The sequence below is a fragment of the Rania fehmarnensis genome (assembly GCF_056494185.1).
In genome coordinates this window covers 5,726,092-5,783,762 of sequence record NZ_CM151398.1, presented here as the reverse complement: position 1 = coordinate 5,783,762, position 57,671 = coordinate 5,726,092, and the positions used below count along the sequence as shown (strand labels likewise).

Here is a 57,671-nt window from a genome sequence, read left to right as displayed (position 1 = left end):
CTTTGCCAAGAACCAGATGAAGGCTGAAGCGTTAGCCCTGCTGCGCGACACGGCGACGATCGATCCCAACAGTTACGCGTTGTATTCATTGGCTTTGCCTTTGGCACGCGAGATGAATGATGTCGATGCCCTGCGCTGGACCTGCGCTGGTGTGCTCAGCAAGGCCTGGCCTACACGTTATGACAAACTGGTCGAAGATGCCAAACTGGCCGCACGTGCTACCAGTATGCGATTGAAGCAAGCTGGCAAAGTCGTCGAAGGCACGATCTTCGATAACGAAATGAAAGAAGCTCTGCGTCGCGACATCATCGTTCGTGTGACTTGGACCGGCGCTGCCGAAATTGCTATGCGCGTCAAGGAACCGGCTGGAACGGTGTGTTCTTACACCAATCCAATCACGCTCAGCGGCGGGGTGCTGATCAATGCATCGTCGCAAGCCAAGAAGGATTCGCTGGGCGGAACTTCAGAATACTACGTGTGCCCCAAGGGCTTCAGTGGTGAATACGACATTTTGCTGCGTCGAATTTGGGGCAAGGTCTCCGGCGGTAAAGCGACAGTTGAAGTCATGACCGACTACGGTACTCCAGATCAAAATACCATCGTTCAAGAAATCGACATCAACGAGAAAGATGCCCTGATCAAGGTGGCGGTCAAGAGTGGTCATCGTCAAGAACCTATCGCGGCGGCTGACTTGGCCAACATTCGCGATAAGCAAATGGCAGTTGGACGCGGCATCCTGGCTCAGTTTGCTGGTGGACCGAATGTGCCTGGTGGACCTAACAATGGCAACTACTACGGTGGTCCTCAGTACAATCCGTACGCCGCTATGCAAGCGCTATTAGCGGCCAGTGCCAACAACGGATTTCCATTCCGTGGTGCAGTCGGTTATCGTCCGGTGATTCAGACATTCCCTGAAGGTGCATCGTTGACCGTCTCGGGTGTTGTGAGCGCCGACCGCCGGTATGTGCGAATTACGCCGTTCCCGTTCTTTAGCCAGATTGGTGAAGTGTTCACCTACAATACCGCTACTGGACAAACCGGTGGTGGTACAGGAACCAACGGTGGTACCGGTACTGGTGCTGGTGGTGGTGCCCAAGGTGGATTTGGCAACGGACTGTAATTTTCGGTTTGGAGAAAAGCGGAAAACCGTATGTAAGTGTTAACCGCGAAGTACGGCTGGTGTGCAGATGTTTGAGTTTCGGCGGCCCCTGTCAGTCGATCTCTGCACGCCAGCGCGGTTGTCTGCCCGTGTGCCTACTGGAAAATTTCCGGTTGTTTTGCCAAGATAGCGGCTTTGACATTTGCGGCGTCAAAGGCAGACAAAGTTATGGCACAACCGATGGCGGTAGTACTAGCGGCTGGACGCGGTACCCGCATGAAGAGCGACCTTCCCAAGGTCTTATTCCCGGTGCTGGGTCGTCCCATGATTCACTGGGTCTTGGATGCTCTGGAAAAGGCCGGGATTTCTCGCTGCGTGGTCGTAGTGGGTTATCGTGAAGAACTGGTGCGCGAGGAATTGGCTGGCCGGTCGGGCATCGAATATGCCGTTCAGGCGCAGCAGTTAGGAACGGGTCACGCCGTGCAAATGTGCCGTGACCAGATCGCCACCCAACAAGGACCTGTCTTGGTCGTCGCCGGCGACTCGCCCCTGATCCAGCCTGACTCGCTGGGTCGCTTGCTCAGCGAGTTTCGCAAAGGTCCTTACGCTTGTCTGCTGGGTACTCTGGTCAAAGATGAACCTCAGGGGTTGGGACGAATTGTCCGTGACACCGCGGGCAAGTTTCAAAGAATTGTCGAAGAGAAAGACGCCACGGCTGAGCAAAAGCAGATTCGCGAAGTTAATATGAGCACTTATCTGTTTGCTCACGACGCACTGCTTTGGGCTCTGTCGCAACTGGGCAATCGCAATGCTCAAAGCGAATACTATCTGACCGACTGTCCTGCCCTGCTGCTAGGCAAAGGTGAGTTGGTTGATGCCCGCCCGGTTCTGGAAGGGTGCGAAGCGCTCAGCATTAATACGATCGACGAATTGGGCAAAGTAGAAGCCCGCATGATGGAAATGGGATATTCATGGGCGAGTTGAAAATTTTCAGTGGCCGCGCAAACGTCCAGTTGGCGCGAGACATCTGTGATTCGTTGCATTTGCCACTGGGATCCATCACGCTGGGTACCTTTCCTGACGGTGAGTATTCGTGCAAGATCAATGACGACGTGCGCGGTCGCGACGTGTTCTTGATTCAACCTACCTGTCCGCCTGTGAACGACAATCTGATGGAACTGCTCATCATGATTGACAGTTGCAAACGGGCCAGCGCGCAGCGTATCACCGCCGTTATTCCTTACTACGGCTACGCGCGACAAGACCGCAAGGACGAAGGTCGCGTACCGATCACGGCTAAACTAGTGGCCAATTGCGTCACGCGGGCTGGGGCTGATCGCGTGCTGACCATGGATCTGCATGCTGCACAAATTCAAGGCTTTTTCGATGTGCCGGTTGATCACTTGTACGCGGCCCCGGTTTTAAACAACTACTTTCTGCAGCGGGGTTATGACACTGAAGAAATCGTGGTGGTCAGCCCCGACGAAGGCAGTATCAAACGCGCGATCGGTCACTCCAAGCGCTTGGGTGGTAGACTGGCCATCGTCGATAAACGCCGCGAAGGTCCCTCGGAAACTCGGCAGAAGAACATCATCGGCGGTCCTATCGACGGCAAAATTTGCTTGATGTTCGATGATATGATCAGCACGGCCGGCTCCATCTGCGGAGCAGCTCAATTGGTGCATGACGCGGGAGCCAAGGAGATCTACCTGGCTGCCACGCACGGCGTGTTATGTGGCAACGCCATCGAGAACTTGCGCAAAGCGCCGGTTAATGGCATCTGCATTACCAACACGATTCCGCTGGCACCCGAGAAACAGTTTGATCGTATCACCGTCTTGTCGGTCGCGCCTCTATTGGCCGAGGCCATTCGGCGCATCCATCGCGACATGTCGATCTCCGGCATGTTTCGACCGCCTGATGAAGACGGTTCCAGTCCACCATCGATTTGAGCGTCGCCCGTTGAGACCTGTGGTATGACAGCTCCCTCGATCAATTCGTCCTCGTTGCCGATGGCACCTGCGGTACCGTCTCAGTCGGCGGAGTCATTGCGGCCACTGCTATTGGACAGACCGGCGGTCGATGCGTTTCGCAAGCAGCACAAGATCGAACCTGCCCGCATTCGCCGCATGCGTTATGCACTATATCAGCAGCATGTTTCACCACGGGAATCGCTCGAGCATCTGCAAGTACCCTTCATTGACGCGGCCCTCCAACATTTTCGGCTGACCGCGTTGAATATAGACCAGCGGCACGATTCCGCGTTGGATCGATCGAGCAAGTTCGTGCTCGAAACTGATAGTGGTGACAAGATCGAGACCGTATTGATGCGCAGCGCCAAACGCATCACGGCTTGCGTATCGACGCAAGTCGGTTGCCGCGCGGGTTGCAGTTTCTGCGCTACTGCCCGCATGGGCTTGCGACGGAATTTGACGGCCGGCGAAATCGTGGAACAAGTCTTGATCGCCGCCCGCACGGCGCGTTCGGAAGGTGCTCGACTGCGCAATATCGTTTTCATGGGCATGGGCGAACCGCTACATAACGAAATCGAATTGCATCAAGCGATAGAATTGCTCAGCAGTCTAGAGGGTTGCGCCTTTCCGATGCGCCGCATCAGCGTTTCGACCGTGGGGCAACCCGAAGCAATGATCCGCCTGGTCGATCGCTTTCCTGGTATTCAAGTAGCCCTCAGTCTGCATAGCGCCCGACCCGAGCTAAGAAGTCGCCTGGTGCCTTGGACCAGGCAAATCGATTGGGATCAGTTGCACTCGGCGGTGCGCGAGATCGCTACTCGGCCCCTGGTGTATCATCATCAAGGCCCCATCATGATTCAGCACATTATGATTGCTGGGGTTAACGACGGCCCTGAAGATGCCGATGCGCTAATTGAATATGTTCGTGGGTTCACCTGCATCGTGAACTTGATCCCCTTCAATGCGATTGCCCCGGTGCAAAACTGGCAACCTTCGTCGCGCGAGCATCGCGATTGGTTTGCCAAACGCTTGCGCGCCGCCGGCGTTTATACCACGGTGCGTTATTCGATGGGCTCCGATGTTGCAGCTGCGTGTGGTCAACTGGTCCAACCTTAAGCGAAGGTAGCCACCGTCGCCAGACGGTGGACAACCGTAGCCACCGTCGCCAGACGGTGGGCAAACCGTAGCCACCGTCTCCAGACGGTGGAAGCGTTTGGCAGCGAATCCACCGCTAGGCAGCGGTGGCTACGTTTTTTGATTTGCAGGGCCTTGGTGCCTTAATCCACAGCCGACAAGCGGCGCCAGGCCACGGTGCAGGCTACTCCAATTCCAGAGAGCGTATACACAATTCCAAATGTCGGCACCAGGAAGCGGCCGCCGACGCTATATAGAACCATGACAGTCAGCGTGTTGACGACGATGATGCCACCCAGGAGCAGCATGGCGGATCGATGCAAGATCAGCAGCCAGCACAATCCAATTAGTGACGCCAACTTCACGGCCAGGACGCGACCAGTATATGGATTCCATTCTTTTTTGACGCGTACCCAGGCCAGGATGGGCAGCTGCCCCCAGTGGGCGCGGATCCACTGATTGGTTTGACTACTGGCCGCCTGGGCCACACGTTTCTCACGCTGCAAAATGCTCTCACCCGGCAGTTGCCCAAGTTCTGCGCGCAGCTTTTGTTCGGGTCCCACATACCACTCGCCTTTGCGTTCCAAGGCTTCGTCGTCATAGCCACCGACCAGGGTGATTGGGCCCTGAGTTCCCAGCGGCATAAATGCGCCCAGTACGATGCAGTTGCGTATCCACCATGGTGCACATACAGCCATCGCGATGGCAACTACGGCAGTGGCACGTCTGATGTCAATCAATATGTTCGGCAAGATCATGCGTCCAAAATCGTCGGTCGCCAATCGCCGCCGACTCTTGATGCGACTGGCCAGCAAGAAAATGCACCACACCCCCGGCAGCCACAGGACGATGATTGATCGCGTCAGAATCAGTAGTCCCAACAAGATACCGATCATCACGATCAGACGATTGCTGGAACTCCACCAATAACGCTGGGCAACCAGGTGATCGCTGCGGCGCGCCTCCGCGGCCGTTTCAGGAATCAAGAATTCGCACAAGCACCACACCAGTATTTGTACCAGCAACAGTGCCAACGGCTCGGTGAGAAAGTCGGTGGCATAGGTCCGCGTTGTTCGATCCATGGCTGCCAGGGCCATCGTGACCATGGCTGCCAAAGCGACCGGCCACGCGAGCGTCGTTAATTGAGTTGTGATGCGCACTGCCACCGCCACTGCCAAACTACCGGCTATCGCGATGCACAAGGCCAGCCCCAAACGCACGACTGCAAAACTGGTCGGCCCGCGCGGCAGTATCCAGTAGACTAAGGCATTGAGCAGCGGAAACAGTGGTGGCCGCGCGGTGGTCGCCGATAGGCTATCCGTACGATTGAGCTGCGCAGAATAGTCGGCAATCGGTAATCGCCGGAGTTGTTCGTCGGTAACCAGTGGCAGTTGGCTGAGGTCGGTGGATACCGACGCAGTTTGATACGGGGCCCTCCACTCCAGGTTAGTCCAATCCATCGACCAACCATGTCCCTGAGAAATATGCCAGGCGATATTCTCGTAATCGGGGCCGTCACCCACAGGCTTGGGCGGTTGCGAAAACCACGGATCATTAACTACAAACCAAAACTGCACCGGCACCAAAGCGCAGATCGCTACCCAGAACCAGAATATCGGCCTCAGCACGATCAGATTCATTTGTTTGTCGACTTGATGATCGACCTTGTCCGCCGGATTGAGATTCACAATTAAGACGATGGACTAAAAGTGGTCACATCGATATAGCGAAACTGTCCCTGAGTCGCTTTGGCCAATTCAGCTATCCAGGAACCTGAGCCCTCATTGCGACCTGTACCGAATTGAATGGTGTGAATGACAGTACCGTGGCGACTGGCGCGATCGACCAGGTCTTCTAAGTCGCGACCGTTCACCCCTGGTTCATCGGCATCGGTCAAAAAGAAAACAACATCTGGCGACATGCTCAGCGCCAAACGCAGCGCAGGCAAGTGCTCAGTTCCGCCATCAGGAACCATGCGCCGGACGTAACTGACAATCGCTTTCTTGTTTTCGTCCGTGCCGGTGAGCATGGCAGTGGAACCAGTCAGCTGGCCGTAGGCCATTGGGTCTTCGTTGTAAAAGATCAACTGAAACTGATGTGTGCGACCCAGGCTATCGACGCTCTTGATGAGTTCATTCTTGGCGTTGGCCATGGGTAAACCGGAGTAGCCATTCATGCTGCTGGAGCGATCGAAGACATAGACGATGCGCGAACCTGTGCCTTCAATGCCGAAGACGCTGGTCTTGCCCAGCGGCAAACCGCCAGCGCCCCCAAGCTTGCTCCCGCCAGAGCCCAGTCCAAGTCCCCCCGCCGCCTGGCCTACATCACCCAAGCCGCCACCACCATCGCCCACCAGAGCTGCCATTCCCGATTCAACGTCCACAGGCGCTTGATCGCTGCCGGGCAAGCCGACTGCACCACTACTCACGTCGCCACCTAGTGACGAGTCGCCACCGCTGTTCTCATCGCTGCCCAGCGAACTAGCGCCGACGTTTTCGACAAAGAAGCCTTGGCTTGATTCCCCAGGCTCTTGCACTTGCATGACGACAGAGGTCACCGTACCACTAACATGGGCGCCGCGCTGAGTTATGCCCAGAATGGCCACGATCAGAAACAACGAACAGTGCACAACCAGTGAGATACCGCCAGCTTGAAAACGGCGCCAGCCCTGTACATGAGACTGAGCCAGTTGACCATCGATTTGGTGTCGACGGCGACTAGCGACTGGCGAAGGCACCGGCGGCGGTGCTTGAGGGATCTTCCAAGTTGTCGACATTTCCAGTCGGGCTCCAACCGCATATTTTCAGCCGGCAACCTTTTCCATCCGCTGTGCCGACTCCCTACCCTTATTATAGCTATTTCTAAAGAACTTCCGTTTGAAAAACCGTTACTGGTCGATCAATTACTGGGCAAAACCCGCAGTCGCACGCTCCGTGAGGTCGGATTATTCTTGGCTTCGCTACGCAAATGGAAAACTCGCTCTTGCGGTGACAACCAAGGTGCAGCCGTAATGAAGAACTCGCGCTGGCTGTTTCCTTCGGTGATCAGCAGGCCGTTGAGCCCGATATTGTCGACAAAAGCACCGTGCGGAAGATTGCGGCCGGCCAGTTCATTTCCCAAGCTCACCGGTCCTTTTTCATCCTGCCGATCGATAATCACTCGAGCACTAATGGTCTGGCCGGGCTTGATAGCAAGTTCTGTCAGCTCGCGGCCAACATCTGCAATGTCGGTCAGTTTCACGCGCACCTCACGGTCGGCCTTGAGCGTAACGCTGAGTGGCTTTTCAAGCGTATGCTCAACCTGGCCGCTCGGCATATGACTGATGGCGCGCAGTTTGACCGTTAACTTCTCGACGCCTTCGGGCATCTTGAAATCGCTACTGGCATACAGGTTGCCATAGGCGATATCTTGACCCGCTTCGATCACTAGCGGATTGGTTACTTCGATTCCCGCCGGGATATCGTCGACATGAATTTCGATCGGCGCATTCAGATCGTCCAACCTCTTAGCCACAACTTGCCATTCTCTACCGCTGCCGGGCGGCAGCGTCATATCGGTGCCACGTACTTCTAACTCGAAGTCGGGTTTGGGGGCACGCACGATCAGTTGATACTTGAAATCATCGCCACTGAATCCACGCGCGTCCCGCACACGAATGATGTATTGGCCGTCTTCAGGCGCGGTGAATGTCAAGCGCGAGTCCTTGCCCAAGCGCCGCGTGCCATCGTCATCATTCTGATAGTAGACTGGGAAAACTGGCAGACCGTTGGGTAGCGGTGGGGAACCTTCGTCCAGTTCGCGCACGATGTATGCGATTTCGCCTAACGCATGCGCGATCGGCGTAGTATCGAATAACGTCACGCGCGTGCCATAGCCTGGATAGACTTTGAATCCGGAATCGGGACCGCGCGGATACATCCACAGTTTGACAACTTCGCCACCAGCATACAGCAACTCGTTTAGTTCCATCTCTTGCCACTTGTGCATTCGATAGTCGTCGATGGTCGAACTATCTTTGCCGCGGAAGGTGAAGTAACTTTCACGTACGGCTTGCAGACGGGTGCGCAATACTTTTTGGCCGGATGCATCCCACACTTCGACCAAACTATCCAGCGGCGAGTTATCGCGAGCAGCTTGAATTTCGATAATCCACGGCACACCGGCTTGGGCTTGGATTGCATAGGCATCGATATCCGATTGACCATCAGCTTGCGAGGCGATCACACCGCTCACGCGTGCAGGCAACTGGATTGGTTGTGCTTGCTCGCTGAGATTGTTCGGTTCGACTTCGGCTGCCGCCTCGCTCGGCACAGTTGCTATGTCGCTGGGCATTGGTTTAGCGGGTTGAGTTTGGCTGGCAGGTTCGGTCGAGCGAGTAGCATCGTTGGCTGAACTATCCGGCAGCGTAAATTCGGCTACAGCGCCCGAAAAGTCAGCAACCCAGATGTGTTTAGCGGCTTGGCTGACCCCTGCCACTCCGGTCGGAACGTCGCTGCATGAAGCTACGACACCCCGCGGCGAAAGGTCTGCCAGCGACCACAGCTTGACGGACTTGTCTTCGGAGAGCGACAGGACTTGATCGCTGCCGCGAAAGACGATTTGCGTCACGGGTTCTTCGTGGGCGAATCGTGAAATGCGAAGTGGATTAATCGCAGGTCGGTCTTTAGCAATGATTTGCCACAATCGAAGTTGTCGATCTGCGCCACTGGCTAAGACTGACTGGCCGTCAGGCGTGAAACGTACACAAAGCATCTCGCCTTCGGGTTGACCGAGCGTATCGAGTCGTGCGCCATCGGCCAGTCCCCAGAGCTTGACAGTTTGATCCGCACTAGCGGTGGCCAGCATCTGTGACTGGGGATCGATATCCAAATCGTAGATCGCCCCATTGTGGCCAGCGAATCGACGCAGTTCCATTTGGGCTTGCCAATCCCAGAGGATGGCCACGCGATCGTAGCTGCCCGTGCATAACCATTTGTTATCTGCACTCAGCGCAGCGCAGTAGATGGCATCGCTATGTCCCTGTAGTCGGCCAACCGCTTTCCCCTGCTGGATATCAAAGATAATCACTTGGCCGCCGATGCCGGCAATTCCTCCGGCGATAACCAAGTATTGACCATCCAGGCTCATCCGCAACTGATTGATCTTGCTTGGCAGATCGATGGTTTGCATGATTCGATCGGTAGGCACATCGATTAGTTCGCAGCGGCCCTCGCGGGCGATAGCCCGTTTTAAGGGGCCCACGTCGATAAAAGCCGAGATGTATTGGCTCGCCTTGGGATCTGCGGCCAGCTTCGGCGCACTGAGTTGTTCGGCTAGTGGTACGGAGCGCGCATCGTTTTTTGCGCCAGCCGCGATCCACTGGCGAATCTTGTCAATGTCCGCAAGTGAAGGCTGGGCTTGATCGTCGGGCGGCATTTTTGGTTCCGCCTGACCGGTGACTAATTGCAACAGCCGGCTCGCCTCGGGCTCGCCAGCGCTGATCACCCGGCCATCCGGTGTGCCCTGGTTGAGTGCTTCATAGGTAGCTACGGAAAAGTCAGCCTCGCGCTCGGCTTCGTTGTGGCAGCCACCGCAGTATTTGCGGAGTACGGGTTGCACATCGCGTACGAAACTTGGCTCAGCCGCCCACAGGTTGGCTGACACTAGCATCAAACAGCAGCAAACGCTTCTCATTATTGGCGTCATATCGCGGATCTCCTGCCTACCAGTTTACACAGGATCTGCGGTAGCCGAAGTCGCCAGACTTTGGAAGGATCTGATGTAGCCGAAGTCGCCAGACTTTGGAGGCGTCGCATTTGCTTCGTCCAATCTCTGGCGAGATCGGCTACGGGAACTGCGGTAGCCGAAGTCGCCAGACTTTGGAGGCGTCGCATTTGCTTCGTCCAATCTCTGGCGAGATCGGCTACGGGAACTGCGGTAGCCGAAGTCGCCAGACTTTGGAGGCGTCGCATTTGCTTCGTCCAATCTCTGGCGAGATCGGCTACGGGAACTGCGGTAGCCGAAGTCGCCAGACTTTGGAGGCGTCGCATTTGCTTCGTCCAATCTCTGGCGAGATCGGCTACGGGAACGGCCGCTTAACTATCCAGCGCGGCGGCGGTCCTCTGATAGGCCCAGGGCAAAACGACCAGCAAAGGTAGCCACACGGCAACCAGAGGTGATACCAGGTAGCCAGAACTGCCGGCGGCATTGAATGCCATGACGATGGCGGTAAAGCCGCCGACCATCAGCAAGCAAACACCAGCCACCCAGAACATATGCCGGTCGGAACGCGATAACACGATCGGTATCCCGAGCAACAACACGGTCCAATCAATAGCTGGTCGCACAAAACGCGAATGAATTTGAACGCGAACTTCATTGACCACGGGCACATCACCCCGTCGCAGAATTCGAATGAGCTGGCCGGTCGAAGCAAACTGCTTGTTGCCGCCCCGCATCATGTCCAGTTCGATATTGGTAGCCAGGAAACACTCGCCCGGCTCTAACCAACTGCAGTCTTTGCGAGTTAAAAACAGAGGTCTTCCCTGGGAATCGTAGATGGAATTGGTCGTGTCGATGCTGCGCGGCATGGTCACGTTTTTAATGCGGAAACCGGCAGGGCGTTCGGCCGTGGCCGGGTTGCGGATGCCTGACGAAGCCAGTAATTGCCTGCCCAGGACCGCCAATGGCCCTGCATGGATGCGAATCATAGGCTCAATAATCTCATGCTTGCTGGGGGCCAGGCTACGCGCATGGATCGTGATGCCCAGCGGTCGGTCAGCTGCAGGGCGTGTGGCCTTAACGATGTCAGACTTCAGATCTTGAGGCTGGCGCTCCAATGTATCCTGGAACATTGGAATCCATGCTTCGCGCGAGACAGTGGCCGTCAAGATTACCACCGCCGAGGCGATCATTAGCGGACGCATCACCCGGCGCTTGGTCACGCCCGCTGCCAGCAGAGCGGTCATTTCGTTGGTGCGATTGATCCAACTGATAACAAACAACAGGGCCATCAACGCCAGCAGACCGCTGAGCTTGTCAAAGAGGGTCAACATATACGGACCAAAGTAGGCAATCAGCACGGCAACCAAGCCATTCTGATGCCGTCCCAGTTCGATAAACTCCGTCAGATTGGTCGAAGTTTGAACGATGATCACCAATCCCGAGATCGATAGAAAGCAAATCGCTAGCACTCGAAAGTAGATGACGAGCAAATAGCGATCGATCTTGGTCATGGGGCAGGTCCGCTGGCAATCCTCAATTCTAGAATCTCGCGGGACAGTACAATTTGTAGCGGAGTCCGTCAAGGCTTTCGGCTTTCCGGCGGCTATCGGGAATCTGGTTCCCGAAATGCTTGACGCATTCCGCTACGGGTGTTGATCGACTTGTCTTGCTCTATTTTGCCGGTCTTGATATTTCTTGTCCTCAAGACCCACGGCAGGGAGGCCGGTGGTCGCACCCAGAATAAGCGCCGCTCATTCGAAAGGAATCGAAAGTGGAGCAATTGATGCAAGTTTGCGTCCAGTGGACCACCTTGTTAGTACCCGCTTTGGCCGTGTGGGCCATCATTGGCATAAGTGTCTACAGAACGGCCGCGATTGGCACGTTGGTCGACACCCTTTATTTTTTCATCATGTTTGTCATCGCCGCCTTAACCTGGCGAACGATGAATAACAACGACTGTTGCTGGCTGATTCACACGGCCAGCCTGGGAATCATGATTGTGTACGGCGTCCTGCCACGCCGCGGAAGCAGCCTGGACGAAGCCGTAACTTGGGTTAATTAGCCCATTTTTGGGCTGGGAGCACCGGTGGCCGCCAGGCCTGGAGCACCGGAGCATGTTCCCCAGACGCCAGAGTTTTCGCCACATGAGCGACCCACCGGGGCTAAAAGCTGCTTGCCGCTTTCATCCCCGGCCAAAGCTTCTCTCGCCGGGACGACTTGCTATACTTGGGTTTAGTCGATAACTAACCACGAGGGCAGTCGCAATGAATCCTGGCAAACACCTCGACTATTTGCTGCAACAATGGCCTTTTGACCCTGAATGCGTATGTGTCAGACTGGTCAAAGGGTGTGACGGTCGAGATGTCATTCAGCTAAGGCTAGATTTAGGCATTCTGCAGATGGAAACCTCGGGCAGGCCCGACGGGTCCTCGCCGAAAGGCTTTGCAACTATGCTCGATCAGCTGCTGGATGCCGAACAGCAGGATCCCGATTTCGAACTGGACGAAGATACCTGCATCGAAATCGATCGCGAATTTGTACAGTACTACCAACGGCGAGTTGCCTGGCTGCGGCTGCAACATTTCCAACGGGCAGTGCAAGATGCCGACCACACGCTGGCCTTGATGGATTTCTGCCGCGATCATTCACCCGATGAACAGTGGACGCTGCGCCACGAACAGCATCGAGCTTTCGTAGTATTTCACCGAACACAAGCGGCCGCCTTGGCTGCGATCGAAGAAGAAGCGGCCGACGAAGCGGTGCAGCACGTCAATGAAGGCCTGGAATTGATCCGCGAGAGCTTCGCCGACATGGGTTGGGAAGATCAATTCGAAAGCGATGAACTAGTTCAGCGATTGCACCATCTGCGAGACTCCCTGTGCGACGAATACGCAGTCGGCAAGACGTTGCGCGAACGCCTGGCAGATGCCGTCGCCACCGAACAATACGAACTGGCTGCTCGCCTGCGCGATGAATTGACCCGTCGCAGCGAAAACTAAGATCACATTGACTAACTGGTTGATCGTTTAGTCCAGCGTGCGACAGTTCACGCTAATCGGTTGGCGAACGCCGGCCGCATTCTGTTCGAAAGCCTTAATGCGCTGAATCAGGGAGTGAGTCAGCTCATGACCTCTGGCGATCAAGATGTCACCCGCGAGTGTGAGCACATGCTCTTGTAGCACCATGCCTTCGCGAAGGTCCTTGACCAGAGTTACCAACTCGCGTTTGCCTCCGAGAACGACATCGCCCAGCCCATCGATCAATTCTCGATCGTAGACAGAGTCGCTGAGCAACCTAGTGATGGCTTCGCTCATCGACATGTGCTGACAATACATATCGAATTCGTTCAGTATGGCAATGATCTGGGCACCTTGCACAATCTTCATCCGCTGGTGCGTTTCGAGTTCTTCGTTATCCCAATCGGGGCCATGACGCGAGTGATTGATGCCGGCCGTATGAGCGATCATCCTGGCTACGTTTTCCAGTCGCGGGATCTTGGCGACCAGTTTACTGCCGAGAGTTGACTGTGAATGCAGGGTTTGGATTTCCGCTGGGCTGAGCGGAGTGCCGGCCAGTTGCTTCGATAGCAGGCTTTCGGGTACCGCCACACAGCCCACCTGGGAGAGCATTGCCGCGACTTCGATTTGCCAGGCATCTTCGATCGCCAGCTTGGCACAAAGTTGATGAGCCAACTGTCGCAGACGATTTGACCGGCCATAGGCAGTCGGATTGACAACCGAAAGCACTTCCGTGACCAAGCCGATGGTGCCCGTCAGTGTGCGAGTTAGGAGCGAACGTTCAGCGCTCTGAACTTGATGTTGGCGAATTGCGGCTTCGATCGTGTCGCCAAGTACATCAGCGGGACAAGGTTTATTCAAGAACCGAAAGATGCCTCCTTCGTTGACGGCGTCGATAGCTGTCTTTTGATCTGCATTTCCGGTCAACATGACCCGCATGGTGTCGGGATGATTTTTGCGTACTTCGGTCAGCACGTGGAGACCATCGACTTCCGGCATGCGCATATCGCTAACTACCACGGCGTAGGGGCCGCGATGATGGATCATATCGAGGGCCGCCGGGCCGCCTTCGGCTGTCTCCAGGTCGAAGCGACCACGCAATCCACGGCGAAGAGCAGAGAGTACATTTTGTTCGTCATCGACCAGTAAAACTTGCGCGCTCACGATGTTTCCTTTCTGATTACAAGTTGTATCTCAGTTGCTCAAAAGGCCGAAGCAAAGCCCGACACTTCGGCCACTTGGATCGCTGCACACCAACTGGCAATGCGTCGCGCCAGGCCGGTAGTGGCCAGATGTTCCGAACCGTATAACACGTTTTGTTGCGGATAACGCGTGGAGTGATCATTGCGTTTGAGCAAGTTGGCCACATGGACGGCGGTGGCCGTACCAAAATGATCAGCATCACATTCTGTCGGCCGGCGATAACAAGCAACCGAACGTACGACTACATCGGGAAAGCCCCACAGGGCTAACAAGTAGCTGCCGACTTCAGCATGACTGGCACCAAACACCTCGCATTCGGCTTGCCAGAGCGTACATTCGTCTGCGCGGGCCATACGTAGGGCAGCGGCATAGCGGTCTGGAAACTGGTTGACTAGTAGAAGCTTGCCGATGTCGTGCATCATGCCGGCGAAGTAAGCTTGCTTGGCTTGCACCGGATCATTCGATTCGCATTGCATGATAGCCTGAGCGCACCGGGCTACCTGCACGGAGTGTTCGCACAACTCGGTTATCGAAAAATTGCAGGCGGGATTCTCCACAAAGGGTGAAAACAATCCATGTTCGATAACCAGCTCGCGGAGCATTTCTATGCCCAGCAAGTTGACTGCTTCCAGTGGGCACAGCGATTTGCGTGGCAGACCAAAGAATGAAGACCACACCAGTTGCACGACTTTGGCGCTCATCCCCACATCGCGCGCGATCAGTTTGCCGATTTTCTCTAGCTGGGGATCCGGCCGGGTCAGCTCCGCATGGAGCAGTGCCAGAATGTGCGGCTGACATGGAATTGCTGCCAGTCGCGTGGCTGCCAAACGCAGATCGGGCGCTAGCGGTGAGCGATTCAGTCTCTCGACTCGCTCGACCATCTGTTCCAACTCCGACTGCTGGGTGGGCTTGGAGAGAAACTGATGAGCGGTGCCTGAGACCTTACATGTTTGCGCACGCTCCGCCTGGCCTGAGAGCACGCAGCGCATCGTTGACGGGCATCGCAGATAGCTTTCAAAGAGCACGCGACTGCCGTCGACGTTTGGCATGCGCATATCGGTGACGATGATGTCATAGTGCTTCTCGGAAAGCAGTCTGAGCGCGTCTTCACCACTGGGACAAAAGTCCATTGTCCATTCTTGACGATGGCTGTGCAGCAGTCGTCGAATGCCTTGCAACAGATGCGCTTCATCATCGACGAACAGAATGCTAAGAGTAGACATAGGTGCCCTCGGACGATTTCTTAGGCGCTCGAACTTGAATTTCCTCGCCACTGCGTAAGACTAGCGGAATGCGCACGCGGAAAGTTGTACCTTTGCCGACTTCGGACTCGAAGGTCAACTCGCCATCATGTTTTTCAACGATGATGTTGTAGGTAATCGCGAGTCCTTGTCCCGTTCCTTGTCCCATGGGTTTGGTGGTAAAGAACGGATCGAAAATGCGATTGCGAATAGACTCCGGGATGCCGGTACCAGTATCCGAAACTTCGATAACCGCCCAATCTCCTGCTCGAGCGGTTGAAACGGTCAACGTGCCACGTTTTCGTGGCGACCCGGGCAGCGAGCTTTCAATTGCGTGGGCGGCATTGGTTACCAAATTTAATAATGCTTGATTCAAATCACCTGGCAGGCAGGGCACCAAGGGCAGGGAGGGATCAAAATTGGTTACCAATTCGCAGTGATACTTCCACGCATTTTTGGATACCAGTAGCGTACTCTCAACCGCCTGGTTCAGATTGATTTGCTGCTTCTCTTCTGAGCCAGGGTGAGAGAAATCTTTCATGGCGCGGACGATCTTGGCTACACTTTCGGCGCCCTCGAGCGTCTGTGCAATGGCCGCTGGAATTTCTTCCTGCAGAAAGGGCAAGTCGATGGCCGCTTGTAGCGCGCGGATCTCTTCATGCAAAGTCGGGTTGGTTAATATACATTCGGTAGATTCCAACAATTGCTGAAAGCGCGATACTAGCGCCAGCATGTCATCGAAAGAGGTTTTGAGAAAACGCGTGTTGTCGCCAACATATTGGATGGGCGTATTGATCTCGTGCGCAATACCGGCCGCCAGTTGACCGACAGATTCCATCTTTTGAGCGTGGGAGAGTTGTGTCTCCAGTTGCAGGCGGCGCGTCAGGTCACGCATCAGAGCAGTGAAAAATCTCTGTGATCCATGTTCAAACGAACCGATCACCAACTCTAGTGGAATGTTCTGGCCATCGGCCCGACGACCAGTGACTTCGCCGACGCTATCGGTGCATAGAATTCGACCTTCGTCATGACCGTCGGAACTGCAGAAGGGCACGTCCGGCAAGAAATTGGTGATGTTCCAACCGCGGGCTTCACTGGCTGAGCAACCGAACACGGCTTCGGCGGCTGGATTGAACGACTCGATGGCACCATACGAGTCAAAGATGACGATGGCTTCGGCCGCCGAGTCGACAATGGCTTGCGTACGACGAATTTGGTCTTCGTAGGCGTAAGCGGCCTCGAGCAACTTTAGATTAGCTAGCTCGAGTTCGCTACTGCGTTGTTTGAGCAGTCGTTCGGCCACGAAACGGGCCTCGCGTTCTTGCTCGAGCAGCCGATTAAGTTCGGCATCACTGGACATAATTTTCGCCTCTGCACCGAAGGAAGTGGACTCTCTTGGGGATCGTCACTTCGACTTGGCGTAGGAGCAACTACGTCAGGCCTTTGGAAGGGCACGTACAATTCAATCGCCAACACGTCACCGGTTTCGCCTGGGATACGAACCGTTAGTCCAATCAGATACAGGTGAGCTCTGCCTGGACTGCTTTTCAAGAGGTTCGTACCCAGGTGAAACGCGGGGCCTGCTGCTCTATCCATCCGCCGACAGAGCACACAGGGGATCACGTACCCAATGCATTCCACTGACCCGATCGCTTACACAAGGGTACCGAACGGCCGTCCCTCGAGGAGCAATTCAAGAACCCGAACAGCGATCGGGCCAGTGGTCATGCATTTCATGCGGCGCGATCAACTAGTGGAACGTAGCCCGCCACCGTGGTCAGTAGCTCCTGCGCGTTTAGAGGTTTGTGAAAGACACCAACGACACCGCAATTCCGCATGCTGGCGGTCAAATGCGTGCCATGGTTACCAGTCAGCACGATGATCGGCGTACCATGCGTCGCTGGATGCGCAGCCAGGCAATCGATCAACTCTTCACCCGACGCAAGCGGCATGCACATGTCGGTGATAATCAAGTTCGGTTTCTCGGTGGCGGCCAACCAAATGCCTTGCATGCCGTGATAAGCACACACCAACGAGACGCGATACTTGTGGAAGTGTCGCTCCATGGAAGCGACGATGTTTGGATCGTCGTCCACGTATAAGACTCGCGGCCAAGTGCCATCACCATTACCGGTGACTGACCCAGCCGCTAAGCCAACAGAATCTATAAGCGACATGCTGACTACCTCAGAAAGCGAGAAGCTACAGACCACGTCCTTGCCCCCAAATCGACATCTGAACACTACCTTACTTTCACCCAGGAGACCGCGAAAAAATGCGCGAAAATGCTGGGAGTTTGTGTAATGCACTCTAATGGCTGTGAGGTGGGAGTCCCGGGAGGGCGGCCGTCCGCAGCCGCTCACGGTGCTCTGAACGCTCGCAAAAAAGTGGCGTTGACTTACCCGATTGCTCCAACGTCAATTGCAGACGGTTAGAGGTTTCCAGATCTAAAACGCAGAGACGCAGAGGGTCGCAGAGAAGACCATCGCACGCGCTAAATCCGTTTGTTCATCTCTGCGATCCTCTGCGTCTCTGCGTTCTAAAGAATTCGAGTTTTTGTTCGGAACGGACGCTGGTTAGTGGGTCCAACCAAACGAAAAAAGCCCAGCGAATTTCTCGCTGGGCTTTCTTGATCGACTTCAGGTTTTGAGCGCGACAGTTAGTTGACGGCCTTTTCGATGTCCTTCAGGACGGAATCAACATCGACGTCTTTGGCCTTGGCGTATGCATGGTTGGCAGTAACTTTGCCTTCCTTTGCAACCAAGATGGTGACTTCAGCCTTGGCATTTAGACCGTAATCTTCTGGACCATTTTCGAATTCGTTAGGAACTACGAATGGAACATTGGTGGCCTTGGAGGTCGCGCACAGCTTCTTAGCAGCATCAGCAGCGGTGTCTTTGCTTTCACCCATGTAATTGACGAAAGCCTTCAGTTGCTTGTCGCTGTTCTTGGTCAGGGACTCGTCCAACTTCTTAACCAGTGCTACGACCTTCTCGTCGGAGGAACGGGTGAAGATCATCACTTGTGGACGCGAACCGTTCTTGCAGCGATAGCACAGTTGCTTGCCAGCCGAGATGCCGTCGTTCTCGGCGCCAGCCAATTTGGTAACATCGAAAGCACCGATGTCATCGCCGACCTTCAGGCCGCTTTTGATGTCTTCGGCTACCGACAGACCAGCAAAGCCAAACAGGGCAATTGCCAAAGCCAGGGTCTTCAGCTTCATATCTAACTCCTTCAAACGTGGAAACGAAACAAACGTTGATTGGGTAAAGGTCGATTCCTCGGAAATCGACTCGAAGGACATCACCGCAGTACAAGCCGCATGAGTAACTCCAGGGCTCGACAACATCCAACGCTATCTCTCTGAACCGTTGTCAGTTCAGTTTCGAACTCTATAGCGACAGTCAGTCGCACTTGCGTATAATATTCTCTGTCCACACCCCCGGGGAAGAACCCCCCATGGAAAACTCCCCTTTTCCGGCTGCTTGGAGATTATCTAAATTCCCAGCTTTCCCACCATGAAATAATCGCTCGCGCTGCGCAAACATGGCTCAATCCCTTGAGTTTGTTGAATTCTTCGAAGGTTTGTACGAATGCGACCTACTGGCCAGTTCAGACTAACAGCACAAAGTCGACTGACATTTCTTTTGTTAATTTTTGGCTACATTCTTAATGCCAGCGCTACGGAACCGGACTCCAGCAGTGCGCGAGAAAAATCGTTGGCTGGGTTTCGCGGTCCGATCGATGTGGCCCTAACCTCCGATGGCCGACGACTGCTGACGGTCAATCAGCTCAGTAATTCGGTCAGCTTGATTGACCTGCAGAGCCGTCAGATCGTTGATGAACATCCAGTCGCCGTTCGCCCTACCTCGTTAACACTAATCGATGACCAACATGCATTGGTCAGCTGCACCACCGCCGGCACGCTCGAAGTGCTGAAGTTCACCGCGGAGGGCATTGAGTCGCAGCACAAAATCGATGTCGGCTTTGAACCCGTCGGCTTGGCCGTCGATGCGCAGCGCAAGTTAGCTTACGTTGGCTTGGTGGCATCCTCCAGCGTGGCCGTAGTTGACCTCTCTACCGGTGAAGTAACCCAGCGGATCGAAGTGGGCACCTGGCCACGTTACTTGACGCTTTCACCCGACGGACAACGATTGGCTGTAGGTTGCAGTGGCGATGGCAAGGTCTACGTTGTCGATACCGACAAGCGCGAAGTGTTGTACGACGAACCGCTCAGCGGCGCGATCAACCTGGGGCACATGCAAGCCTCGCGCGATGGCAAGTATGCGTATGTTCCTTGGATGATCTATCGCACCAATCCGATCAACGTGCGCAACATTCGCTTGGGTTGGGTCTTGGCCAGTCGGATCGCGCGCATTCGCCTGGACGGTTCAGCCTATCGAGAAGCGATTTCGCTGGACGTACCAGGCTTGGCGATTGCGGATCCACATGGACTGGCGATTACGAGCAATGAAAATCGCCTGGCCGTCACAGCATCGGGTACACATGAGTTGCTCGTTTATCGTCTGCCGGACTTGCCCTTCGAAGGCGCGGGCGGTCCGGGTGACTTGATCGATCGGCGGCTAATGCAAGACAGAGATATGTTCTATCGTATCGAACTGGGCGGACGTCCGATGGGACTGGTGCTGGCCGCCGATAACCGTACGGCTTATGTCGCCAACTATTTGCAAGATGCAATTCAAGTGGTTGATATCGAATCCAAGCAAGTTGGCGACCCGATTCTGCTGGGCAAAATGCCAGAGAGAACCTTGGCCCATCGCGGTATGGAGATCTTCTACGATGGACGTCGCAGCCTGGATCAATGGTACAGTTGCCACACGTGTCACTATAACGGCGGCATCAATTCCAAGGCCATGGATACGGAAAACGATGGCAGCATCAACACCTTCAAGACCGTACTGCCGCTTGAGAATTTGCTGAAGACCAAGCCCTGGACCTGGCACGGTTGGCAGGAGGATATCGACGATGCCATGACTCGCTCGTTCACCAAAACGATGCAAGGCACCAACATCAACCAGGAAGACGCCCGAGCTCTGCTGACGTATTTCGATTCGCTCGAGTCCCCGCCTAGCCCCTTTCGTCACCCCGACGGCAGTCTGACCGAATCAGCCGCCCGCGGCGAGCAGGTATTTAAAAGCGAAAAAGCTGCTTGTACCCAGTGCCACTCGGGTCCCATGTTTACCGACGGCCAAATACACGATGTTGGCCTGGGGAGCGAAAAGGACGTTTACAATGGTTACAATACACCGACACTCCTGGGACTGTATCGCAAGGTGCGTTACCTTCACGATGGTCGCACCAAGTCCCTCGAGCAACTGCTGAGCGAATACCATGCGCCCGAGAAGGTCTCGGGTACCGCTGCCCTCAGCGAAAAAGAGCAAGCCGACTTGATCGAATACTTGAAGTCACTTTAGGCACCTAAGCTTATGCCCAAGACACCAGCCGCAACTAGCCAACTTCTGCCACCAGATTTGTTGGCGCGTTTGGAACGACTGGAACTAGTTAGCCGCAAGGTTTTTCGCGGGCGTTTGAAAGGTGAACGCAAAAGTCGACGCAAAGGTCAGTCGGTCGAGTTTGCTGATTTCCGCAGCTATGTGCCAGGCGATGATTTGCGGTTTGTTGATTGGAACCTGTACGCACGTTTGGATCGACTGTTCCTGAAGCTGTTTCTGGAGGAAGAGGATCTACACGTTTTCTTCCTGGTCGACGCCAGTCCTTCGATGAACTTTGGGGATCCGACCAAGTTCTTCTTTGCCAAGCAGATTGCCTCGGCCCTGGCCTTCGTGGGTATGTGTCGTGGCGACCGCGTGAAGATTGAGTTTCTGGGAGCGGAGAACAAATCGAGTCCAGTGCTGCGCGGACGCAGTCAACTCTGGCGCATGCTCGACTTTGTGGAAGCGGCTGAGCCGAATGAAGTTTTCTCCTTGACCGAAAGTGTCAAACGGTTCTGCTTGAGAAACACGGGCCGGGGCATCGTCGTGTTGCTAACCGATCTGATGGACAAACGCGGCTATGAACCGTCGCTCCGCATGTTGCTGGGGCAACAGATGGATATCTTTGTGCTGCAGATTCTCAGCCCCGAAGAAATGGAGCCGGATCTGAAGGGCGATTTGAAACTGGTCGACTGCGAAGATGACGACGAAGCGGAGATCTCGGTCAGCAATCAACTACTTAAAAAATACAAAGCGACTTTAGCAGCGTTTGTCGATCAAGCTCGCAAGTATTGTGCACAGCGGGGCATGACCTACATGCTTACGCGTAGCGATCAAGGTGCCGAAGTGCTGGTTAGCCAATACTTGCGTGAGCGAGGGCTGGTGCGATGAACTATATTTCAATGCTCAGTTGGTGGCAGTGGCTGATCATGGCGGCCATTCCGCCGCTGATTGTAATGCTGTACTTCCTGAAACTGCGTCGCGTGCCCGTGCAGGTACCTAGCACTTATCTATGGAAGCGCACGGTCGAAGATCTGCACGTCAACAGTATTTGGCAACGCTTGCGCAAGAACATATTGCTGCTGCTGCAATTAATCGCCGTGGCTTTGTTCATCTTCGCATGTCTGCGACCGGGATTCAGTGGCACCACGATTCTGGGTGAACGCGTCGTGTTTCTGATTGATAACTCGGCCAGCATGCAAGCCACCGACGTTAAGGGTTCACGCCTGCGCGGTGCAAAAGACAAAGTCATCGAAATGATCAATTCGATGCGCAGTAAAGATGTGGCCATGGTTATCGCTTTCTCCAACGTGGCCGACGTACGTCAGGGATTCACCGGCGATCGAAAACGCTTGCGTGATTCGGTCGAGAGCATCCAACCCTCCAATCGCACGACCGATTTGAACGAAGCCCTGCGAGCCGCCGCGGGTCTGGCCAATCCTGGACGCACTAGCCAAATGGAAGACCTGGGCGACATTCAAGTTGCAGATGCACAGCCCGCAACATTGTATGTGGTCAGCGATGGCGGGTTTGTTCAACCTCAAATCCAGCTGGGCAATCTGAATCCCAAGTATGTACCTATCGGCAACGGCGACGTGAACAACGTGGCCATCTTGGCCTTTACAGCCGAACGCAATTTGGAAAAGCCCGACCAGGTCGAAGCCTTTGCGCGTGTCCGGAACTTCGCCAACAAGCCAGTAACGGTAACGGCCAGTTTGACGTTAAACGATCAGCTAGTTGATGCCAGTGAAGTCAAATTGGGCGCCGACGCCGAAAGTGGCGCAACCTTTCAGTTGAAGGAAGTGACCGACGGTCGATTGAAGATCGAACTGGAGTACTCAGACGACTATGCGTTGGACAATGTGGCCTATGCCGGACTGGATCCACCGCGTCAACTGCAGGTCGTGTTAGTCACCGCCGGCAATACACCCTTGGAAACGGCGCTCGGCACCTCGCAGGCGCAGAGTGTTGCCAGCGTCAGTCTGCTGGGGCCAGAGAATCTGGAAACGCCAGACGCCCTGCAACTGGCCAGTTCCGGTAAAGTGGATTTGTACATTTACGATCGCTGTGCACCTAAGACCATGCCGGCCGCCAATACGTTGTTCTTGGGATCGGTGCCGCCGGTCGGGGGCTGGCAAGCCACACCGCCGGCCGGACCTGTCTTCATCATCGATGTCAATCGCAAGCATCCCATCATGCAGTATGTCGAAATGGGCGCTGTTCGCATTGTCGAAGGTTCGACCCTTACCACACCGGCCGAGGCCACGCCATTACTGCGCAGCGATGGTGGCGTCTTCATGGCCGTCGCTCCGCGCGACGCCTTTCAGGATGCTGTGCTAGGCATGAGTTTATTAAAAAGTGGTGAAGGCACAGATTCGGCGCCCAATACCGACTGGCCCATTAAACGCAGCTTTCCAGTTTTTCTGCTGAATTGTTTGGAGTACTTGGGCGGATCGGTGTCGACCTCTGGTTCCAAGACCGTGCAACCCGGCGAACCGGCTGTGCTGTCGCTGGCCAGCCGCTTCGAGAAGGTGAAAGTGGTTCCACCCAGCAAGGTTGCCGAGACTTTAGATCGAGCGGGTTCGCCCCAACTGATTTACAATCGCACAGAGGAATTCGGTTTCTATCGTGTCGAGCCCAGCGACAGCGATAAGACTCTGCAACTGTTTACCGTCAACCTGTTCAGCGAAAGAGAAAGCACACTCTCCACTCCCGAGGATATCATCCTGGGCGAAGAGAAAGTCAACGCGGTAAAGTCCGAAGAAACCGTTCGCCGAGAGTACTGGCGCTGGCTCTTGGCGCTCGCCATTGTCGTTTTGACCCTCGAGTGGATCATGTACACCCGCCGCATTGCGGTTTAGGGCTATAAGGCTTATCTGAGTACTTGTCTTCTCTGCGATCCTCTGCGTCTCTGCGTTTTTGACAAGCGAACCCAGGCATGAGTTCCCAATTCACCCCAGGCTCGTTTAACCCGTAGCCGCCCGGCGAGGAGCACCCTCTAACCCAACTCTGCGTTACCTGAACATCTGTTGGCTTAAGGCGATCACTCGGTATTGGACGCGAACCACTTCGATGCCTAGCCTGGCGGCTACGGGTTAAACGACTGCCGGCCGAGCTGGAATCTTATGCCACATACACACAGGCTGGAAGCCTATGCCACGTACACACAGGCTGGAAGCCTATGCCACATTTGTGGCTTGGACGTATGCGACCTGCGGTAAAATCTGGTGGTCTTGGCTGGACGATGGTTAATGGTGTGGTACATGGATGTAGGCGGAATGGTATCACAATGGAAAGCATCGTTATTAGGATGAGCCCGGGGCTATGCTCAATCTGAATGAATCATTCTCTGCGCCGACGGATGTGCCGGTCATGTTGACCGAGCAGCCGGACGAAACACAATCTACCATCGAAGCGCACTCGGTCACTGAAATCGTTCGCAATTTAGGCTCGGCACTGGATCGAGCTGTGCGCGATATCTTGAAGGTCAATTCAGCGACCAAAGTGTTGGCGCTGAACGCCAGGATCGAAGCGTCGCGGGCTGCCGAGCACGGCGCTGCCTTCGGAATTGTTGCGCAGGAGATGCAGCGACTCTCTGAACGCACCAGCGAAATTGCGGCTTCGATGGCCGATCAAACTCAAAAAAATACTCAGCAACTGATGTCGCTGATCGGCTGGCACATTCGTGGCCAACGCTTGAGCGATCAAGCGCTGATGAATATCGACTTGATCGATCGATGTTTATACGAACGCACCTGTGACGTACGTTGGTGGGCGACCGACAGCGCGGTCGTAGCTGCCCTGGCCGAGCCCAGTCCACAGAACCTGCAATATGCCTCGCAGCGTCTGGGCGTCATTCTCAAAGCCTATACCGTGTACTTTGATCTGGTATTGAGCGGCGCTAAAGGTCAAATTGTGGCCAACGGTCGGCCCAACGAATTCCCGGTCACCGGTACCGACGAAAGCCGACAAGCCTGGTTTATGTCAGCCATGGCCACGGCGTCAGGCGATGATTTTGGTTTTCAGATTGCACCACATTGCCCCTTAGTGCACGGTCGCAATGCCCTGCTCTATTCGGCCGCAGTGCGCGAAGATGGCGAGTCACTGGGTAAGCGGTTAGGAGCCTTGGGGATTGTCTTCAACTGGGATGGACTGGCCGAACCTATCTTGCGCAAGACCGCCGAGAGTGAACCCGGCGCCCGCTGCTTTATCATCAATTATCAAGGCGATGTATTGGCCGCCGACTCTGCGTGCGGCAGTCGGATACAACTGCCCGGCTTTGAGCGAATTCTCGGGCAGTCCAAAGGTTACTTCATCGACAACTACGAAGATCAATTGTGCTGCATTGCCCATGCAGCTTCGCCTGGGTTTGAAACGTATCGCACCGGTTGGTTCTCGCTAATCATCCAACCTGTCAGCGACCCGTCCTAACACTTCCACCGTAGCGGAAGCCGTCAAGGCTTTCGGAGCATGAACCCGTAGCGGAAGCCGTCAAGGCTTTCGAGATCAGCGGTTTTCGAAACCCACGAAATGCTTGACGCATTCCGCTACGACATTGCTTGACGCACTCCGCTAGGCGTTGAAAAGTTTCTGTAAGACTCGGCCTTCGTTTTGAGTGGCGCGCTCGGGGCGGCCTTGGTGATGGAAGACCAATTGCCAATGGTCGATGCCTAATGCATACAATATGCTGGCGTGTAAGTCATGCACATGCAATCGATCTTCGACTGCGTGCAGTCCCAGTTCGTCGGTCGAGCCGATCGCCTGGCCGGCACGCACGCCGCCACCGGCCATCAGCATGGTGAAGCCGTAGGGATTGTGATCGCGGCCGTTACCTTTTTCGCTCATCGGCGTGCGACCAAATTCGCCGCCCCAGATCACGAGCGTACTATCCAACAAGCCACGTCGTTTCAAGTCTCGAATCAGCCCTGCCACGGGTTGGTCACAGGCGCGGCACAAACCAGCATGATTGCTTTCGATGTTGGAATGCGCGTCCCATTTGCTACCGGCTCCGTGGTACAGTTGCACAAAGCGCACGCCTCTCTCGACCAGTCGGCGGGCCAGTAAACAGTTGCGACCAAAGCTCTCGGTCGCTTTCTGGTCGATGCCGTACAGTCGCTGAGTCTCCTCGGTCTCGCTACTTAAGTCGACCGCCTCGGGCGCTTCGGACTGCATGCGATACGCTAGTTCATAGGCGCGGATACGAGCTTCCAGTTCGGAGTTCTCTGGTCGCGCTTCGGCATAGCTGTGGTTCAGCTCATTTAACATCCGCAGCTTGCCAGCTTGACGCTGATCGCCCACGTCTGTGGGTGGTGAGAGATAGCGGATAGGCTCTTTAGAACTGGACAAGGGCGTACCTTGGAAACTGGCAGGCATGAATCCTGCCCCCCAATTGCGAGCGCCGTTGATTACTTTGCCAGGATCATCTTCGATGACTACAAAACCGGGTAGATCCGCATTCTCACTTCCCAAACCATAGGTGACCCATGAGCCCAGCGAAGGGCGGCCGGCCAAGATCGAACCGGTGTTCATTTGGCAAACACCGTTGGAATGATTCAGACCATTGCCCCAGCAAGAACGCACCTGCATCCAGTCGTCGGCGCACTGGGCCATGTGTGGCACCCAATCGGAAAACCATAATCCACTTTGGCCGTGTTGTTTCCATGTTCGTTTGGAAGCCATCAGCGGCGCATCGTATTCGCCCATCGGCGTGATGATCGGCCCAAAGCTCTCGGGCAACTTTTGCCCGGCCATTTCGTTCAGCCTGGGCTTGGGGTCAAACAGATCGATGTGACTGGGACCACCTTCGAGAAATACGAAGATGACACTCTTGGCGCGCGGGGGGACATGCGGCGCGGTTTGGGCCATGCCGGCGGCGCCTGACTTCTCTGCCAGCAGGGCTTGCAAGGCCACCGCGCCAAAGCCCGCACCGGCCCGCGCTAACATGTCGCGTCGTGAGAAGTATCCGGAACCACGTGGATTATGCATGGGACTTGTCATCAATCGATGTACAGGAATTCGCTGCTGTTGAATAGCACGTGGCACAGGTCAGCCAGGGCTTCCGAGTAAACATCGGCCTGGGCGTCTTTGTCTTCCGCAGCGGAGGTAGCCAATCCAACTTGTTGGTCGATAAAACGCCGCGCCTGCTCCACTTCACCGGTCGACGGTTGGCGCGAGTAAACACGCACAAAGGCAAGTTTGATTTGTTCGTCCGTTGAACTGGCTGCGCTTCGCAAACTCTTGGCCATTTCTCGAGCCGTTTTGATAGGCCAAGGCGAATTGGCCAGCAGCAGCGATTGAATGGGAGTGGTGGTCACACTGCGCTTGCCCACCGTGCCTGTGCCATCGGGCGCATCGAGTACATTGAGCAATGGATCGGGTTTGTTGCGCATGACCTTCGTGTAGATCGCGCGGCGGGCAGCGGTGTGATCGCTGGCTGGGCCTCCCAAGGTCCAGTCGATGGAACCGGCAGCTACCAACATCGCATCGCGAATTTGTTCCGCATCCAAACGCCGGGCGGGGTAGTGCCACAAGTATTTGTTTTCCAAGTCAACCTGAGAAAACTGTTCACGCTGGGGATGTTGTGACCCCTGGCGATAGGTGGCCGAAGTCACCATCAACTTGTGCAGCGCTTTCAGCGAACGACCGTGCTGGAGAAACCAACCGGTTAACCAATCCAGCAATTTAGGGTTGGTTGGTGGTTGTCCCAGGCGTCCAAAGTCACTCGCGTTTGCGACCAGGCCATGACCGAAGTGATACTGCCACACGCGATTGACGATCACACGATGGGACAGCGGATTAGCCGGATCGTTGATCCAGTGTGCCAGCGCCGTGCGTCGCCCGGTGGTTTGAATATGCGCTGGCGGCAGGGCAGCAATACTCTGACCACCCAGAACCTCAAGTGCTGCAGGTTCAATGGGTTGGACATCGGTGCGTTTGCCGGAGATGAAAGTGGGAGGTGCGACTGCTCCCGTCTCACCCGCGGCCATGACGTACATCGGACTGGCGGGCTTCAGGTGATCGAACGTCGCCAGCTCTTCTTTCAGCTGAACCCAACGGGCTTTTTCGTCACCTTCGAGCAGTTTGGCAAAATCCAAACCGTTCCATTCAGCCGTTACTTGGCGAAAAGCCAAGTCGGCCAACTGCACTGCTAGGGGATCCCGCTGCTCCGTTTGCGTACGCAGGAGCGGACGCACGTCAGGCGGAAATTTATCGATGGCTTTGTCGGCTGTCTTCTCGCGAGCCGCTCGTTCAAGCTCGGTCATCTCAGCCCGAATACTTGAAGTGGCTTTTTCCCATTCGGCCAGTTGTGCTTGATAACGCTCGATCTGAGTCGCTTCGCCGGCCAGTGTTGTATCGCTAGGCAAAAATGCAGCAAAGCTGGCTTGCAATCGATAATAGTCTTTCTGCAGGACGGGATCGAACTTATGGTCATGGCACCGCGCACACCCGATGCCCAATCCCAGGAAGGCTTCACCTGTTACATCGGTCAGATCGTTCAGAATGTTGTCCCACTGCGTCCGTACATCGCGCTGGTTGTATTCGTAGATCCAATGACGCAGGTATCCAGTGGCCGCCAGCGTACGATTATCGACGCCCGGCATTTCATCGGCCGCTAACTGTTCGGTCACAAATTGGTCATAAGGTTTGTCGCGATTAAAAGCATCGATGACATAGTCGCGGTAGAGATAAGCCGCGGGTCGATAGGCATCTTGTTTAAAACCATCGCTTTCCGCGTACCGAACAACGTCTAACCAGTGACGGCCCCACCGCTGGCCATAACGATTGTCACCGAGCAAACGATCGACCAACCACTCATACGCTTCTGTCGGAGGCTGTTGTTGGTATTCAGCCATTTCTTCTGCAGTTGGTGGCACGCCGACCAAGTCAAAATACAGACGACGTACCAATACATCGCTGGTGGCCGCTGGTGCCAGCGACAAACCGTGATCGCGCTGCTGGGCAACCACAAAGGCATCAATGTCATTGACCACTCGCTGCTCATCCGCCCAGCCCGAGACATCAGGCACGCTTACTTGAGCCAACGGTCGAAAGGCCCAGTAGTTGCGATCCTCTTCAGTCAATGAACCTCGGCGCAGTTCGATACCCGTCATGGATGCCGCCGGCCAGTGAGCTCCGCTATCAATCCATTGAACTAGCGCATCGATATGCTGATCATCGAGTCGTTTGTTGGGCGGCATTTCCAAGCCATCATGCTTCACTGCGGCGATCAGCAGGCTGTCCGCCGCTTTACCGACTTCGATGGCTGGTCCTGAATCGCCACCCCGTCGCATGGACTCTAATGAATCGAGCCTGAGATTGCCCTCCTGTTTCTCGCTGCCATGACACTTCAAGCAGCTTTCGATCAACAGTGGCCGGACGTTATTCTCGAAGAATTTGTGTTGCTGATCCAGAATGGCCAGTTCATCAGGCGTTTGCCCACGGACGCTCGTCGCCAATCCGCTGAGGCTTAAGCCACCCAGGGCCAATCCATAGATCGCCACCAGCATTTTTAAAGACGCTGAATTCCAATTCATGCGAGCGAATCCTGGAAGAGCGAGGCAGGTTCTGACCGGAGGGGTAACCCTCCATGCTAACGAAACCGACCGGCAGCATCAATAGTTACCGCCCCCCTAAGCCGAGGGCGTTAGCCCCGGTTCCTACTAAGCCCAGAACGTTAGCCCCGGTTGTTTACACCACTACCCGTGAACGTTCAGAAACCGAGGCTAACGCCTGCGGCTTAGAATTACGCGAGCCAACGATCCAGGTTTTCGCGGACAAAGGCGTCGTCAGATAAATGTGGATAGGCGCTCAATACTCGATCGATTTCTGCTGCCTGGCCTGGGCCGAGCGTCTCTGAGTGCTCCAAACACCAAATGCCTTCTAACAACCCCTGTCGCCGCAAGACCTCGTGAATGCCTGCTATACAGCCTGCAAATGCGTTGGCGGCATCGAAGATGGCTGCGTTGGCATCGGTCAATTCGATGTTCAACCTGAGTAGCTCGATGGGTATAGCTCCTCTTCCAGAGGCAACCTGACATAAGTTATGCAGTTCGACTGCACGCGAGGTCCATACGGCCCATTGGCCCAGCAGTCCACCCACGATTCGTCGCTGATGCAACTCCTCGCCCATGGCGGCAGGCATTCGATAGGGCGTCAGCAGGTCGCTCACGATATTGTCGTCATTGCCCGTATACAGCGCGACATCACTGCGTCCCGATTCGATCACCGCTCGCACTACATCCAGCGTTTGATAGCGGTTAAATGGGGCGATCTTGATGGCGACCAGCGGTTCAACCTCCAGCAAGCGCCGCCAGAATTTGTAGGGCAGGATGCGGCCTCCAACTGCCGGTTGTAGATAAAAGCCAATAATTGGTAGGACAGCGGCGACTTGCTGGCAGTGTTCGATTAATTGATCTTCGCTGGCTCTGGCCAGCGCGCCCAAGCTGAGCAGTCCAAAGTGATAACCAGTATCGCGCAGAAAGTTGGCTTCCTGGATGGCTTGTGATGTCTGGCCGCAAATGCCGCCGATGCGAATCGCCTCAGGCTGTCGAGCTTTCATCTCTTCAGCGGCCAATTCAAGCACGGGTTTGAACAAACCATAACGCGGGTCGCGAATGGCAAATTGAGTCGTATGAACTCCAACGGCCAGGCCGCCTGCCCCGGCGTCCAAATAATAGCGCACCAGAGCCCGCTGGTGCTGAACGTCGAACTTGCGATTGGCGTTGAGCGCCAGTGGGCACGCGGGAATGACCTGCCCGGCCGCAAGCGCGGCTAGCTGAATAAGCACGTGGACACGTCCAATTCGGGATTAGGGCACAAACAGGAATCGAGGATAGTGGTAGTCACAAACCACATCCAAGGTGAATAACACTTAGTAAGTTTAACAATTACAAATTAAGCTTGGAGGCATTATTGGGATTGAGCTCGCGACCGCTACCTCCTTGCCATGCTAATCCGTGGTGTCGTCGCAGATCAGAGCTTTGACCGGCAAAACTGAATCGGATTGCAGGGCCGGTTGGAAGGGAGCGTTGTTCGCGCGCAGACCGCAAGTTCGATAATTTATTTCTAAGATTCTGTAATTCGTTCGGGGCTTAACTCGCGCTGACACGACGAGTGTCCTAATCCCGAATTGGACGTGTCCACGTGCTTAGAATAGTGCGGCATGGCGATCCACTTCAGAATTTGCCGTCGCGAGCTTCGAAATGCGTGGGTTTGTTCAGCAGACGTCCGCCGCTGCAAGTCCAATCGGCGACCGCATCGATCAACTCGTCGGAGCTCACTTGAGGGCGGCCCCAGGACTGATAGCCATAGTGCGCATTGCTAAGCAGCGCTGTCGGTGCCTCTTGGCCGGTAAATACAGGGCTGCGTCGCATCCTGGAGGCCATGCGCTGGGCCACTGCTCGAATCGATAGGACTTCCGGTCCAGTCATATTCAAGACATGTGGCGGTGAACTCAAAAAGGCAAAGGCACACAGGGTCATTGCGTTCGCATCGCCTTGCCAGATAGTGTTGAAGTAGCCCATCGACAAATCGACACTTTGATTCGCCAATATTTTGGTGGCGATATCGACCAACACGCCATAACGCAAATCACAAGCGTAGTTCAGCCGCAGCAGGGCCATAGGTATCGACCACGTGCGGCTGAAGTGATCCAACAGACGTTCACGCCCCAAGGCGCTCATCGCATATTCGCCGATCGGGCCCGGCAGATCGCTTTCCACGGAACCACCACTGGCCGGTGTCGTTAGTCCGTACACATTGCCGGTTGAAAACGCGACCACTCGACTGTGTCGGTAGCGGCTGGCCATCAGCATCGGAGCATAATCATTCATGGCCCAAGTCAGACTGGCGTTATCGGCTGAGCCGAATTTCATGCCGGTCATCATGATGACGTTGCGGGCATCGGGCAGGTCTGCCACTTGCCGTTCGTCCATTAAGTCGCAGCGAATGGTTTCGATCCCGTGCTGCTCTAGTTCAGCTTGGCCAAAGCTAGTGAAACGAGCTACCCCTAGGATTCGCCTGCTCATGCCAGCCAGGTCAGAAGCTCGCTTGGCCATCCGCGCCAACGACGGCCCCATCTTGCCCGCCACACCCAAGAAGATGATATCGCCATCCAACTGACGCAGAGTCTCCACCACTTCATCGGTCGGCCGACTGAGGGCCTCGTCAAGATCTTGTTCGGAAGAGAAAGTAAGTGTCACTATGTCTCCTTTCGCTCCGCGAAAGGCTATCACATTCCGCTGAGCAAAAAAACTAGCTGTTAATATTCAGCCAAAAAGCCATGTCCATTCAGCCTTGTAACAGCCTAGAGCAGCAAAGAGAGACAGGGATGTTCCTTTTGCGGAGCAAAAGCAGACAGTATCGGCCTTTTGTCGAGCAAACGAGCCTGCTAAATTAGGGGCTTAGTGGGGGGAGCGAGTTGCCAAGGAGTTCATGAATGCGATTGCCAGGGCCTGCACAAGAAGTGCTTTCGAGCATATTTTTTGCTGCATTGTTTATCTGCGTCAGCTCAGTGGGATTTCAGATCCAGGCTGCGGAAGAGTGGGCTCGCAAAATGTTCACGACCACTCAACATGACTTTGGCACCGTGCCGCGTGGGGCCAAGAGCGAATTTGAGTTCAAGCTGAAGAATACCTTCAAAGAGAACATTCACATCGCTTCGGCACGCAGCAGTTGCGCTTGTACCCAGCCCAAAATCCTCAAGACCGATCTCAAAACATACGAAGAAGGCGCGATTATCGCCGAGCTGAACACGCAAGCCTTCGTGGGCCAACGCTCGGCGGTGGTGACCGTAGTATTTGATCGACCGTACTATGCTGAAGTTCAACTACTGGTCAAAGGCAATATTCGCTCGGATATTGTCATCGAGCCAGGCGAAGTCAAATTTGGCGATGTCGACGTGGGCTCAACGAAGTCGGCAGACGTGAAAGTTTCCTATCAAGGGACCACCAATCGCGATTGGCAAATCACCGATGTTCGCAGCACCAATCAGCATCTAGCCGTCAAACTGAATCAGAAAAAAGAGAATGGCCGCACGGTATACACCATGAATGTGCGGCTGAAAGATTCCGCCCCGGCTGGCGAACTGAACGACGAAATCCAGATCATTACCAATGACAATCAATACAAGGAAGTCACGTTGCCCGTGCGGGCATCGGTGATCCCGCCGTTGTCAGTAGCACCGCTGTCGATTGAACTGGGCAGCTTGCGGGCCGGTGCCGCTGCCAATACGCGTCTGATCTTGAAAGCCAAGACTCCGTTTGGCATCAAGAGTGTCGATTGTGAAGACGATCGATTCAGCTTCAAGATACCCGATGGCGAAAACCTGGTCCGCATCGTGCCGGTCGAGTTTCGAGCGGGTGATACAGTAGGTGCATTTAAAAGAACGATCGAAGTCACCTCGACCCTGCCCGACGAATCCAAAGTAGAAGTGGTCGTCACCGGCAATATTATTACTGAGTGAGTTGCAGTTTTGGTGCGTTGGGATGCGCAAGGCTCAAACTTGTCGAACCAGCGCTGCCAACACCTGTGCCAAGCGCTCATCTTCGAATTGATCTACGCCGGCACCGAGCGGATGGCAACAGATCCACAGTCTGCCATCGCTGGCTTGTCGCTGTGCCACTGCGGCTTGCAGGCCGTGGAACACCTCGCCTTCGAACAGTAAATGCGGCTGCACGACCAATACGTCGGACGATTGGTTAGTGAGCCAGTCGAGGGTCTGCTCGACATCGGGCTGGCGAACCGCGACAAAGCCCACTGTATGCTGGGCAACCGGCGTCAGTTCGCATCGCAACTGAGCGAATCTTTCCATAGCTGCTGCGGCCGATGCACTGCTGCTGCCTCTTGCGATCATGGCCAGGCTGACGCGTTGGTTACTTGTGCATCCGGCTGCGTCCAGGGCTTGGCGGAATCTCTTGGCGGACAAGGCCAACACGGCTGGTTGATGTTCCAGCGGTGAAGTCTGGTGGAGAACTTGGATGCCGCAAACGGCCGCCGCGGCCTGAACGGCTTCGGGAATATCACGCTCGGCATGGCCAGCTCGAAAGAGCAATACCGGCACGGTGATCAACCGTTTGACCCCCTGGCGGGCCAAGGACTGAATGCCTTGTTCGATCGATGGCGTGGCCAGTTCGAGAAACCCCAGTTCGGTGCGCAGCGGGGCCAGACAGCCAGCCGATTGGCAAGCCAAATTTCGCATCTGTGCCTGGCCGATCGAATCTCGCGTTCCATGGCCAATAATGAGTACGCCTAAATCATCCACCAGTATTTCCCTTTTAGCTTTTTGGTTCCTTCCCCTAAACCGCAGGCGTTAGCCTCGGTTCCGTCCATTTGGCCATTCGCATTAGCCTGCGTGAGCAACTGAGTTGTCGGACCCGCAAATGGTCATGCAAGCCGCGGTTTTTGTACCAACGGCGGCAGGACAGCACCAGCTAACGTCCTAGGCTAAGACGCTATCACCCAATTGACGATTTGCGTAGGTACTAGTACACTCGCCAGCCTATTTTATTGCCGGAAGTCAATAGGTTTTAGGGAGTTATGTCTAACTTCCCCTTTTAGCGGCAGGGATCAAACGAACCGACCCTGTGGCTGTTGCAATTTCAGCCGCGGCAACCCTAATTCGGAGGTGCAACTCAACGTTATGGCCAAGTCAAACAAGATGATTTACTACTTCGGCAAGAGCAAGACCGATGGAGCGGGCGACATGAAAGCCCTGCTGGGTGGTAAAGGCGCGAACTTGGCAGCCATGACCAAAATCGGCTTGCCCGTGCCACCCGGTTTTACGATTACCACTGAAGTCTGCGTTCATTACTACAAGAATAACAAGAAACATCCCGATGGTTTGATGGCCGAATTGGCCAAGGCCGTGGCTTGGATGGAGAAAGAAACCGGCAAGAAGCTCGGCGATCCGAAGAACCCGCTGCTCGTTTCCGTCCGCTCCGGTGCCCGCGATTCGATGCCTGGGATGATGGACACGATTTTGAACTTGGGCCTGAACGATGAGACCACGGAAGGCTTGAAGAAAGCCACCGGCAACGGCCGCTTTGCCTGGGACTCCTATCGTCGCTTCTTGCAAATGTATGGCGACGTGGTCATGGGTGTGCAAAAACGTCACGAAAATGAACATGAACCGTTCGATGAAGTGATGGACCATCTGAAAGAAGAAGTTGGCGTCAAAGAAGACGTCGACATGACCGAAGAGCATCTGCAGGAACTCGTCAAGCGATTCAAGAAGCTGATCAAGGATCGCACTGGCAAGCAGTTCCCCAACGAACCGATGAAACAACTCGAAGGCGCCATCAACGCTGTCTTCGGATCGTGGATGAACGAACGCGCGATCCTCTATCGCCAGAAGTATCGCATTCCTGACGAATGGGGCACTGCTGTTAACGTACAGAGCATGGTGTTCGGGAACATGGGTGATGACTGCGCCACCGGCGTGGCCTTTACTCGTGATCCGGCCACCGGCGAAAACGTTTTCTATGGCGAATACCTGGTCAACGCTCAGGGCGAAGACGTAGTGGCTGGTGTACGCACGCCGCTAGTGATCGCTGACATGGCCAAAGACAAGATCATCGGCCCAGCGTTCAAGGAACTCGTTGAAGTTCGCAAGACGCTCGAAAAGAATTTCGGCGACGTGCAAGACTTTGAATTCACCATCGAAAAGAAGAAGCTGTACATGCTTCAAACACGTAACGGCAAGCGCACAGCGCTGGCATACGTGAAGATCGCCCACGACATGGTCAAAGAAAAACTGATGTCGCCTGAACGGGCGATCGAGTCGGGTGATCCAGAAGCTCTGAACCAACTCTTGCAACCTATCTTCGACACGGTCGATTACGAGAAGGCACGCAAGGATGGCAAGCTGATGGCCACTGGCCTGGCGGCTGGTCCTGGGGCTGCCTCAGGCGCCGTTGTGTTCACCGCTGCCAAAGCCGAAGAATTGGCGGCCAAGGGTCAAAGTGTGGTACTGGCACGTATCGAGACCAGTCCCGAAGACTTGCGTGGCATGATCGCCTCGACCGGTATTTTGACCGCTCGCGGTGGTGTCTCCAGTCACGCTGCCCTGGTTGCGCGTCAAATGGGCAAGGTCTGCGTGGCCGGTGCTGGCGATGTCGAAATCGACTACGCCAAGAAAACGCTCAAGGCCAACGGCGTGACGCTCAAGGAAGGCGACGCGATCAGCATCAACGGCTCGACCGGTGAAGTTTTCCACGGGCTGATCAAGACCGCTGATAGCGAACTGAAGCAAGTGCTGGTCAACAAGACCATGAAGCCGGCCGATAGCAAGGTCTTCCAGTACTACAACAGCTTGATGAAGCTGGCTGACAAGTATCGCAAACTGGGTATTCGCACCAACGCTGACCAACCCGACCAGGTTGCCAACGCAGTTGCCTTCGGCGCCGAGGGCATTGGACTGTGCCGCACCGAGCACATGTTCTTCGAAGGCGATCGTATCATCGCTGTCCGCAAGATGATCCTGGCTGAGAAGGAAGAAGACCGAAAGGCCGCCTTGGCTGAACTGCTACCATATCAGCAGAAGGACTTCGAAGGTATCTTCCGCGCTCTGGATGGACTACCAGCCTGCATTCGTTTGCTGGATCCGCCACTGCACGAGTTCTTGCCTCAAGGCGACAACAAGAAGGGCCAAGAAGAAGTTGCCAAACAACTAGGTTGCTCGGTGAAAGATGTGCAGCGCATGGTGGATGAACTGCATGAGTTCAATCCTATGCTCGGTTTCCGCGGTTGCCGACTGGGCATCGTGCGTCCCGAGATTTCCGAGATGCAAGCTCGGGCTATCTTCCAAGCTGCTGCGGCGGTGATCAAAGAGGGCATCAAGGTCAAGCCTGAGATCATGGTACCGCTGGTCGGCTTCAAGAAGGAACTCGACCTGCAAGTTGAGATCATTCATCGCGTGGCCAAAGAAGTCATGAAGGAAACTGGCAAGAAGTTCCCTTACTCGGTGGGCACGATGATCGAAGTACCTCGTGGTGCGTTGACCGCTGACGAGATCGCTGAGACCGCCGAGTTCTTCTCGTTTGGTACCAACGACTTGACCCAAACCTGTTTGGGCATGAGCCGCGATGACTCTGGATCGTTCATTCCGCCTTATCAAAATCTGGAAATTCTGAAGGCCAATCCGTTTGCTTCGATCGACACGACGGGCGTTGGACAACTGATGAAGATCGGTGTTGAAAAGGGTCGCAAGACTCGCAGCGATCTGAAGATCGGCATTTGCGGCGAGCACGGTGGCGATCCATCGTCGGTTGTGTTCTGCCATCAGATCGGCTTGAACTACGTCAGCTGCTCGCCATTCCGCGTTCCAATCGCGCGCCTGGCAGCCGCTCAAGCCGCGCTCAAAGACGCGAAGAAGTAAAGAGCAGTTAAGGTCACCTCCCCCGCGAAGCGGGGTTGGTCGCAGACGCTATTGCGGTACTAACCGCCTCTTCCGCCAAGACCCCTCCCGAATCTCGCAAAGCCTCGATTCGACCTCCCCATGCTGCGCATGGAGAGGTGACGGTCACCTCCCCCGCGAAGCGGGGGAGGTCGCAGACGCGGCGTTTAGCCGTCGTCTGCGGGAGGGGGCAATGCGTTGCGGTTGACCCTACTGCTTGACGTACCCCAGTTCCGTAATCACTTTCAGCATCTCTTCGTAAGTGATATAGCGTCGGCGATTCTGGAGTTTGTAATTGTCGATGGTTTCAGCCAATTCGCGGGCGGCGGGCGATAGACCGTAGTGAGTGTTGCCAAACTGACGACGTTCGACGCCAGCTTTGTTAGGAACGGAGCTCTGGCGTCGGTCAACAAAGTCGGTTGGTGCTTGTGGCTCCAGAGCTGCGGACATCGTCGCTACCCTATCGAAGTAAAAGAACAAGAATTGATTCGACCGCACCCAAACCCTACCTTACAAACTCAATCTGGGCAAATTTAGTCGAGATCACTCTTTGTGCGGCACCGGATGAACAGTCCACATAGCCGGAACTTTCGAACCATTCGAATTCTTTAGCTGCTGATCGAGCTCGTTTTGCAGGCGCAGGGCGAGCGCTTGGTTTGGATTGTGCTGCAAAGCGCGATTGAGACACAGTCGAGCTTCGACCACGTCCCCCAGTTGATACTGCAACTGGGCAAACTCGACCATCAGCTCGCTTTGGTCGGGAGCCAGCTTGGGCGCTGCGTTTCGCAGGCACATCAGGGCCGCTTGAGGTTCTTCCAAATCTGCCAGAGATTGAGCTCGCAACAAAAAGGCGCGGGGCGGAATTTGCGATTCACTGCGTTGGTCGTTCATGCGATCGAGCGTCGCTAGAGCTCGCTGCGGTCGCGCGGTCAGCCGATACAGTTCAGCGACGGTAACTTGAACCTCTGGCCAGTCGGGGCGATACAACAGCGCGCGATGGTAACAACTGATCGCCTCTTCCATCCTGGACGAGCAGCGAAGGACGTCACCTTTCAGCGCCCAGGCCGCCGGATCATTGCGATGAGTACGCAAGGCGTTTTCCGCCATCTCTAGTGCATGCGGAAAGTCTCGTTGCTCAAGATACATTTGGCCCAAGCGAACCTGCAGTTCGGGATTGGAACCGCTCAGCTCTACCGCATGTGCCATGTGACGCGTGGCTTCACTCTCTTCACCGCGGTTCCATAAGACTTCGGCGTATCCCCACTGAGCGCGCTCATCATTAGGGCTATGTCGCAACGCTTCGACAAACAAGCTCTCCGCATCATCGTATTTGCGCTGCTGCAGCGCGTCGGCGCCCAGCAAGGAATACTTGCGAGCTTGCGGCAGTTCCTTGGTCTTGCGCGCTTGGAGTACGCGACAACCCCCTGCCAGCGCGACCAACAGGACACACACTAGCCAACGATGAATTATGCGTGAAGGTTTCGACTGGTTCGACACGTGCCAGGAACAGTCTCAAGTACTTGTGCGGACGAGCCTTGGGGTACAATGCGCGGATACTATCGGAAAGTTCCCAGCTAACGCTAGAGCGCTGCGGAAGGTGAAATCTCAAAAAGCGTGGATTCCAGAATGCCCAAAACATACACAGGCCTTGGCTTAACACTACTTTACCCAGATTCCTGGACTATCTCCGACGAACCAAGTGGGGATAATCGCGAGGGCATTATGCTAGAAAGTCCTGGCGGTTCATTTTTAGCTATCAATCTACTGGGCAATGATGTCGACCCCGACGGCGCAGTCGATGAAGCGGCCGAAGCCATGACCGCCGAATACGAGGACATTGAAAGCGAAGCCTACGACGTTGAAATTGCTGGGCAACTTTGCATGGGCACACTCCAGAGGTTCTACTATCTGGACTTCGTAGTCGCCTCGAAACTCTTTACCCTCGAGTTGGATGACAAAGTCTATCTCATCCAGATCCAAGGCGAAGATCGCGATATGGACGCCCAAGCCACAGTGTTTGATGCGATTCTGACTTCAATGGTCAGATCGTTTGCCCCGAAGTCCTGAATGGTGAACTTCGATTCCCGAAACTCAATTCATGAATTCTGATTCCAAATGCACTACACCCGCTTCTCCTGTTGCCTCTTGTTGCTCGGTGCACTTGTCTGTTGTCGGCTGGGCTCGCAGGCGGTGGGGCAAGACGCAGCCGACTCTGCCTGGCTGGCGGGCTTTGCCAAAGTCGACATCACGCCTACCGAGCCGTTGCGGCTGAGCGGTTACGGGAATCGCGATCAGTTATTCACAGGCGTGGCCGACAGACTGTTTGTGCGCGCCTTGGTTCTCTCGCAAGACAAACGAACGCTAGCCCTCGTCTCGGTCGACTCGATTGCAGTGACGGGCAGTATGACTCGTCGCTTGGAAGAGCAATTACAGATCAAGCACGGGTTGTCGCGGAGCGACTTTGTCATCTGTTCGACTCACTCGCATGCAGCACCCCACGCGGCCGGCTGTCTACCCAATATCTTTCGAACGCCGCTCAGCCCCGAGGATCAAGCGGCTATCGAGCGTTATGCCCAAATTGTTGAGTCGAGTATTCTCAGCGCGATCGACCAGGCGATGGCTGGTCGACAAAAGGCGACCTGCGAGATAGCCGGTGCCGAGGCTGGATTCGCCACTAATCGCCGCGTGCTGAAGGATGGACTTTGGACTGGTTTTGGTCAACAACCCGACGGCCCAGTCGATCGACGCGTGCGCGTGATGCGGGTGGTGGATCAGCAAGGAAAACTGCTGGGAGCTGCCACGATGTATGCGTGCCACTGCACCACGCTGGGCCCGGACTTCAATCAAGTCAGCGGCGATTGGGCGGGCCTGGCTGCTCAAGAGCTGGAAGGTAAATATGCTGGCGCGGTGTTTGTGCCCGTAATTGGCTGCGGAGCGGATGCTAACCCCGAGCCGCGCACAGGTTATGAACTTGCGCAACGCCATGGTCGCGAAATGGCCACCAGCATCGAAGCTGCACTGGCTGGTAAACGCACCAAACTGGCCACCTTTCCGGTTGGACGTTTCGGTTATGCCGGGTTGGCACCGGAGATTCCATCGCGCGGGGATTTAGAGGCGGCCTTGGCTGACAAGGATGTGTATCGCCGACGCTGGGCGGAGAGTATGTTGACGACGCTCAAACAAATGGGGCGTTTGCCTGAAACTTACCCTGCGCCAATTCACACCTGGTCATTTGGCGATGAATTGGTGTGGGTCTTCTTGGGCGGCGAGGTCGTTGTCGATTACCAATTTCGTCTCGAGAAAGATTTAAAGGCTCAAAACGTCTGGGTGGCTGCATATACCGATGATGTCTTTGCCTATGTAGCTAGTGAGCGTATGCGGGCCGAAGGCGGTTACGAAGTCGATGGATCGATGTTGTATTATGGCCAGCCGGGACGCTGGCAATCCGGCACCGAAGATCTGATCGCTCGTCGGACCCAAGAGATTCTCAGTCAAGCTAGCGCTGAAGACAGAGCTCGCTCGGCCGACGAATCGTGGAAGTCGATCCATGTACCGGAGGGCTATGTGGTTGACCTGATGGCGGCCGAACCGCTGGTGAACGATCCGGTCAATATTGCTTTTGGTCATGATGGTCGAGTATGGGTCGCGGAGATGAGCGATTATCCGCTGGGTGCGCCTGGTGGTGGTCGTGTGCGTTGGCTACGCGATACCAACGGCGATGGCCAACTGGATCAATCGCAAGTCTTCATCGACGGCCTCAACTATCCGAGCTCGGTCACTCCCTGGCGCGATGGCGCGATTATTATTACCTCACCGGCTATCTTCTTTGCCGCTGATCGAGATGGAGATGGCAAAGCCGAAGTCCGCGAAGACTTGCTGCAAGGGATCGCTCAGGCCAATCCACAGCATCGCTCAAGTGGTTTCGAACTTGGGCTGGATGGTTGGCTGAACTTTACCTCCGGTGACGATACCCAAGAGATCCACAGTACGCGCAATGATCAACGCACCAATGCCTCGCGTCGTGATGTACGTTGGAATCCCGATACGGGCCAGTTCAAATTGACGGCGGGCCATACACAGTTCGTTCGCGCTCGCGACGAGTTTGGCAACTGGTTTGGCAACGTCAACAATCAGCCTATGTTCCACTATGTGATCGAAGACCAGTATCGCAGTCGTGCAGGTTTCAGTGGTCCAGCTTATCAACACTTGACCGATCCTCCGATCGCGCCACCCGTCTTGCCCGCTAGTCGTACGTTGGATCGCTTTAATGATATTTACACTTCCAATCGCTTTACGAGCGCGTGCAGTAGCATCATCTGCCGCGTTCCAGGTTTAGGTCCCGACATGCGCGGGGCGGCCTTGGTATGCGAACCAGTGCATAACCTGGTAGCTCGATTCCAGGTTCAGCCGGATGGCTCTTCCTTCAGGGCGGTACGCTTTCCGAACGATCAGCAATTTGACTTCTTTGCGTCTAGTGATCCGTTTGCGCGTCCAGTGCGCGTTGTCAACGCTCCCGATGGCACGTTGTGGGTTGTCGACATGGTGCGGCATGTCATCGAACATCCCGAATGGATTCCGACTGCCTGGCAAGAACGACTAAATTTGCGCTCAGGAACAGGACTCGGCCGCATCTATCGCGTTAGGCTCAAGGACTATCAGCCTCAGCCGTTACCGCAGACGGCTCAAATGAGCGACAAGGCATTGCTTGATGCCCTGGCTAGCGACAATGGAGCCCTGCGCGACTTGGCTGAACAGCAACTGCTGTGGCGCCGCTCGGCCAACCAAACCAATGCCACACCAGCCAAACCTGCCTCGAACGAGGAGTTAAAGTTGAGTGAGATGAAGTTGCAAGAAATATTGGCCAGCAGTCCACTGCAGGCTGCCCGCGCACAAGCACTTGGAACATTATCGGGGTTGGGTTTGGCAACTGCGGACTCGATGGCCACCGCGCTCGCCGACGAAGACCCTCGAGTTCGGCGCTACGCTGCGAGCCTGGTCAACGATTCATCGCCGACCCTGGCAACTGTCGTACAGCAGGAACAAGACGTGGGCGTGTTGTTGCAACTGGCCTTGTCGCTCAGCCAATCCGACTCAACGCAGGCCGCGGCCATCTTCGAAACAATCGCCGCGCATGCGGGCCAGGACGTGTGGCTGGCAAAAGGTTTGTCGCTCGTGAGTGACTCATCGGTCGCAGCCACCCTGACTGGCTTGGTGAAAGCTCTAGAGTCCATTCAACCTGGCCAGGCCAATGCGGAGGCGCAAGAAGCGCTCGAATCCACGCTCGCCTCGCTTTGGTCGCGAGCCAATCAGGCACAGCGTTTAACCATTCTCAAGAGCGCTTTCGCGGGCAAAGATAATTCGCTCAATCCTGTACAAGTGAATTTGCTATGCGCTCTGGCGGCGGCCAATAGTTTGGATACCGAAGGTGATGATCAATTGCGGGCTCGCATCGATAGCGCGGTGGAGCGGGCTACGAACATCGTCTTCGATGAACAAGCCGCTTCCGAAATGCGACAACAGCTCTTGCCGCTAATCTTGATCCGGTCGACCTCCAACTCGGACAAGTTAAACGAGCTCGTGAAACTCTTGGCTGCACAGCAACCACCCGAGGTTCAGCAAACGGCACTTGAGACAATACGAAGATTGAAAGCGGATGAAACGGCACTGGCATTAATCGGCGTTTGGGCGGGTCTACTACCCGATCAACGCAGCGGCGTACAGAATCTGTTACTGGAACGACGTCCGTGGACGGAACAGCTTGTGTCCGCCCTGGAGCAAGGAAAGCTGAAGGTCACGGATTTAGACACTTCGATTATGGAGCGCCTGCGCACGCATGCTGATCGTCGTATCAATGCCCGGAGTCAAAAGGTTCTAGGGGCGCCACCGACCTCGGACCGCGCGCAAGTAACCAAAGATATGCTGGCCAAACTGGTTGGGCAGGGGGATGCAGCGCGTGGTGAACAGCACTTCGCGCAACACTGCGCGATCTGCCATCGAGCTGCAGCGGATCGTCCCATCGTGGGAGCTCCGCTGGAAAACATCTCGAACTGGACCCAAGAACAATGGGTGGTCGCCATCCTCGATCCAAACCGAAGTATTGAACCCAAGTACCATCAGTACATCGTCCTTACACACGATGGCAGATCGCTGGCTGGGGTCATTGAAGATCGTTCGTCGCATCATTTGACGCTGGCAGCGCCCGATGGCAAGCGTTATGAAATCGAGTTAACTCAAATTGAATCTTTGAAGGACCTGGGGACATCCATGATGCCGGAAGGTCTCGAGAAGAAATTGGACGCAGCCGCCATGACTGACTTGCTCGCTTATCTGCAAACTTTAAGAACTCAGAAATGATCGCTATGACTCGCCCGCTCTGTTTTTACTGCTGGATGATGGTGGCGCTGATGCCTGAGGCGACGGAAGCGCAGTCGCCGTTGGTACCACCGAAGTCAGCCCAGGCCATTCGCGTGGCCACCTTCAATGTTTCACTCAATCGCAAGACGGCTGGTCAACTGCGCAAAGATCTGGATGGCAATGATCAGCAGGCCCGCGCGATTGCCACCGTGATACGCGCAGTGCAGCCCGACATTATCTTGCTGAATGAACTCGATTGGCAGAGCGAAGTTGACAATGCCTCACGCTTTGCCGAGCGTTACCTGGCCGATGCTGAACCCGACCTGCTCGGGCAAGGACCGTGGGAACTCAAGTACCGCTATACCGCGCCAGTGAATACCGGCGTTGATAGTGGTCTGGACATTAACGGCAACGGCAAGACCCAGGAACCAGAAGATGCTTGGGGTTATGGAGTATTTCCAGGACAATACGGCATGGGCGTGCTCAGTCGCTTTCCGATTCAACAGGATCAGGTTCGGACATTTCAATTGCTGAAGTGGTCCAGCCTGCCTGGTGCTCTTGTTCCGCGTGACCCGAACACTCAAAAAAACTACTACTCTGATGACGTCTGGAATCAGTTGCGTCTATCGTCCAAGAGTCACTGGGACGTACCCATTGTTACGCCGCAGGGAACGATCAGCCTCTTGGCCAGTCATCCCACACCCCCGGCCTTCGATGGCCCAGCCGATCACAACGGTTGCCGCAATCATGATGAAGTACGACTGTTGGCTGATTACATTGATCAAGATCCCGACAAGTATTTGATCGATGATCAAGGTAAGCATGGTGGCTTGGCCAGCGATCGTGCCTTTGTCATCGCGGGCGATTTAAACTCGGATCCGATCGATGGCGACAGTCGTCATCAAGCGATCGATCGTTTACTTCAGAGTCCACGCATCAATGCTGCGCAAACGCCCGAAAGCACCGGCGGCGTCTCTGCTGGTGCGCGCCAAGGCAAAGCCAACACCAAGCATCGTGCGCCCGCCAAATTTGATACCTCTGATTTCTCTGATAACGCGGTCGGCAACCTGCGCGTCGACTATGTATTGCCATCTTCGCAATTGCAAGTTCTTGCAGCTGGTGTTTTCTGGCCGGAGGAAGATTCTCCGATCATCAAGAAATTGCTCGACGCATCCGATCATCATCTTGTTTGGGTTGATGTTGCGTTTACTAGCGCGAAGCCGTGACTGTCACCTCTCCCGCGCAGCGGGGGAGGTCGCAGACGAGGCGTTTAGCCTTCGTCTGCGGGAGGGGGCACTGCGCCAGGCAAGACTCTTGCGGTATTAACCACCTGAACTACCAAGACCCCTCCCAAATCTCGCAAAGCCTCGATTCGACCTCCCCAAGGCGACGCCTTGGAGAGGTGACTGTCACCTCTCCCGCGCAGCGCAACGCTGTGAAGCATTTTAACTTGCAAAAACTGGGCTTCCATAAATTGCCAAAGGATGAAAAAAGGCCAGATTCCCCCAAGCACTAACTGAAACCTATCAGTCAGAAAGGAATCTGGCCGTGAGTCGCAAGCAACGAGCAAAGAATAGATCACGAGTTATCAAACGTAGGGCCAAACTCGAGCTGGTCAAGAATCGTGCATTGTTCAAGGAGCTCGTGGAGCTCATCCTTCCCTCAGGAGCATTATTTGCCAAAGGCCAGTTCCATGGCAATGCCACTTGGCAGGGAGAACAGTTAGCCGCACAAGCTTTGATTTGGACATGGCAAGAGTGTAAGAATGTGACCGATTCATTTGCCCAGTCGATTGAGACTTGTCATGGCTTGGGACTCACGAAAATTGCCCGGTCTTACACTGGGATGATGAACGTATTGACCAACAACCAGGAAGTTCTCCGAATTGGCATTCGCGCTCGCCTTCATTTGCTGGCGAAACTGTGGGGAGATCGTTTTTACCGCACCGATGGCTGGGTACTAATGGGCTTTGACGGTTCTAGAGCGACGGTACCACGTTCGGTTTCAAATGAAGAGGCATTCTGTGCGCCTAACTACGGTAAGGGAAAAAAAGCCCGTTACAACGACAACAAAGCGCAGAGGCAGAACAAGAACTCCACGTCGATGAACAAGCCACGCAAGAGAGCCGAAAAGCCTGCACCGCCAGAACCGCAAATTTGGATGACAATGGTGTGGCACATGACTATGCGATTGCCATGGACCTGGCGGTTCGGGCCTTCTAACTCCAGTGAGCGTCACCACGTTCGCGACATAATTGAGCAAGAGGAATTTCCGACAGGCACCCTATTCACTGGCGATGCAGGTTTCGTTGGTTTTCAATTGTGGAAGTCGATTGTGGAAGCGGGGCATGACTTCCTAGTACGAGTCGGGGGCAATGTAAAATTACTCAGTCAAAACACGGATTTTAGAACGCAGGATGATGGAACGGTTCTGTGCTGGCCTAAAGACCAAATGGATAAAGGTGTTCCGCCACTGCGACTTCGCTTGGTTCGCGTAACGGTTGGAAAAACGAAAATGTGGATGCTGACCAGTGTGTTGAATGAGGACGAACTAACCATCGAACAGATTGCAAACTTCTACAAGCAACGGTGGTTGATCGAGGTCGAGTTTCGTGGGCTAAAGCAAACGGTCGACAAACAAAAACTTCGTTGCCGCAATCCCGAACGATCATTGGTTGAAGTCGAGTGGTCTTTGAACGCGATGGCATTGGCGGAACTGTTTGCAATGCGAGCCCAAATATCAGCAGCGACGAAAGAAAAGAAAAAGAAAAAAGACAAGAAGGAGAAGAATCGAGACTATACCCCCAATGACCGCAGTCTGGCAAACACGCTACGAGTATTGCGCAAATACATGCGTAACTTGAATGAGAGTAGCCAACCAAACCAGCTAACGCTGGATCTGATCAACGCAGTAGTACAACGATATAACAACACCACCGACAAACGCGCGCGCCATAGACCCAAAGACGCTGAAAAGAAATCGCTGGGTGAACCAACCATTCTCAAATTGACTTCTCGGGAACGGAAGAAATTAACGGAACTCGAACTCAAAAACGCCGCATAAAATGCTTCACAGCGTTGCGCGCAGCGGGGGAGGTCGCAGACGAGGCGTTCAGCCTTCGTCTGCGGGAGGGGGCACTGCGCCAGGCAAGACTCCTGCGGTATTAACCACCTGCACTGCCAAGACCCCTCCCGAATCTCGCACGGCTCGATTCGACCTCCCCAAGGCAAAGCCTTGGAGAGGTGACTGTCACCTCTCCCGCGCAGCGGAGGAGGTCGCAGACGAGGCGTTCAGCCTTCGTCTGCGGGAGGGGGCACTGCGCCAGGCAAGACTCCTGCGGTATTAACCACCTGCACTACCAAGACCCCTCCCGAATCTCGCGCGGCTCGATTCGACCTCCCCAAGGCGAAGCCTTGGAGAGGTGACTGTCACCTCTCCCGCGCAGCGGGGGAGGTCGCAGACGAGGCGTTCAGCCTTCGTCTGCGGGAGGGGGCACTGCGCCAGGCAAGACTCCTGCGGTATTAACCACCTGAACTACCAAGACCCCTCCCAAATCTCGCAAAGCCTCGATTCGACCTCCCCAAGGCGAAGCCTTGGAGAGGTGACTGTCACCTCTCCCGCGAAGCGGGGGAGCGACCGTCTAGTTGGTAGTCAAGGAAGAATCTTAAATTTCTTCCCTTCGCTTGGGCATCTTGGGGGCCAGCCCCCAAACCCCCGGGATTTTTCAAGGCATGGCGCCGGTAACTCAATGTTTGATTTCCTACAGGCGCAGCATTACTATGAACTGTGCTAAGTGAAACATAGCAAAGCTCTGCGGGGACGCAACTTTGTAAGGGATAACTTAGTCGCCGGTGAGTCAATGACCCGCCGAGCACGTAGCGCCCGTGGCCAGGCTGGCGACAGCTTGGTCACGTGCCTTCTTCTCGGGGTCCCACATCGTTTGCGTACGTACCATCTCGTGAAGGATCAGGAGCAGCTTTCGCATGCTCGCGATCAACGCCAGCTTCTTCGGTTTTCCTCGGCTTAATAACCTCGAATAGAATTTCTCGACCACTGGATTCTTTTTGGTTGCCACTAAGGCCGCCATGTATAGTGTACGACGCACCGTTGATCGACCTCCGCGAATGCGTCTCTTGCCATCGCTCTGACCGGTCTGGTTGGCCATCGGAGCCACACCAACAAGCTTGGAAATTTCCGTACGAGAGATTTTTCCAAGTTCAGGAAGTTCAGCACACAGAGTGACTGTCGTGATGAGACCCACGCCTGGCGCGCTGGAGATGATCCTTACGTTAGGTGTTTCTTTGCTCATCTCCTTGGCATGCTCCTTGAGCTGCTCGTTCAGAGCTTTTAGCTGGTTTTTCAGCATTTTCAAGCTCTCTTCAACGAATCGCTTGACCGTCTCATCCTCAAAACGCAAGCGATTCTTCTCTTGGTTGATCATCGTCATGACCTGTACTCGACGACGCGTAAGCGACCGAAGCTTCTTCTCTCGCTCGGTAAGCGGCTTGGTCAAATGGACTTTGACCTGCTCACCAAAATGCCGAATTACTTTGGCATCAATGGTATCCGTCTTTTCTAGATACCCGTGTGCCTTGGCGTAGTAGTGAGTCTTGCGCGGGTTGACCACTGACACGTTGACCTTCACCTCGTGTAGCAGGTCAACCATGATATTCTCATAACCACCGCTGCTCTCGCAAACCACAAGTGTCTTTTCAGGCTCTTGGATGCGCTCAATCAACTTGCCAATGGACGAGACCGTGTTGCTAATCGTTGAAGGCAGCTTGCCCTGGGAATCGGAAATGTCTAGCTTCTTGGAAGCTACATCAATGCCGATCACGCGATCATATGTTGTCATTGTAAACTCCTACCTAGTAAATTCAGGCTTCCTCGCACTTGGCGAAGAGCACTCAGCGACCGTTCGGATAGAAAACAATCAGCCGCCCGACTTCGCTCCCCCACGAGCTACAAATGTGTACATTCGTTCGGGGTCGTTAAACTGTCTGGGTAGCTGAGTCCGACACCGTTGCAACGACGTCGAACATAAACATCTTAGTTGGCCGCTATATACTAGGTCGCAGACGAGGCGTTCAGCCTTCGTCTGCGGGAGGGGGCACTGCGCCAGGCAAGACTCTTGCGGTATTAACCACCTGCACTACCAAGACCCCTCCCGAATCTCGCGCGGTTCGATTCGACTTCCCCAAGGCGAAGCCTTGGAGAGGTGACGCGCCCAAAAAAACCAAAGCGACCAGTGCGTAAGAACGCGCAGGTCGCTTGATGGTTTCGGAGAGAAGGGCAAAAGGCGGAACGCATCAACTTAATCAGTGGCGTCTGATTGTTAGCAAGTTGATGGAACCCCTACCCTGAGATGCAAGCCATTAACTAGTCGTTGCCGTTGAGGTCGTTGAGCTTTTGTTGATACTCATCACGTTCACGGCGAGTGGCTTCGAGATCGAAGACCAGGTATTTCATATCCAAACGCAGTTGACCCAGTGCTTCTTGAACCAAGGTCAAAATGCGGCGGCGGCGTACGCTGCTTTCAGTCACGCGTCGCAGCGATGGCAGCAAGCGAACTCGTTGTTCGATTGGCAAGGCTTCAATCGCTTGAGTCAACTCCAGCAAATCTGCGGGGATTTCGTCTTTTTGAGTCTCAATCGAACCGGCGGTAACGGAGTTCATAGCGTTTCGTCCTTATGAGTGAGAGCCATGCGTGCGTCGCATCAATGCTCAGTTGAGAATGCAGCCCAAGTGCCAATCTCACGTGCGACCATGATGATAGGCCCTAAGTGACCACATGGCAAGCACTTAGGAAAATCTGCCCCAGCGGCAAAGTTTTCCCATGTGGCATAAAAACACCACGTTTCGGACTGGCGTTTTGCCGTAAGTGCTGATAAATATGAGACTTAAGCTATTTGCCGCCAAAAAGCCCTCGATGAGGTCTTTTCGCAACAAGTTGCAAAAAATCATTCAAGAAACTCATGGACGAGTTAAGCCACTTAAAAATCGCTTCTACCGTTGCATCTCCGCTCGCAAGAGTAGATGGTGCAGAGGCTCAGATTCCCACACGGCGACCAGCGCTCAAGTTCTGTCCTTTCGGTGCCAGGCTTGTGTACAGCTGGATCGCCATGTGGCTTGCGCTAGTCGCTAGCGCCCCATCTACTGCCCGCGCACAACTAAATGATTCATTCGAAGGTGGTCGTCCGCGCTGGCAATTAGTAGAAAGCGATTGCTCGGCGGAGGTCTCGGGTCAAGAGATCACGCCAGCCTTGCCACAGAGCGGATCGACTTGTGAAACATTTGAGTTGTACTGTACCGCTGGTACCTATGCATACCTGGCGATGCCAATCGAACCGTGCGCGCTGATTGATGAACTGGGAACAACGTTGTGGGTTCAATGTTCCAGTTCGCGTATCCGCCTCGGTGTCAGTGTGATCTTTCCTCAAGCGATCAATCCGGCAACTGGAGGTCGAGTACAAACCGTACTGTGGGGAAGTACTTACGATGATCCAGGACAATGGCAGCGATTGGTAATCAACAACAGTGCACAACTGTTGGTTCAAGAATTACCGATGCTGCGCCAACGCTACGGATCGAAAGTCAATCTCAATGGAGCTTACATCGATGCGATAGTCATTAATGGCTACACAGGCCCGGGTCGTTATCGAGTCAAGATTGATGAACTGTCGATGCCAGGGATGATTCCGATTTCATCGCTAGGTACTCCAGTGCCGACAGACTGGCGAGAGCGGTGGCGCTGGCGCGACGGTGCGGGTACCGAGGAACTTCGCTGGGCGCAAACCACGGCCGCTCGCGTGCCTGTGTGGTGGCAATATCAAGGGGAGTCCTTGCCGTGGCTGAAGTCGCTCGGTTTTCACGGGCTGCTGCTCAATCGCGTGCCGAGTGATGCGATGTTGACTGAGGCTCAGTCTGCGCGCCTGACCGTGATTGCTCCTCCACCCACGCAAACGTTGGCGGTCAATGAAAGATTATGGGAAGGCGTAAAGGGCTGGTTGGTCGGGGCGGCCGTAGATGGCCGTGGTCTCGACCGATTGAAGGCTGAAGTCTTAAGAGTTTCACAGTTCCCGGCTGAATTGCAGCGGCCCACCATTGCGGAGGCCATGGAAGATTACTGGGCCTTCAGTCGAGTTGTCGATGAACTGGTCGTGCCGGCGCCTCCTCTGGTATCAGCTGGCTCGGAGCGCGAAAAACAAGATTGGATGTTGGCCAATCTCCAAAACTCACAGCGTCTCTCTGCCGGCTGGGTATCCATTTCGACGGATGCCCTGCCTAGCTGGCGCGAACAGGTTCGACATGCACAACAGATTGTCGAACCTGAGGCCGAAGAGCTGGATACCACCGACGCCATGCGCATTCGCTTGCAGGTTGCCAAGGCAGTAGCCGCTGGTGCCAAAGGCTTTGTGTTTCGTTCCAATTCCCCCTTGGATGTAACCAGCGCGGAACATCGCGTGCGCGTGGCAGCTATGCGTACAGTCAATCGCGATCTCGCTTTGCTGAGCCCCTGGGTAGTGGGTGGACAGACGGGACCTGCACCGCAGCTAAATCGAAGCGAAGATTATTTTGCCGCTACTTGGATTACCTCGCGCAGTCACTTGATCATGTTCGTAGCGCATACCGACCCCACCGATCAGAGTCTGCCCCCTACGCGTGGTGAAGCCCTGCGTGCCAGTATGCCGCTGCCCACTGGTATCCATAATGTGCTGCGCATCACGGGCGGCTCGTTGCAATCCTTGCTCGTGACGCCGGGGCCCGACGGCATGAGTTGGGAAATCCCGGATCCTGAGCCGGTTGAGTTTTGTATCTTGACCGACAATCCGCTTGTGCAACGTTTTGTTTCGCGATTAGTTGGCACCGAAGCAGCCGAGGATATGTTGGATATCGCTGGCCACCAACTGCAACTGGCTGCGCGTATCACCCGTGCGCGTTGGTCCAGTCCCGGCGATGAACTCTCTACGCGCTACTACAGCACTATTGAGGCCGGGCAACGTCGCATCGAACAAGGTTACGAAGAGCTTCGTCGCAGACGACCAGCCATGGCCAACTCCGCTGCCATGCAAGCCTATGATGCGGCCCAGATGATTGTTCACGAATCGTACCAGACGGCGACCAGCAACCTGGCCACTCCCCAGTCCAGCCCAATGGTCTTATCCACCGCCAGTTTGCCCTATCACTGGATGTTGGCTGACGCTTGCGCCAAGAGTACGTGGCGCTCCGTGCCGCTACCGGCCAATGACTTCGCCAGTCTCGAAGGAATCACGCAAGCTGGCTGGACACATCAGCGGCGACTGAACGAACGAGCCGATATGCAAGTTGAGCTCGTGCCTCATACGCTGCTCTCCGCAGACGATGCGCAACCGATTGGCAAGCTGGGCTTGCGTTTGGCGGCGATGCCCAAAGCCACTCACACGTTGCCCGGCGGATACGAAGGCGCGACCATTCGCGTTCGCAGCGCTCCCGTGCAATTGAATCGTGGTGAACTGGTGCGAATCACCGGGCAAGCGTTTATCCGCCGCGGACCGGCGGAACCCGGTGCAGGTTTGTTGGTCTATGACAATAAAGGTGGGCCAGCCTTGGGACAGCTTGTTCGCGGCCCAAGTGGCCAGCGCGTGCCCATTGAACTCTACCGGTTCATCACCGACGACCAACCTCTGCACATCCTGACAGAACTGCGCGGCGCGTGCGACATCATTCTCGAAGGCCTGGCGCTCTCTGCCATCCAACCGGCGGTCAATTTCTCGAACTACCCAACCGTGCCGGCACGTTGACGGTAATCCAGGGGAGGGCGAATGCTCCTGCTGAGCCGAACACCGCCGCGAACAACGGACATAGTCCCGGGGGCAAGTGGTGTTGGAAGCATCAGCGTTGGTTCGTTTGATGCCGGCGGTTCGCATCCCCGGGACGTTGTCCGTTCTTCAGAGTGGTGTTGGGCTCAGGAGGACCTTCACCCTCCCGGGCATGCGGTCGGTAGAGAATTTGGTTAGAGGGTTCCAATTTAGAAACGCCGAGACGCGGAGGATCGCAGAGTATACAAAAATCGGATGATTCATTTGAATGGTCGTCTCTGCGGCCTCTGCGAACTCTGCGTTTAAAACCAATGGCCAGGCGTCCAAAGTCTGGCGACTTCGGCTACAGTACAAGACCACCTTTCCCCCGGGACTATGTCCGCGCTGCATGACGGAGTGGGCTCAGGAGGACCTTCGCCCTCCCGGGACCCTATGACAAGGTCTTGCCGATAGCGCTTGCGACTTTGGTACAGCGTTGCATGGTATCTTCGAATTGCTGGAAGTCGAGCGATTGATAACCGTCGCTCATGGCGGTCTCGGGACTGGGATGCACTTCGATAATCAAACCATCGGCTCCAGCGGCTACGGCAGCGACCGACATGTCGGGCACTAGATACGCATGGCCCGTGCCGTGGCTGGGGTCGACGATCACTGGCAAGTGCGTCTTGCGATGCAAGTAAGGCACGCTGGCCAGCGGCAAGGTGAAACGTGTGTGACTTTCGAAGGTGCGAATGCCGCGCTCGCACAGCATGACGTTGGGATTGCCTTCGTTGAGAATATACTCGGCGGCCAATAGCCACTCTTCGACCGTGGCGCTGGCACCGCGTTTGAGCAAGACAGCTTTACCGCTGGCGCCTACGGCTTCTAACAAACGATAGTTCTGCATGTTTCGAGCGCCGATCTGCAGAATATCAGCATACTTGGCGACCAGGTTGACCTCTTCGGTACTCATCACTTCGGTGACGATCGCCAGCCCCGTTTCTTCGCGAGCCAAGGCCAGTAACTTCAGGCCTTCTTCTTTCATCCCTTGGAAGCTGTAGGGACTGGTGCGAGGTTTGAATGCGCCGCCGCGCAAGGCGGTGGCACCTGATTGGCGAACTGCGTGGGCCGAAGTGACAATCTGCTGCTCACTTTCCACCGAACAAGGACCAGCCATAACACCCACGGCCCCAGCTCCAGCTTTGAAACCCAAGACTTGAATCTGAGTCGATTCCGGTTTGACTTCGCGGCTAGCCACTTTATATGGGGCAAGAATAGGAACGATGTCAGCCACACCCGGGCTGGACGCCAGCGATTCGCGTTCGCCCCCGCGCTTGTCGCCGATGGCCGCAATGACCGTGCGTTCGGTGCCGCGGATAATGTGGGATCGCAAGCCCAATTGCTGCACCCGTTGGGCGACATGCTCGATCTGACCTTCCGTAGCATTGGGTTCCATAACGACGATCATGAGGGCGCTCCTTGGTTCACTCGTAGAGTTTTCAAAATGGCTGGTGTGGGAATATTAACGAAAACAGCCCCGAGGATCATCAGGGATCACCGGGGCTGTGATGGTGTTTTGCCTTGGCCAGACGTCTACATACCACCACCGACCCCAGCAGAAAACTGGGTGAAGGTAAAGTAGTAAGTAAACGTAAAGCTGCGGTTCATATTGCTGATTATGCTACGGCCTACTAGAAAATCAAGTGGTCCTACATGTTGGTTTCATCGTCCTGGCAATGGTGTCCGATCAGGCCGTCGATGATCTCTGTCAGCAGTCGCTCGTGCGTACGATTATGAGCGTAAACTCGGGCCAGCGTGTGGCTGACCGGCAGCCGACGATAGAGATCGTGCATGGTCAGCCGCCGGATGCGACCGCTACTGGCATCGAAGTAAAAATTCAATCCGGCCGTCGCCCCGGTCGTGTGCGGCCGATGCATGTGCCGAGCCAAATCGACGCGGAAGGGCAAGTCGCGGAGATCCGCTGGCAAACGTTCGCGAATCACTTCTTGCAGGACTTTGGGGCTGCTGAAAATACTACTGGTCTCCGACTGCTCTTCCGAAAAACTGAGCGAGCGCTGGCAGATCATGATCCAAGGTATTCGTCGCTGCAGCCATTCATGCCAGCGCTCGCCCAGCTGGCTGAGCTCCGGTAGCTGGCTGCGCCGCCAGCGATTGACGTCGGTCAACAAAGAGAACTCGGTCAGCTCGAGATACTCGTGCAAGCGTTCACGCGGATCGCCCGGGAACAAATGATGTCGACTATCGCGAAACAAATCGGCCAGTTCCAGATCGATGGCTCGCACGGTGCGATGAAAGTAAACATTGCGAAACAGTTCCGCTTTCATCGATAGAAAATGAACTAGCGCCGGCATGCCTCGCTCGTGAATCGTCAGACCCTCAGGCGCAAAATAGCTGTAGTGCAAAATGCGCTGCAGGTCGAAGGCGCGCGGATTGAGTCCGGTCATGAAGGCATCGCGGAGCACAAAGTCCATGTTGTCAATCGTGTAAATACCACAGAACAAACTGCGCAGCAGATGCATCCACCGCGGTTGCTCGATGTCGTCGGCGGGATCAGCCACAGGTGACGTCGGGCGTTGGATCAACCAAGCGATGGCTTTGGGATCCAGGGTCACGCCTGCCTGGAGCGAGCCGGCTGGCGATCGGCGAAGTTGACACAACCAATCACCCAGTTGCTGCTGGATAATGATCGCGCCTAACTTTTCATGCGTCAGCTGATAATGCCGCAGAAAGTGCGCATCGAAGAAATGCCCAAATGGTCCATGGCCCACATCATGCAAGAGGCCCGCCATTCGCAATAGTAGGTCAACATAGGGCAGAGGCGGCGTGTGAGGATCTGCCTGGCACAGCGAAGGGTACAAACGTTCCAAAGCGCGACTGGCCAGGTGCATCACACCCAAGATATGTTGAAACCGCGTATGCTCTGCCGTCGGAAACACCCACCAGGCAGTTTGCAGTTGCCGAATTTGTCGCATCCGCTGGACCCACGGATGATCGACAATGTGGCGTTCGCAAATCTCGCGCGCCGCTGAACCATGCGGAGCCACGAAACGGATGTATCCATGAATCGGATCGTGGCAAAGATTCTCGCTTAAGTAGTCATCCATGGTGTGATTATTTTAGTTTATTGATCAAGTATTCTTCTACAGTCTTATGTTGCACATCGGGCGCGTTGGGGTACACCAATTCGCATATCACACCCTCTTGGCGACAGCGCTCCTGCAATTTGACACCGAAGTTCGAGGTGTGTGTGGGATCATCCTGCGGCTGCCCCAGCGCGGGCGACGCAGCATAGAACATATAGATCGGGGGATCATCGGTAGATACCAGAGCATACGGCGAATACTCTTCGATCCACGGCACAATCGAGTCGCGCTGAGCTAGGAACTGGTCGAACTGCGAGAGCTTCTGCGCGGGAATGCCGGTGAAACCAAAGGCATGACCACCATAGCGACTGTTGGGCGTCCACTCGCGCATTTGCTGGGGATCGAGAGTCGTCTGCGCGCTTGTAACCGCTGCACACAGCAGCCTGGTCGATTCACGCTGCACCGGATCTTGGCTGTCAGGCTGGGCCATATCCGGATGAAAGGCCAGCCACAGACTGGAGCAAGCACCAGCGGAACCGCCGCTGGCTGCGATACGCGACTTGTCGATATTCCAGGCGGCCGCCTGATGACGAATGAACTGCAAGGCTCGAGCGGCATCGTGCAACGGAGCTTTCACTGGCGGCGAGACCTGCTCTGCAGCGGCATCGACGATAAAGCGATATTCGATTGAGGCCACCGAGATGCCGTGAGACAACAGATTGGGTAGCATCTTGGTCAAGCCTGACAAACGCCCACCACCTTGCCAACCACCACCATGAATAAACAGCAGCGTCGGCGTGGGAGTGGCCGATTCGGCTTGCCAGAAATGAATCAGCTGCTTGGGATGCGGGCCATAAGATACATCGTAGTACGTCGGTTCAGGTGTAGGTGTGAATCGATCCAGGAATCGATTGGCCTCAGCGGGTTTGATCTCGCGAACGAAAATTTTGCGCCAGCGAATCTCACCGCCATGCGTTTGCAATTGAATGGGACCGCGAGCCGGTAGCGGTTGGTTGCGATCCCAATAGTTTTCCATGACCACGCCATCCACAACCGCGCGCGAGTTGAAGGTTACCCATACGCGATCGCCAATGATGCGAATCTTTAGCGTGTTCCAAGTACCAAACTTCTTATCCGCCAGCAGGGCTGGATCGCGGCCAAGCTTGCCAGGCGTATTGTTGAACAGTCCACCCGATCCGAGATAGGGTTTGCGCGTCGGATTATTGTCATTGTGCGGTTGATTGGTATCCCAAATTTGCACTTGTGGACAACCACGCAAATAGATGCCGCTATCCGCGCCCGCCACGGTCTTGTATTCCAGCAGCAACTCCATGTCGCCAAACTCTTCGTCCGTGGTGGCATAAGGACCCGTGCCACTGTTGACCAGTTCGCCATCTTCGACTTTCCAGTGTTTAGGAAACTCGTCACGCTGCTGTTTCAGGTTGGCTGCTAATTCATCGCCCGCTAGCTTGGCCGACTGGTGCGGATCCCAACCATACCAGCCGTTCAAATCCTGCCCATTGAAGATAGCCTTGAACCCCTTGGGCGGCTCAGGCTCAGCGGCGAGCAAAGTCGACCAGCAAGTGAGTACACCTGCAAACACACAATTCAAGAAAGTCAGGCGGGACATGACGTGGCTCTCAGCGAACAAACACCGACGGGTTGGGAAGCGGGATATTGTATCAGAGCCAACTAAGCCGCAGGCGTTAGCCTCGGTTCCTGTGGAGTGCTGTGGCGCCAGCCACAGCTTTGATGTAATAACCAAACGTTCAAGGCAAGGGCTACGCTGGTCGCAGCGGCGTAACGTTTGAGTAGGAACCGGAGCAAACGCCCGCGGCTTAGGTTACACAGGCTGGAAGCTTATGCCACAGCGGCGCAAGCCTTACAAACGGCACACAATTTTTTCTTTTTTCTCGAAAATCTAAGATAGGCTTTTATTGAGTGACCAAAGGTGTCCAGCCACGTAGTCGGCAGATGCCTGCACAACTCACCAACATGATGCACCCCCCCGGAGTAGTTCTGATGTTCGCTCGTCACAGCCTATGGGCACTGGCCCTCTTCGTCGCGTTTTCTGCCAGCGCGACGGCGCAAACGTTTACCTCGTATCCCACTCAGCTCAAGACCAAGATCATCTATGCTCGCGCCGAGGGCGAAGTAACCAAGATCAATCTTCGCGAGGGTCAGGCATTTTTGTGGGATGAGCTGGCCGTCAGCCTCCAG

The 57,671-nt window shown here is 55.1% G+C and carries 39 protein-coding genes (2 of these 39 only partly in view); 18 read left to right on the top strand and 21 right to left on the bottom strand.

The window, feature by feature from the left end; all coding sequences use genetic code 11:
• The 4 genes from SH573x_RS19725 to rlmN all read left to right on the top strand — a co-directional run.
• A protein-coding gene (locus tag SH573x_RS19725) for a vWA domain-containing protein (protein WP_479349444.1) crosses the window boundary here: on the top strand, nt 1–1,120 show its 3' portion. It extends 3,155 nt beyond the left edge of the window; the window shows 1,120 of its 4,275 coding nt (coding positions 3,156–4,275); the start codon falls outside the window, past its left edge; its stop codon occupies nt 1,118–1,120.
• A 219-nt stretch (nt 1,121–1,339) separates the two neighbouring features.
• A complete protein-coding gene (locus tag SH573x_RS19720) occupies nt 1,340–2,083 on the top strand; it encodes an NTP transferase domain-containing protein (protein ID WP_479349443.1) in 744 nt (247 codons plus the stop codon).
• Nucleotides 2,071–3,051, top strand: a complete 981-nt coding sequence (locus SH573x_RS19715; protein WP_479349442.1) for a ribose-phosphate diphosphokinase — start codon at nt 2,071–2,073, stop codon at nt 3,049–3,051. The genes SH573x_RS19720 and SH573x_RS19715 overlap by 13 nt, the downstream gene beginning before the upstream one ends.
• 24 nt (nt 3,052–3,075) lie before the next feature.
• On the top strand, nt 3,076–4,188 hold the full coding sequence (rlmN, locus tag SH573x_RS19710; protein ID WP_479349440.1) for a 23S rRNA (adenine(2503)-C(2))-methyltransferase RlmN: 1,113 nt from the start codon (nt 3,076–3,078) through the stop codon (nt 4,186–4,188).
• A 161-nt stretch (nt 4,189–4,349) separates the two neighbouring features.
• Here rlmN and SH573x_RS19705 read toward each other — a convergent pair whose 3' ends face one another.
• The 4 genes from SH573x_RS19705 to SH573x_RS19690 form a co-directional block, all read right to left on the bottom strand.
• Nucleotides 4,350–5,894: a hypothetical protein gene (locus tag SH573x_RS19705; protein WP_479349439.1), complete on the bottom strand. Its 1,545-nt coding sequence runs from the start codon at nt 5,892–5,894 to the stop codon at nt 4,350–4,352.
• Nucleotides 5,895–5,896: 2 nt separating this feature from the next.
• The gene (locus SH573x_RS19700; RefSeq protein ID WP_479349438.1) at nt 5,897–6,982 is read right to left on the bottom strand and encodes a vWA domain-containing protein; all 1,086 of its coding nucleotides are present in this window, start codon (nt 6,980–6,982) and stop codon (nt 5,897–5,899) included.
• Nucleotides 6,983–7,104: 122 nt separating this feature from the next.
• Nucleotides 7,105–9,879 (bottom strand): c-type cytochrome domain-containing protein, encoded by a 2,775-nt coding sequence (locus SH573x_RS19695; RefSeq protein ID WP_479349436.1) that lies wholly within the window; start codon nt 9,877–9,879, stop codon nt 7,105–7,107.
• A 401-nt stretch (nt 9,880–10,280) separates the two neighbouring features.
• Nucleotides 10,281–11,420 carry an LptF/LptG family permease gene (locus tag SH573x_RS19690; protein WP_479349434.1) on the bottom strand — a complete coding sequence of 380 codons (1,140 nt, stop codon included), beginning with the start codon at nt 11,418–11,420 and terminating at the stop codon, nt 10,281–10,283.
• A gap of 260 nt (nt 11,421–11,680) precedes the next feature.
• Between SH573x_RS19690 and SH573x_RS19685 the strand changes: the two genes are divergently transcribed.
• Nucleotides 11,681–11,971: a hypothetical protein gene (locus SH573x_RS19685; protein ID WP_479349433.1), complete on the top strand. Its 291-nt coding sequence runs from the start codon at nt 11,681–11,683 to the stop codon at nt 11,969–11,971.
• Nucleotides 11,972–12,173: 202 nt separating this feature from the next.
• On the top strand, nt 12,174–12,908 hold the full coding sequence (locus tag SH573x_RS19680) for a UvrB/UvrC motif-containing protein (protein WP_479349432.1): 735 nt from the start codon (nt 12,174–12,176) through the stop codon (nt 12,906–12,908).
• Nucleotides 12,909–12,935: 27 nt separating this feature from the next.
• Here the strand turns inward: SH573x_RS19680 and SH573x_RS19675 are convergent, their stop codons facing one another.
• The 5 genes from SH573x_RS19675 to SH573x_RS19655 all read right to left on the bottom strand — a co-directional run bounded on the left by SH573x_RS19675 (nt 12,936) and on the right by SH573x_RS19655 (nt 18,719).
• Nucleotides 12,936–14,090: a response regulator gene (locus tag SH573x_RS19675; RefSeq protein ID WP_479349431.1), complete on the bottom strand. Its 1,155-nt coding sequence runs from the start codon at nt 14,088–14,090 to the stop codon at nt 12,936–12,938.
• A 38-nt stretch (nt 14,091–14,128) separates the two neighbouring features.
• The gene (locus SH573x_RS19670) at nt 14,129–15,352 is read right to left on the bottom strand and encodes an HDOD domain-containing protein (RefSeq protein ID WP_479349429.1); all 1,224 of its coding nucleotides are present in this window, start codon (nt 15,350–15,352) and stop codon (nt 14,129–14,131) included.
• Nucleotides 15,339–16,730: a two-component system sensor histidine kinase NtrB gene (locus SH573x_RS19665; RefSeq protein WP_479349428.1), complete on the bottom strand. Its 1,392-nt coding sequence runs from the start codon at nt 16,728–16,730 to the stop codon at nt 15,339–15,341. The genes SH573x_RS19670 and SH573x_RS19665 overlap by 14 nt, the downstream gene beginning before the upstream one ends.
• Before the next feature lie 373 nt (nt 16,731–17,103).
• On the bottom strand, nt 17,104–17,547 hold the full coding sequence (locus SH573x_RS19660; RefSeq protein WP_479349427.1) for a response regulator: 444 nt from the start codon (nt 17,545–17,547) through the stop codon (nt 17,104–17,106).
• 482 nt (nt 17,548–18,029) lie between these two features.
• Nucleotides 18,030–18,719, bottom strand: a complete 690-nt coding sequence (locus SH573x_RS19655; RefSeq protein WP_479349426.1) for a hypothetical protein — start codon at nt 18,717–18,719, stop codon at nt 18,030–18,032.
• A 244-nt stretch (nt 18,720–18,963) separates the two neighbouring features.
• Between SH573x_RS19655 and SH573x_RS19650 the strand changes: the two genes are divergently transcribed.
• From SH573x_RS19650 to SH573x_RS19635, 4 genes are all read left to right on the top strand, one after another.
• The gene (locus SH573x_RS19650; RefSeq protein WP_479349425.1) at nt 18,964–20,805 is read left to right on the top strand and encodes a hypothetical protein; all 1,842 of its coding nucleotides are present in this window, start codon (nt 18,964–18,966) and stop codon (nt 20,803–20,805) included.
• 12 nt (nt 20,806–20,817) lie between these two features.
• Nucleotides 20,818–21,714, top strand: coding sequence for a DUF58 domain-containing protein (locus SH573x_RS19645; RefSeq protein ID WP_479349424.1), 897 nt, complete (start codon nt 20,818–20,820; stop codon nt 21,712–21,714).
• Nucleotides 21,711–23,684, top strand: coding sequence for a VWA domain-containing protein (locus SH573x_RS19640; RefSeq protein WP_479349423.1), 1,974 nt, complete (start codon nt 21,711–21,713; stop codon nt 23,682–23,684). The genes SH573x_RS19645 and SH573x_RS19640 overlap by 4 nt, the downstream gene beginning before the upstream one ends.
• A gap of 463 nt (nt 23,685–24,147) precedes the next feature.
• Nucleotides 24,148–25,254 (top strand): methyl-accepting chemotaxis protein, encoded by a 1,107-nt coding sequence (locus SH573x_RS19635; protein WP_479349422.1) that lies wholly within the window; start codon nt 24,148–24,150, stop codon nt 25,252–25,254.
• A 141-nt stretch (nt 25,255–25,395) separates the two neighbouring features.
• Here the strand turns inward: SH573x_RS19635 and SH573x_RS19630 are convergent, their stop codons facing one another.
• From SH573x_RS19630 to SH573x_RS19615, 4 genes are all read right to left on the bottom strand, one after another.
• On the bottom strand, nt 25,396–26,808 hold the full coding sequence (locus SH573x_RS19630) for a DUF1501 domain-containing protein (protein ID WP_479349421.1): 1,413 nt from the start codon (nt 26,806–26,808) through the stop codon (nt 25,396–25,398).
• 11 nt (nt 26,809–26,819) lie between these two features.
• Nucleotides 26,820–29,357 (bottom strand): PSD1 and planctomycete cytochrome C domain-containing protein, encoded by a 2,538-nt coding sequence (locus tag SH573x_RS19625; protein WP_479349420.1) that lies wholly within the window; start codon nt 29,355–29,357, stop codon nt 26,820–26,822.
• Between the two features lie 209 nt (nt 29,358–29,566).
• A complete protein-coding gene (locus SH573x_RS19620; protein WP_479349419.1) occupies nt 29,567–30,610 on the bottom strand; it encodes a dihydrodipicolinate synthase family protein in 1,044 nt (347 codons plus the stop codon).
• 388 nt (nt 30,611–30,998) lie between these two features.
• On the bottom strand, nt 30,999–32,024 hold the full coding sequence (locus SH573x_RS19615; protein WP_479349418.1) for an NAD-dependent epimerase/dehydratase family protein: 1,026 nt from the start codon (nt 32,022–32,024) through the stop codon (nt 30,999–31,001).
• A 236-nt stretch (nt 32,025–32,260) separates the two neighbouring features.
• Between SH573x_RS19615 and SH573x_RS19610 the strand changes: the two genes are divergently transcribed.
• Nucleotides 32,261–33,286 (top strand): DUF1573 domain-containing protein, encoded by a 1,026-nt coding sequence (locus SH573x_RS19610; protein ID WP_479349417.1) that lies wholly within the window; start codon nt 32,261–32,263, stop codon nt 33,284–33,286.
• A 33-nt stretch (nt 33,287–33,319) separates the two neighbouring features.
• Here the strand turns inward: SH573x_RS19610 and SH573x_RS19605 are convergent, their stop codons facing one another.
• Nucleotides 33,320–34,084 carry a sirohydrochlorin chelatase gene (locus SH573x_RS19605; protein WP_479349416.1) on the bottom strand — a complete coding sequence of 255 codons (765 nt, stop codon included), beginning with the start codon at nt 34,082–34,084 and terminating at the stop codon, nt 33,320–33,322.
• Between the two features lie 378 nt (nt 34,085–34,462).
• On the opposite strand from SH573x_RS19605, the gene ppdK reads away from it, so the two are divergent.
• Nucleotides 34,463–37,198 (top strand): pyruvate, phosphate dikinase, encoded by a 2,736-nt coding sequence (gene ppdK / locus SH573x_RS19600; RefSeq protein WP_479349415.1) that lies wholly within the window; start codon nt 34,463–34,465, stop codon nt 37,196–37,198.
• Nucleotides 37,199–37,426: 228 nt separating this feature from the next.
• Here ppdK and SH573x_RS19595 read toward each other — a convergent pair whose 3' ends face one another.
• Both SH573x_RS19595 and SH573x_RS19590 read right to left on the bottom strand, forming a co-directional pair.
• A complete protein-coding gene (locus SH573x_RS19595; RefSeq protein ID WP_479349414.1) occupies nt 37,427–37,666 on the bottom strand; it encodes a hypothetical protein in 240 nt (79 codons plus the stop codon).
• Nucleotides 37,667–37,759: 93 nt separating this feature from the next.
• Nucleotides 37,760–38,713 carry a tetratricopeptide repeat protein gene (locus SH573x_RS19590; protein ID WP_479349413.1) on the bottom strand — a complete coding sequence of 318 codons (954 nt, stop codon included), beginning with the start codon at nt 38,711–38,713 and terminating at the stop codon, nt 37,760–37,762.
• A 225-nt stretch (nt 38,714–38,938) separates the two neighbouring features.
• Here SH573x_RS19590 and SH573x_RS19585 point away from each other — a divergent pair, with 225 nt between their 5' ends.
• From SH573x_RS19585 to SH573x_RS19570, 4 genes are all read left to right on the top strand, one after another.
• Entirely contained in the window at nt 38,939–39,283 is a 345-nt protein-coding gene (locus SH573x_RS19585; protein WP_479349412.1) for a hypothetical protein, read from the top strand.
• Between the two features lie 48 nt (nt 39,284–39,331).
• Nucleotides 39,332–43,570, top strand: coding sequence for a neutral/alkaline non-lysosomal ceramidase N-terminal domain-containing protein (locus SH573x_RS19580; protein ID WP_479349411.1), 4,239 nt, complete (start codon nt 39,332–39,334; stop codon nt 43,568–43,570).
• 5 nt (nt 43,571–43,575) lie between these two features.
• Complete coding sequence (locus tag SH573x_RS19575; RefSeq protein WP_479349410.1) at nt 43,576–44,796, top strand: endonuclease/exonuclease/phosphatase family protein; 1,221 nt, start codon at nt 43,576–43,578, stop codon at nt 44,794–44,796.
• A 418-nt stretch (nt 44,797–45,214) separates the two neighbouring features.
• Nucleotides 45,215–46,633 carry a transposase gene (locus SH573x_RS19570; RefSeq protein WP_479349408.1) on the top strand — a complete coding sequence of 473 codons (1,419 nt, stop codon included), beginning with the start codon at nt 45,215–45,217 and terminating at the stop codon, nt 46,631–46,633.
• A gap of 793 nt (nt 46,634–47,426) precedes the next feature.
• On the opposite strand, the gene SH573x_RS19565 is transcribed toward SH573x_RS19570, so the two are convergent.
• Nucleotides 47,427–48,425, bottom strand: a complete 999-nt coding sequence (locus tag SH573x_RS19565; protein ID WP_479349407.1) for an IS110 family RNA-guided transposase — start codon at nt 48,423–48,425, stop codon at nt 47,427–47,429.
• Between the two features lie 524 nt (nt 48,426–48,949).
• Complete coding sequence (locus SH573x_RS19560; protein ID WP_479349405.1) at nt 48,950–49,246, bottom strand: transcriptional regulator; 297 nt, start codon at nt 49,244–49,246, stop codon at nt 48,950–48,952.
• A 446-nt stretch (nt 49,247–49,692) separates the two neighbouring features.
• Here SH573x_RS19560 and SH573x_RS19555 point away from each other — a divergent pair, with 446 nt between their 5' ends.
• On the top strand, nt 49,693–52,350 hold the full coding sequence (locus SH573x_RS19555; RefSeq protein WP_479349404.1) for a hypothetical protein: 2,658 nt from the start codon (nt 49,693–49,695) through the stop codon (nt 52,348–52,350).
• Between the two features lie 448 nt (nt 52,351–52,798).
• Here SH573x_RS19555 and aroF read toward each other — a convergent pair whose 3' ends face one another.
• From aroF to SH573x_RS19540, 3 genes are all read right to left on the bottom strand, one after another.
• Nucleotides 52,799–53,815, bottom strand: coding sequence for a 3-deoxy-7-phosphoheptulonate synthase (gene aroF / locus SH573x_RS19550; protein ID WP_479349403.1), 1,017 nt, complete (start codon nt 53,813–53,815; stop codon nt 52,799–52,801).
• A 241-nt stretch (nt 53,816–54,056) separates the two neighbouring features.
• Nucleotides 54,057–55,472: an HD domain-containing protein gene (locus tag SH573x_RS19545; protein ID WP_479349402.1), complete on the bottom strand. Its 1,416-nt coding sequence runs from the start codon at nt 55,470–55,472 to the stop codon at nt 54,057–54,059.
• 7 nt (nt 55,473–55,479) lie between these two features.
• Nucleotides 55,480–57,081 (bottom strand): 3-keto-alpha-glucoside-1,2-lyase-like domain-containing protein, encoded by a 1,602-nt coding sequence (locus SH573x_RS19540; RefSeq protein ID WP_479349401.1) that lies wholly within the window; start codon nt 57,079–57,081, stop codon nt 55,480–55,482.
• A gap of 392 nt (nt 57,082–57,473) precedes the next feature.
• Here SH573x_RS19540 and SH573x_RS19535 point away from each other — a divergent pair, with 392 nt between their 5' ends.
• Nucleotides 57,474–57,671 carry the 5' end (the start) of a hypothetical protein gene (locus SH573x_RS19535; protein ID WP_479349400.1) on the top strand. Its footprint extends 345 nt past the window's final position, so only the first 198 of its 543 coding nucleotides appear in the window; the start codon lies at nt 57,474–57,476; the stop codon falls past the right edge of the window.

What these genes read in the sequence shown, in the direction of transcription:
- SH573x_RS19720 (WP_479349443.1), top strand. Translation starts at nt 1,340, where the DNA reads ATGGCGGTAGTACTAGCGGCTGGACGCGGTACCCGCATGAAGAGCGAC.
- SH573x_RS19715 (WP_479349442.1), top strand. Translation starts at nt 2,071, where the DNA reads ATGGGCGAGTTGAAAATTTTCAGTGGCCGCGCAAACGTCCAGTTGGCG.
- rlmN (WP_479349440.1), top strand. Translation starts at nt 3,076, where the DNA reads ATGACAGCTCCCTCGATCAATTCGTCCTCGTTGCCGATGGCACCTGCG.
- SH573x_RS19700 (WP_479349438.1), bottom strand. Translation starts at nt 6,982, where the DNA reads ATGTCGACAACTTGGAAGATCCCTCAAGCACCGCCGCCGGTGCCTTCG.
- SH573x_RS19695 (WP_479349436.1), bottom strand. Translation starts at nt 9,879, where the DNA reads ATGAGAAGCGTTTGCTGCTGTTTGATGCTAGTGTCAGCCAACCTGTGG.
- SH573x_RS19690 (WP_479349434.1), bottom strand. Translation starts at nt 11,420, where the DNA reads ATGACCAAGATCGATCGCTATTTGCTCGTCATCTACTTTCGAGTGCTA.
- SH573x_RS19680 (WP_479349432.1), top strand. Translation starts at nt 12,174, where the DNA reads ATGAATCCTGGCAAACACCTCGACTATTTGCTGCAACAATGGCCTTTT.
- SH573x_RS19670 (WP_479349429.1), bottom strand. Translation starts at nt 15,352, where the DNA reads ATGTCTACTCTTAGCATTCTGTTCGTCGATGATGAAGCGCATCTGTTG.
- SH573x_RS19665 (WP_479349428.1), bottom strand. Translation starts at nt 16,730, where the DNA reads ATGTCCAGTGATGCCGAACTTAATCGGCTGCTCGAGCAAGAACGCGAG.
- SH573x_RS19660 (WP_479349427.1), bottom strand. Translation starts at nt 17,547, where the DNA reads ATGTCGCTTATAGATTCTGTTGGCTTAGCGGCTGGGTCAGTCACCGGT.
- SH573x_RS19655 (WP_479349426.1), bottom strand. Translation starts at nt 18,719, where the DNA reads ATGTTGTCGAGCCCTGGAGTTACTCATGCGGCTTGTACTGCGGTGATG.
- SH573x_RS19650 (WP_479349425.1), top strand. Translation starts at nt 18,964, where the DNA reads ATGCGACCTACTGGCCAGTTCAGACTAACAGCACAAAGTCGACTGACA.
- SH573x_RS19645 (WP_479349424.1), top strand. Translation starts at nt 20,818, where the DNA reads ATGCCCAAGACACCAGCCGCAACTAGCCAACTTCTGCCACCAGATTTG.
- SH573x_RS19640 (WP_479349423.1), top strand. Translation starts at nt 21,711, where the DNA reads ATGAACTATATTTCAATGCTCAGTTGGTGGCAGTGGCTGATCATGGCG.
- SH573x_RS19635 (WP_479349422.1), top strand. Translation starts at nt 24,148, where the DNA reads ATGCTCAATCTGAATGAATCATTCTCTGCGCCGACGGATGTGCCGGTC.
- SH573x_RS19630 (WP_479349421.1), bottom strand. Translation starts at nt 26,808, where the DNA reads ATGCATAATCCACGTGGTTCCGGATACTTCTCACGACGCGACATGTTA.
- SH573x_RS19625 (WP_479349420.1), bottom strand. Translation starts at nt 29,357, where the DNA reads ATGAATTGGAATTCAGCGTCTTTAAAAATGCTGGTGGCGATCTATGGA.
- SH573x_RS19610 (WP_479349417.1), top strand. Translation starts at nt 32,261, where the DNA reads ATGCGATTGCCAGGGCCTGCACAAGAAGTGCTTTCGAGCATATTTTTT.
- ppdK (WP_479349415.1), top strand. Translation starts at nt 34,463, where the DNA reads ATGGCCAAGTCAAACAAGATGATTTACTACTTCGGCAAGAGCAAGACC.
- SH573x_RS19595 (WP_479349414.1), bottom strand. Translation starts at nt 37,666, where the DNA reads ATGTCCGCAGCTCTGGAGCCACAAGCACCAACCGACTTTGTTGACCGA.
- SH573x_RS19585 (WP_479349412.1), top strand. Translation starts at nt 38,939, where the DNA reads ATGCTAGAAAGTCCTGGCGGTTCATTTTTAGCTATCAATCTACTGGGC.
- SH573x_RS19580 (WP_479349411.1), top strand. Translation starts at nt 39,332, where the DNA reads ATGCACTACACCCGCTTCTCCTGTTGCCTCTTGTTGCTCGGTGCACTT.
- SH573x_RS19575 (WP_479349410.1), top strand. Translation starts at nt 43,576, where the DNA reads ATGACTCGCCCGCTCTGTTTTTACTGCTGGATGATGGTGGCGCTGATG.
- SH573x_RS19565 (WP_479349407.1), bottom strand. Translation starts at nt 48,425, where the DNA reads ATGACAACATATGATCGCGTGATCGGCATTGATGTAGCTTCCAAGAAG.
- SH573x_RS19560 (WP_479349405.1), bottom strand. Translation starts at nt 49,246, where the DNA reads ATGAACTCCGTTACCGCCGGTTCGATTGAGACTCAAAAAGACGAAATC.
- SH573x_RS19555 (WP_479349404.1), top strand. Translation starts at nt 49,693, where the DNA reads ATGTGGCTTGCGCTAGTCGCTAGCGCCCCATCTACTGCCCGCGCACAA.
- aroF (WP_479349403.1), bottom strand. Translation starts at nt 53,815, where the DNA reads ATGATCGTCGTTATGGAACCCAATGCTACGGAAGGTCAGATCGAGCAT.
- SH573x_RS19545 (WP_479349402.1), bottom strand. Translation starts at nt 55,472, where the DNA reads ATGGATGACTACTTAAGCGAGAATCTTTGCCACGATCCGATTCATGGA.
- SH573x_RS19540 (WP_479349401.1), bottom strand. Translation starts at nt 57,081, where the DNA reads ATGTCCCGCCTGACTTTCTTGAATTGTGTGTTTGCAGGTGTACTCACT.